The organism is Enterobacter hormaechei ATCC 49162, assembly GCF_001875655.1.
GTDB lineage: Bacteria > Pseudomonadota > Gammaproteobacteria > Enterobacterales > Enterobacteriaceae > Enterobacter > Enterobacter hormaechei.
On the sequence record NZ_MKEQ01000001.1, the window covers coordinates 112,246 to 169,916 of the forward strand.

49 protein-coding genes and 2 pseudogenes (2 of these 51 only partly in view) are annotated in these 57,671 nt (G+C 56.0%); 40 read left to right on the forward strand and 11 right to left on the reverse strand.

Translation table 11 applies throughout. The features are described from left to right. Together minD and minC are read right to left on the reverse strand one after the other, a co-directional pair. Positions 1–72, reverse strand: partial view of a septum site-determining protein MinD gene (minD, locus tag BH712_RS00665; RefSeq protein WP_003859938.1) — the beginning only. It extends 741 nt beyond the left edge of the window; 72 of the gene's 813 nt are visible here — the first part of the coding sequence; the start codon lies at positions 70–72; its stop codon lies off the left edge, out of view. Positions 73–94: 22 nt separating this feature from the next. After that, on the reverse strand, positions 95–802 hold the full coding sequence (minC, locus tag BH712_RS00670) for a septum site-determining protein MinC (protein WP_006810983.1): 708 nt from the start codon (positions 800–802) through the stop codon (positions 95–97). Positions 803–925: 123 nt separating this feature from the next. Here minC and BH712_RS00675 point away from each other — a divergent pair, with 123 nt between their 5' ends. The 3 genes from BH712_RS00675 to BH712_RS00685 all read left to right on the forward strand — a co-directional run bounded on the left by BH712_RS00675 (position 926) and on the right by BH712_RS00685 (position 2,442). After that, positions 926–1,201: a YcgL domain-containing protein gene (locus BH712_RS00675; protein WP_006810982.1), complete on the forward strand. Its 276-nt coding sequence runs from the start codon at positions 926–928 to the stop codon at positions 1,199–1,201. Between the two features lie 47 nt (positions 1,202–1,248). Beyond that, on the forward strand, positions 1,249–1,908 hold the full coding sequence (locus tag BH712_RS00680) for a fumarylacetoacetate hydrolase family protein (RefSeq protein ID WP_006810981.1): 660 nt from the start codon (positions 1,249–1,251) through the stop codon (positions 1,906–1,908). 93 nt (positions 1,909–2,001) lie between these two features. Then, positions 2,002–2,442 (forward strand): YcgN family cysteine cluster protein, encoded by a 441-nt coding sequence (locus BH712_RS00685; RefSeq protein ID WP_015570314.1) that lies wholly within the window; start codon positions 2,002–2,004, stop codon positions 2,440–2,442. A 99-nt stretch (positions 2,443–2,541) separates the two neighbouring features. Here BH712_RS00685 and dsbB read toward each other — a convergent pair whose 3' ends face one another. Then, positions 2,542–3,072: a disulfide bond formation protein DsbB gene (dsbB, locus tag BH712_RS00690; protein WP_032673889.1), complete on the reverse strand. Its 531-nt coding sequence runs from the start codon at positions 3,070–3,072 to the stop codon at positions 2,542–2,544. Between the two features lie 46 nt (positions 3,073–3,118). Continuing rightward, complete coding sequence (nhaB, locus tag BH712_RS00695; RefSeq protein ID WP_006810978.1) at positions 3,119–4,657, reverse strand: Na(+)/H(+) antiporter NhaB; 1,539 nt, start codon at positions 4,655–4,657, stop codon at positions 3,119–3,121. A gap of 203 nt (positions 4,658–4,860) precedes the next feature. On the opposite strand from nhaB, the gene fadR reads away from it, so the two are divergent. After that, positions 4,861–5,580 (forward strand): fatty acid metabolism transcriptional regulator FadR, encoded by a 720-nt coding sequence (gene fadR, locus BH712_RS00700; protein WP_006810977.1) that lies wholly within the window; start codon positions 4,861–4,863, stop codon positions 5,578–5,580. A 73-nt stretch (positions 5,581–5,653) separates the two neighbouring features. Here the strand turns inward: fadR and BH712_RS00705 are convergent, their stop codons facing one another. After that, on the reverse strand, positions 5,654–7,186 hold the full coding sequence (locus tag BH712_RS00705) for a SpoVR family protein (RefSeq protein WP_006810976.1): 1,533 nt from the start codon (positions 7,184–7,186) through the stop codon (positions 5,654–5,656). Positions 7,187–7,507: 321 nt separating this feature from the next. On the opposite strand from BH712_RS00705, the gene BH712_RS00715 reads away from it, so the two are divergent. Then, positions 7,508–8,806, forward strand: a complete 1,299-nt coding sequence (locus BH712_RS00715) for a D-amino acid dehydrogenase (RefSeq protein WP_006810975.1) — start codon at positions 7,508–7,510, stop codon at positions 8,804–8,806. A 9-nt stretch (positions 8,807–8,815) separates the two neighbouring features. After that, a complete protein-coding gene (gene dadX, locus BH712_RS00720; RefSeq protein WP_006810974.1) occupies positions 8,816–9,886 on the forward strand; it encodes a catabolic alanine racemase DadX in 1,071 nt (356 codons plus the stop codon). A 114-nt stretch (positions 9,887–10,000) separates the two neighbouring features. On the opposite strand, the pseudogene BH712_RS00725 reads toward dadX, so the two are convergent. Beyond that, positions 10,001–11,668: pseudogene (locus tag BH712_RS00725) on the reverse strand (potassium/proton antiporter); the annotation flags it as partial. Between the two features lie 97 nt (positions 11,669–11,765). Beyond that, positions 11,766–12,680: a muramoyltetrapeptide carboxypeptidase gene (gene ldcA, locus BH712_RS00730; protein ID WP_006810972.1), complete on the reverse strand. Its 915-nt coding sequence runs from the start codon at positions 12,678–12,680 to the stop codon at positions 11,766–11,768. A 107-nt stretch (positions 12,681–12,787) separates the two neighbouring features. Between ldcA and emtA the strand changes: the two genes are divergently transcribed. Further along, complete coding sequence (emtA, locus tag BH712_RS00735) at positions 12,788–13,399, forward strand: membrane-bound lytic murein transglycosylase EmtA (protein ID WP_006810971.1); 612 nt, start codon at positions 12,788–12,790, stop codon at positions 13,397–13,399. Positions 13,400–13,438: 39 nt separating this feature from the next. Here emtA and ycgR read toward each other — a convergent pair whose 3' ends face one another. Then, positions 13,439–14,170, reverse strand: a complete 732-nt coding sequence (gene ycgR / locus BH712_RS00740) for a flagellar brake protein YcgR (protein ID WP_006810970.1) — start codon at positions 14,168–14,170, stop codon at positions 13,439–13,441. A 160-nt stretch (positions 14,171–14,330) separates the two neighbouring features. Between ycgR and BH712_RS00745 the strand changes: the two genes are divergently transcribed. Then, the gene (locus BH712_RS00745; protein WP_006810969.1) at positions 14,331–16,433 is read left to right on the forward strand and encodes a TonB-dependent siderophore receptor; all 2,103 of its coding nucleotides are present in this window, start codon (positions 14,331–14,333) and stop codon (positions 16,431–16,433) included. Between the two features lie 90 nt (positions 16,434–16,523). Here the strand turns inward: BH712_RS00745 and BH712_RS00750 are convergent, their stop codons facing one another. Then, positions 16,524–18,206 (reverse strand): alpha,alpha-trehalase, encoded by a 1,683-nt coding sequence (locus BH712_RS00750; protein ID WP_006810968.1) that lies wholly within the window; start codon positions 18,204–18,206, stop codon positions 16,524–16,526. 437 nt (positions 18,207–18,643) lie between these two features. On the opposite strand from BH712_RS00750, the gene BH712_RS00755 reads away from it, so the two are divergent. Next, entirely contained in the window at positions 18,644–19,981 is a 1,338-nt protein-coding gene (locus tag BH712_RS00755) for a carbohydrate porin (protein WP_032673888.1), read from the forward strand. Between the two features lie 87 nt (positions 19,982–20,068). On the opposite strand, the gene gap is transcribed toward BH712_RS00755, so the two are convergent. After that, positions 20,069–21,079, reverse strand: a complete 1,011-nt coding sequence (gap, locus tag BH712_RS00760; protein WP_032673887.1) for a type I glyceraldehyde-3-phosphate dehydrogenase — start codon at positions 21,077–21,079, stop codon at positions 20,069–20,071. A gap of 78 nt (positions 21,080–21,157) precedes the next feature. Next, on the reverse strand, positions 21,158–22,138 hold the full coding sequence (locus tag BH712_RS00765; protein ID WP_006810965.1) for a GlxA family transcriptional regulator: 981 nt from the start codon (positions 22,136–22,138) through the stop codon (positions 21,158–21,160). Between the two features lie 858 nt (positions 22,139–22,996). Between BH712_RS00765 and BH712_RS00770 the strand changes: the two genes are divergently transcribed. The 31 genes and pseudogenes from BH712_RS00770 to BH712_RS00920 form a co-directional block, all read left to right on the forward strand. After that, complete coding sequence (locus tag BH712_RS00770; RefSeq protein ID WP_006810964.1) at positions 22,997–23,491, forward strand: hypothetical protein; 495 nt, start codon at positions 22,997–22,999, stop codon at positions 23,489–23,491. Positions 23,492–23,514: 23 nt separating this feature from the next. Further along, the gene (gene tssJ / locus BH712_RS00775; protein WP_006810963.1) at positions 23,515–24,018 is read left to right on the forward strand and encodes a type VI secretion system lipoprotein TssJ; all 504 of its coding nucleotides are present in this window, start codon (positions 23,515–23,517) and stop codon (positions 24,016–24,018) included. Positions 24,019–24,046: 28 nt separating this feature from the next. Further along, positions 24,047–25,390 (forward strand): type VI secretion system baseplate subunit TssK, encoded by a 1,344-nt coding sequence (gene tssK / locus BH712_RS00780; protein WP_032673886.1) that lies wholly within the window; start codon positions 24,047–24,049, stop codon positions 25,388–25,390. Positions 25,391–25,407: 17 nt separating this feature from the next. Then, entirely contained in the window at positions 25,408–26,646 is a 1,239-nt protein-coding gene (locus BH712_RS00785; RefSeq protein ID WP_006810961.1) for a DotU family type VI secretion system protein, read from the forward strand. 2 nt (positions 26,647–26,648) lie between these two features. Next, positions 26,649–30,269 (forward strand): type VI secretion system membrane subunit TssM, encoded by a 3,621-nt coding sequence (gene tssM, locus BH712_RS00790; RefSeq protein ID WP_006810960.1) that lies wholly within the window; start codon positions 26,649–26,651, stop codon positions 30,267–30,269. Between the two features lie 16 nt (positions 30,270–30,285). After that, entirely contained in the window at positions 30,286–31,002 is a 717-nt protein-coding gene (tagF, locus tag BH712_RS00795; RefSeq protein WP_006810959.1) for a type VI secretion system-associated protein TagF, read from the forward strand. A gap of 11 nt (positions 31,003–31,013) precedes the next feature. Then, positions 31,014–32,030: a type VI secretion system protein TssA gene (tssA, locus tag BH712_RS00800; protein ID WP_006810958.1), complete on the forward strand. Its 1,017-nt coding sequence runs from the start codon at positions 31,014–31,016 to the stop codon at positions 32,028–32,030. A 75-nt stretch (positions 32,031–32,105) separates the two neighbouring features. Beyond that, entirely contained in the window at positions 32,106–32,630 is a 525-nt protein-coding gene (gene tssB, locus BH712_RS00805; protein ID WP_008502644.1) for a type VI secretion system contractile sheath small subunit, read from the forward strand. Between the two features lie 3 nt (positions 32,631–32,633). Further along, positions 32,634–34,133 carry a type VI secretion system contractile sheath large subunit gene (gene tssC / locus BH712_RS00810; RefSeq protein WP_006810956.1) on the forward strand — a complete coding sequence of 500 codons (1,500 nt, stop codon included), beginning with the start codon at positions 32,634–32,636 and terminating at the stop codon, positions 34,131–34,133. A 374-nt stretch (positions 34,134–34,507) separates the two neighbouring features. Beyond that, positions 34,508–34,990, forward strand: coding sequence for an Hcp family type VI secretion system effector (locus tag BH712_RS00815; protein WP_014884229.1), 483 nt, complete (start codon positions 34,508–34,510; stop codon positions 34,988–34,990). 58 nt (positions 34,991–35,048) lie between these two features. Further along, positions 35,049–35,531 (forward strand): type VI secretion system amidase effector protein Tae4, encoded by a 483-nt coding sequence (locus BH712_RS00820; protein WP_006810953.1) that lies wholly within the window; start codon positions 35,049–35,051, stop codon positions 35,529–35,531. After that, positions 35,528–35,881, forward strand: coding sequence for a T6SS amidase immunity protein Tai4 family protein (locus tag BH712_RS00825; RefSeq protein WP_006810952.1), 354 nt, complete (start codon positions 35,528–35,530; stop codon positions 35,879–35,881). Before BH712_RS00820 ends, BH712_RS00825 begins: the two co-directional genes overlap by 4 nt. A gap of 42 nt (positions 35,882–35,923) precedes the next feature. Further along, positions 35,924–36,913, forward strand: a complete 990-nt coding sequence (locus BH712_RS00830; RefSeq protein WP_006810951.1) for a hypothetical protein — start codon at positions 35,924–35,926, stop codon at positions 36,911–36,913. A 1-nt stretch (position 36,914) separates the two neighbouring features. Beyond that, positions 36,915–37,313 (forward strand): hypothetical protein, encoded by a 399-nt coding sequence (locus tag BH712_RS00835; protein ID WP_006810950.1) that lies wholly within the window; start codon positions 36,915–36,917, stop codon positions 37,311–37,313. A gap of 112 nt (positions 37,314–37,425) precedes the next feature. Next, positions 37,426–39,195 (forward strand): type VI secretion system-associated FHA domain protein TagH, encoded by a 1,770-nt coding sequence (gene tagH / locus BH712_RS00840; protein ID WP_006810949.1) that lies wholly within the window; start codon positions 37,426–37,428, stop codon positions 39,193–39,195. Next, on the forward strand, positions 39,192–39,989 hold the full coding sequence (locus BH712_RS00845; RefSeq protein ID WP_003859969.1) for a PP2C family protein-serine/threonine phosphatase: 798 nt from the start codon (positions 39,192–39,194) through the stop codon (positions 39,987–39,989). Before tagH ends, BH712_RS00845 begins: the two co-directional genes overlap by 4 nt. Before the next feature lie 16 nt (positions 39,990–40,005). Beyond that, positions 40,006–40,998 (forward strand): hypothetical protein, encoded by a 993-nt coding sequence (locus tag BH712_RS00850; RefSeq protein ID WP_006810948.1) that lies wholly within the window; start codon positions 40,006–40,008, stop codon positions 40,996–40,998. Between the two features lie 9 nt (positions 40,999–41,007). After that, complete coding sequence (locus tag BH712_RS00855) at positions 41,008–41,820, forward strand: type VI secretion system accessory protein TagJ (RefSeq protein WP_006810947.1); 813 nt, start codon at positions 41,008–41,010, stop codon at positions 41,818–41,820. Next, positions 41,813–42,376 carry a type VI secretion system baseplate subunit TssE gene (gene tssE / locus BH712_RS00860; protein WP_015570336.1) on the forward strand — a complete coding sequence of 188 codons (564 nt, stop codon included), beginning with the start codon at positions 41,813–41,815 and terminating at the stop codon, positions 42,374–42,376. The genes BH712_RS00855 and tssE overlap by 8 nt, the downstream gene beginning before the upstream one ends. A gap of 2 nt (positions 42,377–42,378) precedes the next feature. Beyond that, positions 42,379–44,250, forward strand: coding sequence for a type VI secretion system baseplate subunit TssF (gene tssF, locus BH712_RS00865; protein ID WP_006810945.1), 1,872 nt, complete (start codon positions 42,379–42,381; stop codon positions 44,248–44,250). Then, a complete protein-coding gene (tssG, locus tag BH712_RS00870) occupies positions 44,247–45,290 on the forward strand; it encodes a type VI secretion system baseplate subunit TssG (protein ID WP_006810944.1) in 1,044 nt (347 codons plus the stop codon). The genes tssF and tssG overlap by 4 nt, the downstream gene beginning before the upstream one ends. A gap of 38 nt (positions 45,291–45,328) precedes the next feature. Next, positions 45,329–47,944, forward strand: a complete 2,616-nt coding sequence (gene tssH / locus BH712_RS00875; RefSeq protein WP_032673884.1) for a type VI secretion system ATPase TssH — start codon at positions 45,329–45,331, stop codon at positions 47,942–47,944. 24 nt (positions 47,945–47,968) lie between these two features. Next, positions 47,969–49,402, forward strand: a complete 1,434-nt coding sequence (locus BH712_RS00880; RefSeq protein WP_006810942.1) for a serine/threonine protein kinase — start codon at positions 47,969–47,971, stop codon at positions 49,400–49,402. Positions 49,403–49,427: 25 nt separating this feature from the next. Next, positions 49,428–50,894, forward strand: coding sequence for a Tle-like phospholipase domain-containing protein (locus tag BH712_RS00885; RefSeq protein ID WP_006810941.1), 1,467 nt, complete (start codon positions 49,428–49,430; stop codon positions 50,892–50,894). After that, a complete protein-coding gene (locus tag BH712_RS00890; RefSeq protein ID WP_006810940.1) occupies positions 50,891–51,652 on the forward strand; it encodes an ankyrin repeat domain-containing protein in 762 nt (253 codons plus the stop codon). Before BH712_RS00885 ends, BH712_RS00890 begins: the two co-directional genes overlap by 4 nt. 52 nt (positions 51,653–51,704) lie before the next feature. Then, positions 51,705–52,115: a hypothetical protein gene (locus tag BH712_RS00895; RefSeq protein WP_226865023.1), complete on the forward strand. Its 411-nt coding sequence runs from the start codon at positions 51,705–51,707 to the stop codon at positions 52,113–52,115. Between the two features lie 168 nt (positions 52,116–52,283). After that, the gene (locus BH712_RS00900) at positions 52,284–52,703 is read left to right on the forward strand and encodes an immunity protein Tsi6 family protein (RefSeq protein ID WP_039273983.1); all 420 of its coding nucleotides are present in this window, start codon (positions 52,284–52,286) and stop codon (positions 52,701–52,703) included. Between the two features lie 424 nt (positions 52,704–53,127). Continuing rightward, positions 53,128–54,078 (forward strand): annotated as a pseudogene (locus BH712_RS00910) (polymorphic toxin type 46 domain-containing protein); the annotation flags it as partial. A 102-nt stretch (positions 54,079–54,180) separates the two neighbouring features. After that, positions 54,181–54,561: an immunity protein Tsi6 family protein gene (locus BH712_RS24445; protein WP_047355072.1), complete on the forward strand. Its 381-nt coding sequence runs from the start codon at positions 54,181–54,183 to the stop codon at positions 54,559–54,561. Positions 54,562–54,724: 163 nt separating this feature from the next. Beyond that, positions 54,725–55,159, forward strand: coding sequence for a hypothetical protein (locus BH712_RS00915; protein ID WP_032673883.1), 435 nt, complete (start codon positions 54,725–54,727; stop codon positions 55,157–55,159). Between the two features lie 173 nt (positions 55,160–55,332). Beyond that, positions 55,333–57,671 carry the 5' portion of a type VI secretion system Vgr family protein gene (locus BH712_RS00920; protein ID WP_006810934.1) on the forward strand. Its footprint extends 244 nt past the window's final position, so only the first 2,339 of its 2,583 coding nucleotides appear in the window; its start codon is at positions 55,333–55,335; its stop codon lies beyond the right edge, outside the window.

The window sequence follows — 57,671 nt, forward strand, 5'->3', positions numbered from 1 at the left end:
AGCGATGGCCGCGCTGGAGGTGGTCTTGCCAACGCCTCCTTTACCCGAAGTCACAACAATAATGCGTGCCATAGAAATTCCTTGTTAAAAGGGATCAATTTAACGGTTGAACGGTCAAAGCGTTATCTGCCAGTTGCAGACGAGCCGCTTTGCCATAAAATTCGGCTGGGATTTTATCGCTCAGCCAATATTCACCTGCGATAGACACCAGTTCTGCCGTCAGATGAGTACAAAAAATTTGTGCTTCTCGATCGCCGCTGGCGCCCGCAAGCGCGCGCCCACGCATCATACCGTAAACGTGAATATTGCCATCTGCAATCAGTTCCGCGCCTGCACTGACGTGGCTTGTCACAATCAGATCACAGTTTGGCGCATAAATGCGCTGACCGGAACGAACCGGCAGATCAATCAATCGCGTTTTTGTGACTGGGGTTACAGTTTGCGCCGGAGGCGGGGGAGCGGGAACGGTTGCAGGCGTGGCTCGTGGGGCTTTTTCTTTGCCTTCGTTTAACAAGGGTAAACCCGCGCGTTCAATTTCAGCTTTCAACTCAGCGTCTTTGCAGCCGCTAATGCCGACGATGCGCAAGCCCGTAGCGGCGACGGCCTGCTGAAGCCGTTTCCAGTTAACCGGCCCCTCAAGGTCGCTTACATTGACGACAACAGGAGCATGCTTAAGAAAAGCGGGAGCCTGCGCGATTTTGTCTTCTAACGCCTGACGAATAACCTCGGGTTTTGCATCATGCAAATGAACCACTGATAAGGTGAAGCTACTGCCTTTAAGCTCGATGGGCGTATTTGACATCCTGGCCTTACTCAATTTGCTATTAACCGCAACACATCGCCGCGATATTCCGAAGAGTATCAGGCATGTTATAGTCAGGAGTATATTGAGGCAAGCAACCACCCATTAATTCAGAGTAAAAACATGTTTTGTGTGATCTACAGAAGTACCAGCCGCGACCAGACTTACCTTTATGTCGAAAAGAAAGACGATTTTTCCCGCGTGCCTGAGGAATTAATGAAAAGCTTTGGCCGACCACAGCTGGCGATGCTGCTGCCGCTGGATGGCCGCAAGAAGCTGGTGAACGCCGATCTGGAGAAAGTCAAAAAGGCGTTAACCGAGCAGGGCTATTATTTACAGCTTCCGCCGCCACCGGAAAATTTATTAAAACAGCATCTTGAGGTGAGCGGAAAGAAATAAGCCCGGATCCTTCCGGGAACAACTCATCAACCGATTAGGGGGCGACCATGTATCAACATCATAACTGGCAAGGTGCATTACTGGATTATCCCGTCAGCAAAGTGGTCTGCGTGGGCAGCAACTATGCAAAACATATTCAGGAGATGGGCAGCGCCGTGCCGGAAGAGCCGGTTCTGTTTATTAAGCCAGAAACGGCACTGTGTGATATTCGCCAGCCGCTGGTTCTGCCGCAGGGACTGGGTTCGGTGCATCATGAAGTGGAGCTGGCGGTGCTGATCGGCGCAACGCTGCGTCAGGCGACCGAAGAGCACGTTGAGAAAGCCATTGCGGGTTACGGCGTCGCGCTCGACCTGACGCTGCGCGACGTACAGGGCAAAATGAAGAAAGCAGGGCAGCCGTGGGAAAAAGCCAAGGGATTTGATAATTCATGCCCGATTTCCGGTTTCGTTCCTGTCGGCGAATTTACCGACGATCCGCAGAACACGCCGCTTAGTCTGAAGGTCAACGGCGAGATCCGCCAGCAGGGCACTACCGCTGACATGATCCATAAGATTGTCCCGCTGATTGCCTACATGAGCCGCTTCTTCACCCTGAAACCCGGCGATGTGATCCTCACCGGCACCCCGGAAGGTGTGGGGCCGCTGCACAGTGGCGACGAACTGGACGTCAGTTTTAACGGCCTGTCGCTGAAAACCCGCGTGCTGTAAAAGCATCTTGCCGCCTGAAAAGGGCGGCAAAACTTGCATCAACGTGCCAGACTCGTTATAAGGTGCGCTCTATTTTGACGTGTGGACATCCTGATGAACGACATTCCTTTCTGGCAAAGCAAAACGCTCGACGACATGACCGACGCGGAGTGGGAATCGTTGTGTGACGGCTGCGGGCAGTGCTGTCTGCATAAGCTGATGGATGAAGATTCGGACGAAATCTACTTCACCAACGTAGCGTGCAAGCAGTTAAACATCAAAACCTGCCAGTGCCGCAACTATGAGCGCCGTTTCGAATATGAGCCGGACTGCATCAAGTTAACCCGTGAAAATCTGCCGACCTTTGAGTGGCTGCCGCATACCTGCGCGTATCGCCTGCTGGCGGAAGGAAAAGATCTGCCGACATGGCACCCGCTGTTGACGGGGTCGAAAGCGGCGATGCACGGCGAACGTATTTCCGTGCGCCACATTGCGGTGAAAGAGTCCGAGGTGCGGGACTGGGAAGACCACATCATGAATCACCCTAATCGGTGACAATAAAAAACCCGCCGAGGCGGGTTTTTTATTGTGCGCAATGGTGTCGGGTGGCGCTACGCTTACCCGACCTGCAAAACTGACGTTGCCGTTTTGCTTTTACCTGCCAAAAAGATCGCGTTTCTTTGGTTTGAACGGCTGGGCAATCAGCACCAGAAGTGCCACCACGAAGTAGGCGACAAAAATGCCCACCAGCCATTGCGGCATCTCCAGGGTCAGAAACTCCCACTGGCGCACGGAGCAGTCACCGGAGGCGACAAACACCTGCGGCAGCCATTTATCCAGCGGCAGCCAGCTCGGGAAGCGGGCGGCAAAATCGCAGGTCATAAACGGTGACGGGTGAAGCTGCATCTGGGTGTGTTCCCAGGCCAGCGCAATGCCTTTCCAGGCGCTGTACAGCCAGATGGCAATTGCCGCATAGCGTAACGGTGTTTTTGGCGCAATCGCACCCACCAGACCGGCGCCCATAATGCCGAACAGCGCACAACGCTCATAAATACACAGTACGCAAGGTTTCAGCCCCATCACATGCTGAAACCACAGCGCGACCATTTCCAGCGCAAAGGCGGTCAGGGCCATCAGTAACCACGCCCCGCGACCGCGTGAGCACTGGTTCAAAAATCGCAACATAATCATTTCCCTGGAACATGCTTAGACAGCGCAGTGTAAACGAATTTTAATGCGCCGCAAGTATACCTGCTTGCAACAACCATTGCGTACAGGGAACGAGAGTAATTTTGATGCACAGCAAACCAACAAGGGTGAGCACCACCGTATACGGCAGCGCCATCCAGACCATTCTTCCATAAGAAAGTCGTATGAGTGGTGCCAGCGCCGAGGTCAGCATGAACAGAAATGCCGCCTGGCCGTTCGGCGTTGCCACGGAGGGCAGGTTCGTTCCGGTGTTGATGGCCACCGCCAGCAGCTCGAACTGACCGGTGCTTACAATCCCTTGCTCCATCGCGGCTTTGGCTTCATTGATGTACACCGTCCCGACAAAAACGTTATCGGAGATGGAGGACAGCAGACCGTTAAAGAGATAGAACAGCGTCAGTTGCGAGTCAGGCGCAGCCTGAAGCACGAACGCGATAATCGGCGCGAACAGATGTTGGTCAATAATCACCGCCACGACGGCAAAAAACACCGCCAGCAGCGCGGTAAAGGGCAGCGCTTCGGTAAAGGCCTTACCGATAGCATGTTCGTCCGTGACGCCGCTCAGGCTGGTGGCAAGAATAATTACCGACAGGCCAATCAGCCCCACCTCGGCAAGGTGGAAGGCCAGCGCGGCGATAAGCCATACGCCGATGATGCCCTGTGCAATCAGGCGCAGCGTCTCCTGGCGCGTACGTTGTTTGCGGCTCTGCTCGTCAAACTTTTGCAGCTCCTTGCGGACCGGATCGGGCAACTTCGCGCCATAGCCAAAGAGGTTGAATTTTTCGACCAGCACACAGGTTGCTAACCCGCAGATCAGTACGGGCACGCTAACCGGCGCCATACGCAGGAAAAATTCGCCAAAATGCCACTCCGCCGCTTTGGCGATGATCAGGTTTTGCGGCTCCCCGACCATGGTCATCACGCCGCCCAGCGCCGTCCCCACGCCCGCATGCATCATCAGGCTCCGCAGAAACGCACGGAACTGTTCCAGCACGTCACGGTTATGCGCTTCAACGTGGCTGTCGTCCTGTAAGTTTTCGCCGGGACGAGACGAGGCCACACGGTGGTAAATCCCGTAAAAACCGACGGCGACGCTGATCACCACCGCCACGACCGTCAGCGCATCCAGGAAGGCTGACAGGAAGGCCGCGGCAAGACAAAACGCCAGCGAGAGCAGCGATTTCGATGGAATGCTCAGCAGCAAACGGGTGAAGATAAACAGCAGAAGCTGCTTCATAAAGTAGATCCCCGCCACCATGAAGATCAGCAGCAGCAGGACTTCGAGATTCGACGCAATCTCGTTTTTAACGTGCTCCGCGCTGGTCATTCCAACGATCACGGCTTCCAGCGCCAGCAGCCCGCCGGGCAACAGCGGATAGCACTTCAGCGCCATCGCCAGGGTAAAGATAAACTCGGCGACCAACAGCCATCCGGCAATGAAGGGATCCAGCAAAAAGATAACGGGATTAACGACCAGGAATACCAGTAAAATGAGTTTGTACCAGTCCGGTGACTGGCCTAAAAAATTGCGCCACAGTGCGCGCCCAAATGAAATTTCCACGACAGACGTCCTTTCCCCGCCAAATAAGACAAGACATCAGTATACGCAAAAATGAGGGCAGAGAGGGGGATAAAGCCATTTTGTAAATTTCATAAAAATGAAACAGCGATCCCTCTTTTCTGTCTCTGCTGCGCTATCTGCCTCTGCGCGCCTCTGGTATGATGAGTGCAATTTGCTAAAAGCTGTGTAATGGAAATCTCACTATGGTCATTAAGGCGCAGAGCCCGGCGGGTTTCGCGGAAGAGTACATCATTGAAAGCATCTGGAATAATCGTTTCCCTGCGGGATCAATTCTACCTGCTGAACGCGAACTCTCTGAACTGATTGGCGTCACCCGTACCACGCTGCGAGAAGTGCTCCAGCGTCTGGCGCGCGATGGCTGGTTGACGATACAGCATGGCAAACCCACTAAAGTGAACAACTTCTGGGAAACGTCCGGGCTGAATATTCTGGAAACGCTGGCGCGTCTCGACCACGAAAGCGTACCGCAGTTGATTGATAATCTGCTTTCCGTGCGCACCAACATCGCCACCATTTTCATCCGCACCGCGTTTCGTCAGCACCCTGAAGATGCGCTGAAAGTGCTCGCCACCGCCAATGAGGTGGAAGACCACGCGAATGCCTTTGCGACCCTGGATTACAACGTGTTCCGCGGTCTGGCGTTTGCTTCCGGCAATCCGGTTTACGGTCTGATCCTCAATGGGATGAAAGGGTTATATACGCGCATAGGTCGTCACTACTTTGCCAACCCTGAAGCCCGCAGTCTGGCGCTCGGCTTCTACCATAAACTGAGCAAACTCTGCACCGAAGGGCTGCACGATCAGGTCTATGAAACGGTGCGTCGTTATGGCCACGACTCCGGTGAAATCTGGCACCGGATGCAGAAAACCCTGCCGGGTGATTTAGCGATTCAGGGCCGGTAAAAGAAAAAACCTCTCGATTGAGAGGTTTTTTTTTCGCCGGGTGGCGGCTTCGCCTGACCGGCATAAAATCCCACTAAAGCGTATTCATCCGCGCCGGGCACCGTTCCAGCAGCTCCACGCTGCCATCTTCGTTCTGCTGCTCCAGCAATACGTCAAATCCCCACAGGCGATGCACATGCTTCAGCACTTCTTTACGCCCCTTATCCAGCGGCGCGCGGTTGTGCGGGATATAGCGCAGCGTCAGAGAGCGATCGCCGCGCAGATCCACGTTCCAGACCTGAATGTTCGGTTCAAGATTGCTCAGGTTGTACTGGGATGACAGGCGCGAGCGGATCTCGCGATAGCCCTCTTCATTGTGGATGGCGGAGATCTCCAGGTAGTTGTTGCGGTCATCATCCAGTACGGTGAAGAAGCGGAAATCACGCATGATCTTCGGCGACATGAACTGGCTGATAAAGCTCTCATCCTTAAAATCACGCATCGCGAAGTGCAGCGTTTCCAGCCAGTCGGAACCGGCAATATCCGGGAACCAGTATTTGTCCTCTTCAGTAGGCGACTGGCAGATACGCTTGATATCCTGGAACATGGCAAACCCAAGCGCGTAGGGGTTAATGCCGCTGTACCACGGGCTGTTATACGCGGGCTGGAACACCACGTTGGTATGGCTGTGCAGAAACTCCATCATAAACCGCTCGGTGACTTTTCCTTCGTCATACAGATGGTTAAGAATGGTGTAGTGCCAGAAGGTCGCCCAGCCTTCGTTCATGACCTGAGTCTGCTTCTGCGGATAGAAATACTGGCTCACCTTGCGCACGATGCGCAGGATCTCACGCTGCCACGGCTCCAGCAGCGGGGCGTTTTTCTCCATAAAGTAGAGCAGGTTTTCCTGCGGCTCGGAAGGGTAACGACGCGCCTCGGCGACGGTTTTCTCCTCCTCGCGCTTCGGCAGGGTGCGCCACAGCATATTCACCTGGCTTTGCAGATACTCCTCGCGGCTCTTTTGCCGGGCTTTCTCTTCCTGCAACGAAATTTTTTGCGGGCGCTTATAGCGGTCAACGCCGTAGTTCATCAGCGCGTGGCAGGAGTCCAGCAGCTTCTCCACCTCGTCCACGCCGTAGCGCTCTTCGCAGTCGGTAATGTATTTGCGGGCGAAGATAAGGTAATCGACGATGGAGCTGGCGTCCGTCCAGCTGCGGAACAGATAGTTATTTTTGAAGAACGAGTTATGTCCGTAGCAGGCGTGCGCCATCACCAGCGCCTGCATGGTAATGGTGTTTTCCTCCATCAGATAGGCGATACACGGGTTAGAGTTAATGACGATTTCATACGCCAGTCCCTGCTGCCCGTGCTTATACAGCCGCTCTGTCTCAATGAATTTTTTGCCAAACGACCAGTGCGGATAGTTAATTGGCATCCCGACGCTGGAGTAAGCGTCCATCATCTGTTCCGAGGTGATGACTTCAATTTGATGGGGGTAGGTATCCAGACGATAGAGTTTGGCCACCCGGTCGATCTCCGCCAGGTAGACATCCAGCAACTCGAAGGTCCAGTCGGGTCCATCGCTCAGACGGGTACTGTCCCTGGACATGGAATCTAGTGTAGCCATTAGCGCGCCCTCGTTGTTGGTCGCTCTCTCTGACTGGAGAGCCTCCTTTCAAGCATAGATCACCCCATTCAAATACGCGGGGCGCAGAAATTTTTTCTTTGCGATTTCCCGTTTTCGATACGGCAAAAAAAGCGGTGCTCGCAGAATTTTCTACTGGTTAAAAATAACGCGCAGCAGGAGATCCCAAATAAGCGCTATCCCCTGATACAGCGGGATATGTGAGATAAGTCACCATAAAAAAGTCATATGTTGAATAATATTTTCAACTAGGTTATCAATCTGTAATTAGATGATTGTTCTTTTGCTCATAATGGAGTGGCTATGCGTGTTGTCATACTGGGAAGTGGTGTCGTTGGCGTAACCAGCGCCTGGTATTTAAGTCAGGCGGGACATGAGGTTACCGTGATCGATCGCGAATCCGGTCCGGCGCTGGAAACCAGTGCGGCGAACGCGGGGCAAATTTCCCCGGGCTACGCTGCGCCGTGGGCGGCCCCGGGCGTTCCCCTGAAGGCGATTAAATGGATGTTTCAGCGACATGCGCCGCTGGCGATAAGCCTGGACGGTACGCAGTTCCAGCTTAAGTGGATGTGGCAGATGCTGCGCAACTGCGACACCCGCCACTACATGGAAAACAAAGGGCGCATGGTGCGCCTGGCGGAATACAGCCGCGATTGCCTGAAAGCGCTGCGTGCCTCAACGGGCATCGAATATGAAGGGCGCCAGGGCGGCACGCTTCAGCTGTTCCGTACCGCGCAACAGTACGAAAACGCGACCCGCGATATCGCCGTGCTTGAAGATGCGGGCGTACCGTATCAGCTGCTGGAGGCCAGCCAGCTGGCGCAGGTGGAACCGGCGCTTGCCGAGGTCGCGCACAAGCTGACGGGCGGTCTGCGTTTACCGAACGATGAAACCGGCGACTGCCAGCTTTTCACCCAGCGTCTGGCGCGCATGTGCGAGCAGGCCGGGGTGAAATTCCGCTTCAATACTTCTGTCGACAAACTGCTGTCGGAAGGGGAGAAGATTTACGGGGTGAAGTGTGGGGAAGAGGTGATTAAAGCCGACGCCTACGTGATGGCGTTTGGCTCCTACTCAACCGCGATGCTGAAAGGGATCCTGGATATCCCGGTCTATCCGCTGAAAGGCTACTCCCTGACCATTCCGGTGAAAGAGGACAACGGCGCGCCGGTCTCTACCATTCTTGATGAAACCTACAAAATCGCCATCACCCGCTTTGATAACCGGATCCGCGTTGGCGGCATGGCGGAGATCGTGGGCTTTAATACCGAGTTGCTCAAACCGCGTCGTGAAACGCTGGAGATGGTCGTGGGCGATCTCTTCCCGCGTGGCGGCTTCATTGAGCAGGCCACGTTCTGGACCGGACTGCGTCCAATGACGCCAGACGGCACGCCTATAGTGGGCCGCACGCCGTACAAAAATTTGTGGACCAACACCGGTCACGGCACGCTCGGCTGGACCATGGCCTGCGGTTCGGGCCAGCTGCTGAGCGACCTGATTTCCGGGCGTACACCGGCCATTCCGTTTGACGATTTAAGCGCGGCACGCTATCAATCAGGGTTTACCCCATCGCGTCCACAGCATCTGCACGGCGCGCATAATTAAGGAGTTGTCATGTCCCGTCCTATTCTGGCCCAGCTGGATTTGCAGGCGCTGAAGGATAACCTGCAAATTGTTCGCCGTGCTGCGCCGGGTTCTCGTGTCTGGTCGGTGGTGAAAGCCAACGCCTACGGTCATGGCATCGACCGTATCTGGAGTGCGCTTGGCGCCACCGATGGTTTTGCCTTGCTCAATCTGGAAGAGGCCATCCTGCTGCGCGAGCGCGGCTGGAAGGGACCAATCCTGCTGCTGGAAGGGTTCTTCCATGCGCAAGATCTGCCTCTGCTGGATAAGTATCGTCTGACGACCAGCGTGCACAGTAACTGGCAGATCAAGGCCATTCAGGATGCGAAGCTGCATGCCCCGCTGGATATCTATCTCAAAGTGAACAGCGGTATGAACCGTCTGGGCTTCCAGCCTGAGCGGGTGCATACGGTCTGGCAGCAGCTTCGTGCGCTGAAAAACGTCGGTGAGATGACGCTGATGGCGCACTTCGCCGATGCGGAAAAGCCGGACGGCATTGCCGATGCCATGGTGCGCATTGAGCAGGCGGCAGAAGGGCTGGATTGTCCGCGCTCACTGTCGAACTCCGCGGCTACGCTCTGGCATCCTGAGGCGCACTACAACTGGGTGCGTCCGGGGATCATTCTGTACGGCGCGTCACCCTCCGGGCAGTGGCAGGATATTGCCAACAGCGGCCTGAAGCCGGTGATGACCCTGCGCAGTGAGATCATCGGTGTACAGACGCTGAAAGCGGGCGATACGGTGGGCTATGGCAGCCGCTACCGGGCAGCGGGCGAACAGCGTATAGGTATTGTGGCGGGGGGCTATGCAGACGGTTATCCGCGTATCGCCCCGAGCGGCACGCCGGTATGGGTTGATGGCGTGCGCACGGGGACGGTCGGCACCGTTTCAATGGACATGCTGGCCATTGATCTCACGCCGTGCCCCCAGGCGGGGATCGGCTCACCGGTTGAACTGTGGGGCAACGAGGTCAAAATTGATGACGTGGCGACCGCAGCGGGCACCGTCGGGTATGAACTGATGTGCGCGCTGGCGCCAAGAGTGCCGGTTGTGACGGTGTAACCTCACGATGTGCCGGGTAAGCGTTAGCGCCACCCGGCAAAAAAGCCGCTACTCCGCTTCCTCCTCCATCGGCCTTACGCCGACTTTGCGCACCGCGTTATCTTCTTTCTCCGCTACCGTCCAGATCATCCCGGCAAACTCCACCTGGTCACCAACGACCGGCGCAGCCCCTAATAATTGCTGGATAATCTCACCCAGTGTTTGCTGGTTATCGCGATTCTCCAGTCCTCCTTCCAGGCCATAAATCAGCGCCACATCCGCAAAGCGGGCGCTGGCTTCCAGGATAAAATCGCCGAAGAAACGCTGATCCAGCGCCACCGGAGGCGACTGGCTGAACAGCTTGCCGAGGGCAGGCAGGTCGCGCTCGCGGCCAATCACGCAGAGAATATCGTTCTCACGCAGCCGCGTGCTGCCGGTCGGGTGCAGCAGGGCGTTATCCCGGAACAGGGCCGCAATGCGCGTTTCAGCGGGCATATGCAGGTCGCGAAGGGACGCGCCCACGCACCACTTATCGGCGCTCAGCTGGTAGACAAACTGTTCCCACGGATTCTCAGGGTGAATATCCAGCCCCACGCGGGAGACGGGCCAGCCAACGGGCGGAACGACCACTTTGGCTTTTTTCGCCGCCCAGCCCAGCGACGTTCCCTGGAACAGCAGCGACACCAGCACCACGAAGAAGGCGACGTTGAAGAACAGGCGGGCGTTGTCCAGCCCGGCCATCATCGGGAACACGGCCAGAATAATCGGCACCGCACCGCGCAGCCCCACCCAACTGATAAACACCCGCTCGCGCAGGTTAAACCCACGAAACGGCAGCAGGCCGGCAAACACCGACAGCGGACGGGCGAAGAAGATCATCCACGCCGATAACAGCAGCGCTGGCACAGCGATGGGCAGCAGATCCGACGGCGTCACCAGCAGGCCCAGCACGAGGAACATGGCGATTTGCGCCAGCCAGGCCAGCCCGTCAAAGTTTTGCAGAATCGCATAACGGTTACGGATCGGCCGGTTGCCCAGCAGAAAACCGCAAAGGTAAACCGCCAGAATGCCGCTACCGTCGAGCGCGGTGGTGACGGCGAAGATCAGAATGCCGCCGCTCAGGGCCAGCAGCGGGTAAAGGCCGGAAGGCAGTGTGATTCGGTTGATCGTATGCTGCAACAGGTAACCGCCGCCGAGACCAATAATAATCCCGAGGCCAAACTGCTGAAGAATGTGCCAGGCAAACATCCAGCTCAGGCCGGTTTCATGCTGCTGGATCATCTCAATCAGGGTGATGGTCAGAAACACCGCCATCGGATCGTTACTGCCGGATTCAATCTCAAGCGTTGAGCCAACACGTTCGTTCAGCCCCTTGCCGCCGAGCAGCGAGAAAACCGCTGCCGCATCGGTAGAGCCGACAATTGCGCCAATCAGCAGGCCTTCCATTATATCGAGGTTAAACAGCCAGGCTGCCATCATGCCGGTCAAACCGGAGGTGATCAGCACCCCGACGGTCGCCAGAGACAGCGCCGGGCCTAAGGCCACGCGAAACGAACTTGCCTGGGTGCGCATGCCGCCGTCCAGTAAAATCACCGCCAGCGCGAGGTTACTCACCATATAGGCGAAAGGGTAGTTATCGAAGGGGATACCGCCGATACCGTCGATCCCGGCCAGCATGCCGATAGCCAGAAAAATGACAAGAATAGGTATGCCAAGACGCGATGAAAATGAACTTAATAAAATGCTAAAGGTTACCAGGATGGAACCCAGAATGAAAAGACTGATTATCGCTGTGGCACCCAATGTTGTCTTACTCCCACCTCAATGTGAACGCTGTTATTAAAACCCTAACATATTAACAACGTTCACTGCGTTTTATTGAGGGGGAATAACGGCTTTTTTATGCCTTTAAGACCGGATGACCGCTGATTGTCAGCCGACTGCCTGAATTATCGTGCGTCAGGCGCGCCCGGGCACCCAGCGGCAGCGTCACGGTTTGCTGCTCATGGCCGAAATCGAGACCGGCGATCACCGGGATATCCAGCCGGGAACGAATGAAATCGACCATGGTTTCCAGCGTGTAGCCCGCATCGTAATCGTTGGGCGCTGAACCGCTAAAACTGCCCAGTACAATGGCCGACTGCCGATCCAGGATCCCGGCGTGATACAGCTGCAACAGCATGCGTTCCACGCGGAACGGGTGTTCGTTGATATCTTCCAGCACCAGTATGCCGTCCGTGATCTGCGGCAGCCACGGCGTACCCATCAGCGACACCAGCATCGCGAGGTTTCCGCCCCACAGTTGCCCTTCACATTCCCAGTGCGGTCCGCTGCCTTGCCATTCAATGGTGAAGGTCGGGTTTTGCAGGGCGCGCCAGAAATGGTCCTGCGTAAACGCATCCAGCTCCGGCGCGCCAAAGTTACCGGCCAGCATCGGGCCGCTAAAGGTAATGACGTTATGCAACGCCAGCAGGCCGAGCTGGATCGCCGTGAAATCGCTGTGTCCGCAGATCAACAGCGGATCCTGCTGCTGGCGTGCGGCCAGCCCGGCCCAGTCGATGCTCTCCAGCAGTCGGCTTGCGCCATAGCCGCCGCGCACGGCCAGCACAATGTTATTTTTGCCTTCCAGCGTCACCAGGCTGTTGATATCGCTCAGTCTTTGCGCTTCCGTACCGGCAAAACGCTGCATGCGGCGGGGGATAATTGTCTGATTTTCTACCTGATGGCCCATTTCCAGCAGGCGCTGAACGCCCCGCTGTGCCGCCTCCTGGTTGATGCAGTAGCCCGACGGTGCGATGAGATGAAACTGAGGCATGGCAATTCCTTGCTGAATGAGAATCTAATTGTCTATATCATGCCGCTTATACGCCGCCTGCTTCAAGGGGCGACGTACCGCGATGACCGGCTATAAGGATAGATGACGTGAAATTGAGATGGTTTGCTTTTTTGATTGTGCTGCTCGCTGGCTGTAGTTCAAAACATGATTATCAAAATCCCCCCTGGAACCCTGAAGTGCCGGTAAAGCGGGCCATGCAGTGGATGCCGATCAGCGAACAAGCCGGGAAGGCCTGGGGCGTTAGCCCGCGTCTGATTACGGCAATCATCACCGTGGAATCCGGCGGCAACCCGACGCTGGTGAGCAAATCGAATGCGGTGGGGCTGATGCAGTTAAAAGCCTCGACGGCGGGGAGAGAGGTCTATCGCTACATGGGCTGGAAGGGACAGCCATCCACCAGCGAACTGAAAAACCCGGAACGTAATATCTCTATGGGAACCGCTTACCTGAGCATTCTGGAGCATGGCATTCTGAAGGGGATTGACGATCCGGAAGTGATGCAATATGCGCTGGTGGTGTCGTACGTGAACGGCGCTGGCGCGCTGCTCCGAACCTTCTCATCCGATCGCAAAGAGGCGATAGAAGAGATCAACGATATGGATAAAGATGAATTCTTCGAGCACGTCGTGAAGAATCATCCGTCAGCACAGGCGCCGCGTTATATCTGGAAAGTACAGAAAGCGATGGACGCGATGTAACCCCTTTGTCGGGCGGGGCAGCACGCTGCCCGACGCCTTTCAGCGCACTTTGTTCGCGCGTTCCCGCGCGTCACGCTCCAGTGAAAAGATGATGCGCTGTAGTTCGCGCTCGGCGCCTGGCCCGACGTTCAGGAAGCGAAAGCTCAGCCGTGGAGTGGTAATGGTTTCGTTTTTGCTGTCCACCACCTTGCGCTCACTGATGGCAATCAGCTGGGCGTCAAACCAGAAGCGTCCCCATCCGCCCATATCCAGCTCAATCTGACTAAAACGCATACCTTCCACCAGGCCTTCCGGCTTCGGCGTATCCATCAACGCGCCCATACCGCCCAGCGACAGGTCAAAGAGACGAAAGCGGATCTCTTTTTTGTCCGGCATTTTTGCCTTACAGAAATAGGCCGGGTGAAGCGGGGCGCTGATGCGAAAGTATTCCCGGCGTTGCACGAACCAGAGGTTAGCGGGCAAGGGGGCGATAAACGCAGGCAAACCCTGGTAGGCGATCGTGGTCAGGCGAGGCAGCACAAACTCGACTTTAGCCCCCTGCGTTTCGGCCATCACCGAGAGATTTTTTGCCTGTAGCGCGGCACGGTTTTCATCGTTCTGGCTACCCAGATCCACGATCAGGTGTTCTGCCGTTACGTCCAGGATCTTGCTGATAAATTGACTGGTTGACCAGTTGATGCGCAGCGGCACCTCACCTTTTTTCAGGTCGCGTAACACCCCTAATACAGCCAGCGGATTTTGTTTCAGGAACTGCTCACTGTAGCTACTCACGCCAGATGGCTCCTCGATAGATGACAGACTGTCTCTGGGTTATCGGCACGCTGGCATGAAACTTAATACAAACGATCTGTTTTTCTCTGCTGATATTGCTTTGCTAATGGAAATGATAATAATTGACGTTCCCAATATCATCTTATAACAAGACGACACTATGAGTACTTCACGTTTTGCGTTATGCGCGTTGGCAGGCGCCGTCACGCTGGCATTGCAGACACAGGCTTTCGCAGAAGAATCCACCATGGTGGTGACCGGCACAGAGCAGGGCAGCGCGCTTCCCGGCTGGACCAACAGCGCCACGAAATCAGCCGTCGCGGAAAGTAAAACGCCGCAGGTGATCAACACCATCGCCGCTAAAGAGATTGAGCAGCGGCACGCCAGTTCTATAAACGAGATCCTGCGCTATGCGCCGGGCGTTTCCACGGAGGTGCGCGGGAGCACCTCTTACATGAGCGAGTACAAAATTCGCGGGTTCAACGTCGAGCAGGAGTTCTACAACGGCCTGCAACTCCCCTATAACGTCACCGGGAACACCAAAGCGCGAATCGATCCACTGCTGGTTGAGAGCGTCGATATCCTGAAAGGGCCGTCGTCCGTGCTTTATGGCGGCGGCTCCCCGGGCGGGCTGGTCAATATCCAGAGTAAAAAGCCGCAAAAAGAGGCGAAAACGGAGCTGGGCTTTAACACCGGAAACCGTAATCTGAAAGAGGGGTATCTGGATTCTACGGGGCAGATCGCGAACAGCGACTGGAACTATCGCCTGCTGGGCAAAGCGACGGAAAGTGACGAACAGGCGCACACCACGCGCTATGAAAACTATCTGGTGGCCCCCTCCGTGACCTGGCAGCCGGATGACAAAACGCGTCTGACCATTGACGCGCTGGCGCAAAATACGCCGAGCCTGACGCCGTCTGACCCGATGCCGCTAAGCTATCTGCGATCGAAATACGCCGATCGTCGTGACTATGCCGGGGATGAGTGGAGCGGCTTTAAACAGCGCCAGTGGATGGTGGGCTACAGCTTTGAACATGAGTTTGACAGTGGCTGGGGCTTTAACCAGAAAGCGCGCTACTTTGATGTGGACACCCACCAGCGCAGCGCCTATTCCACCGGGACGGGCAGCGAGGTCTACCAGCTCAACCGCTTCGCCTATACCACGGATGAAGATTTGCAGAGTTTCAACATTGATAACCAGGTGACCCGAACCGTCGCGCTGGGAGAGTGGAAACACCATCTGCTGGCGGGCTTTGACTATCAGAAGCTGAATTCTCACTTCCATTATCGTTACGCCTCATCCACACCGGGTATCGATATGCGCAATCCGGATCACGCGCAGATCGATAACGATGCGCTGGGGCTTTACACCGCGCAGAAAAACCGTCTCAGCTATCAGCAGAATGGCTATTACCTCCAGGATCAGATTGCGTTTGGCGGGCTGAACGTACTGGCCAGCCTGCGCTATGACGACTACCGTTCCGTCACCACCAACTATCTGCAAAACGGTGACAAAGCCTGGGTATCGCAGGATCGCCTCACGAAACGCCTGGGTGCGCTTTATGCCTTCGACAATGGACTCTCGCCGTTTATCAGCTATTCGGAAGGGTTCGCCCCGGTATCTCCGCAGGGCACGCTGACTGCGAAAGACGTTAAGCCCACCACCAGCAAGCAGGTGGAGGGTGGGGTGAAATACCTGCTGGCGGAATACGCAACCACCTTCACCGCCTCGGTGTTTAACATTCGTCAGAAAAATGTGGTGACCAGCGATCCGGGCTTCCTGAACTATCGCCAGACCGGGGAAGTGGAATCGAAAGGTGCGGAGCTTTCTGCCGTCAGTCGTCCAACGGATAACCTGACGCTGATTGCTAACTACGCCTATACCCACGCCATCAACACTGAAGATGACAAGTACCAGGGCAAACGACCGACGCAGGTCCCTGAGAACGCCTTTAATCTGTGGGGGGACTACACCTTTGACAGCACCCCGCTGAGAGGCTTAACGCTGGGGGCAGGTGCACGCTACACCGGACCGATGGAAATTTCGCCAGCCAACGACGCAGGCAAGCTGGGCGGTACAACGCAGTACGATCTGGCGGCATCCTACCGCATGGGCGAACTGGCGCCATCGCTGGAGGGGCTGACGCTGAAAGCGAGCGCGCAGAACGTCACCAACAAAGAGACGCTCACCTGCTATGACGCGACCAACTGCTGGATAGGCCGAGATCGCACGTTCCAGGTCGGAGCGAGCTACAGCTTCTGAAAAAAGCCCGGTAGCGCTTCGCTACCGGGCCAATCTATTGCACGGAACCATCCCCTCGCCCCACCGGGGAGAGGGTCAGGGTGAGGGGCGCTACTGCGCCGCCTGTTTCGCAGGGGCAACGTCATCGTTAGCCGCAGGCTGATTCTCCGGTACGCTGTCGCACGGCTTCTCTTTCGGACAGACCATGTCCAGCATTCTGAGCGTCACGCCGTTACTCCAGCCAAAACCGTCCTGCAACGGATACTCACCGCCACCACCGCCGGTACCGGTCGAAGAGACGTCGTATTTCTCAACCAGTTTCTTCTCGCGATCGTAGGTATGCTGAACGTTTTTCAGGAAACGCCAGGTCACGTCCATCGCCACTTTCTGCTGACCATAGTTCTGCAAACCTTCCACCGCAACCCACTGCAACGGCGCCCAGCCGTTTGGCGCATCCCACTGCTGTCCGCTGTTGATGGTGGTGGTAGAAATTCCGCCCGGTTTCAACAGGCGTGACGAAGCGGCTGCGGCCACTTTGTCGGCGCGATCCTGCGATGCAGCTTTCACATACAGCGGGAAGAGGGCCGCGGCTGTCAGCTGGTTACGCACTTTCCCGGTTTTCAGATCGTAATCCGCATACCAGCCCTCTTTATCGTTCCACAGATGGCTTTCCATCGCTTTCTGACGTGCGGAGGCCAGCGCGTCGTATTTGTTTGCGCTGGCGGTATCACCGTCTTCCTGGCTGGCGCGGGCCAGCAGTTTTTCCATCTTAAACATCAGCGCATTCAGATCCACCGGCACGATGCTGGTGGTGCGGATGGTGCCCAGCTTCTGTGGATCGTCCATCCAGCGGGAGCTGAAATCCCAGCCCGAGGCGGCGGCAGAGCGCAGATCGCGGTAAATCTCCGTAGCCGGACGGTCAGGGTTATTTTTGGCGGTGGTGACATCATCCAGCCAGGACTCAGGACGTGGGGTATCCTTGTCATCCCAGTAACGGTTGAGAAGGGAGCCGTCATCCAGCTTTACCACGCGTTTGTTCGCCTGACCAGGCTGAAGCCCATCCGCCCCCTCCATCCAGTAGGCATACTCCTTTTCCATCTGCGGACGGTATTTCTTTAACGCATCGCTGTCATGCGTGGCCAGCAGTTCCACCATCAGCGAGAAGAACGGCGGCTGAGAGCGGCTCAGGTAATAGCTGCGGTTGCCGTTAGGGATATGGCCCCAGGTATCAAGCTCGTAAGCGAAGTTGTCCACCATGTCGCCGATCTTGTCCCAGTGGCCGCTCTCGGCCAGCCCCAGCATAGTGAAATAGCTGTCCCAGTAATAGACTTCGCGGAAGCGTCCCCCCGGCACGACATAGGGTTTTGGCAGGGGAAGAAGAGAGTCCCATTTGTTCGCTTTGTCGGTGGTGCGGGTCAGCACAGGCCACAAATCGTCTATGTGTTCTCGCAGGCTTTGGCCCTCCGGGGGAACGTATTTCTCACCTTCCTTCGGCAGGATAAAGTTCATCTCCACGAAGTGGCGCAGGTCAAAACCGGACTGGGTATGCTGCATCCGGTAATCCGCCAGGATCGTTAGCGGGTCGCTTTTGGGAACGGCATCCGCGAAGGTTTTCTGATCCGGGAACAGTTTGGCGCTCTGGACTTCATTAAAGAGGGGGCCAAGGAGAATATCAGGTGAGCTTTGCTGGCTCGCTGGCTGGTCTTCAGCGTAACCCAATGCGGTTACACCGAATAGTGCGCCTGCCAACGCAAGGTGTAACAAGCCGGGGCGTAGCATTCGAGTTTTTATCATCGGTTCATCTCCATTCGTCGCTGGGCAGCGTCACCGCTGTCGTCAATCACCTGAAAACCTTAGACGAATATTGCCCGCTTCGCGTGTTGGATATCCCATTTTGCGCATTACCAGACAATTTACCGCCGCGCCCGGGCGCGAGACGCGCGGCGAAAAGTATTTGCCCAGGAAATGTTTTTTAAAGAGTAATAATTATTAAATATCCTATCAGGCAAAGCTATGAATATAGGCCTGGCTAATGGCTTGCACCCTTTTTTAATTCTGTGAGCGGGGTTGCGTTTATTTATTTCATTCCGCGAATAAGTTTCCGCGAAGGTCACACAAAGTAAAAATCATAATCGATATAACAAAAAACATAATAGCCCGCCGAAAAGCATTTAGACGAAATAGGGTGACCCATCACCGTGGGTGTTCACTTTTATTTCAGGATGGATTCTATGCAATTAAAAAAAATGGTTGTCCTCGTGGGGGCACTCTGTTCTGGCTCTCTTTTTGCTGCACAAAACGCGACGAGCATTGATGAAAAACTGGCGCAACTGGAGGCGCAAATCGAGGCGCTGAAACAACAGCAGGCGGCCAGCCAGCAGGTCGCATCCGTGGTTGTGCAGTCAGAAGAGCCCGTCAATAAAGATGCACCACCGAAGCTGACGCTTTCGGGCTTTGGCGATATAAAATTTTATGGCGATGTGGAATTTAATATGGATGCTGCCAGCAAAACCGGCAGCCTGACTTCTGTTAAGCAAAGCGCTAATAGCGACTGGGCGCCGGGCGATAAAGAACGCTGGGATATTAATGGTCGAATTTTGCTGGGCTTTGATGGTTACCGAAAAATGGATAACGGTCATTTTGCCGGATTTTCTGTGCAGCCGCTGGGAGATTTAGCCGGGCAAATGTACCTTGATGATGCGGTATTCTTCTTTGGCACAGAAAACGACTGGGAAATTAAAGTGGGACGTTTTGAAGCCTACGATATGTTCCCGCTCAACCAGGATACCTTTGTTGAATACTCGGGCAATACCGCGGACGATCTTTATAGCGACGGCTACGGTTACATTTATATGCTGAAAGAGGGGCGTGGCCGTACCGACAGCGGCGGAAACTTCCTGATGAGTAAAACGCTGGATAACTGGTATTTCGAGCTGAATACGCTGTTCAAAGACGGCAGCGATCTGTATGTCGACCAGCGCTACCATGGTGCGGAACTGGAAAATGACAAGAACGTCGCCTATGTCCGGCCGGTTATTTCGTGGCAGGACGGCCCGTTCTCAACGGCCATCGCTATGGAAACCAATCTGGTCAACAATGCTTATGGCTATCGGGATGACGCGGGTCGTTGGGTCGATCAGTCTGACCGCACTGGTTACGGATTCACCATGACCTGGGATGGTCTGAAAACCGACCCGGAGGATGGGGTAGTCGTGAATCTCAACACAGCGTATCTGGACGCCGCAGACGAAACGGACTTCACCACGGGTATCAATGCCCTGTGGCGTAACGTTGAGCTGGGCTATATTTATGCCCATAACGAAATCGAAGAATTTAACACCTCCACCTTTGACGCAGAGTGTGAGAATGACTGCTGGATCACCGATCCGGGTGAGTATGATATTCACACTGTCCATGCGTCATACCTCATTCCCAACGTAATGAAGATGAAGAACTTTAATATTTATCTGGGCGCCTACGCTTCGTGGGTGAACGCGTCGCCGAAAGAGGGAAGCGATAAGAACGACGATCGTTATGGCGGTCGTGTGCGGTTTAAATATTATTTCTGAAAGGTGTCATGGTGCCCCCCTGTTAGCTGGCAGAGGGGCCATTTTGCAGGCCGGGTAAGCGCAAGCGCCACCCGGCAATGCGGTCGGCTACAACCCTTTCTTATCCATCAGCACCGCCAGATCCACCAGACGGTTCGAGAAGCCCCATTCGTTGTCATACCACGACAGGATCTTCACCATATTCCCGCCAATCACCAGCGTTGACAGCCCGTCGATGATGGATGAGCGCGGGTCGCCCTGATAATCACTGGAGACCAGCGGTTCATCGCTGTAGCCCAGGATGCCTTTCAGCGGCCCGCTGGCGGCGGCCTGACGGAACGCGTCATTCACCTCTTCGGCGGTCACGTTGCGGCTCAGCGTTACGGTCAGATCGACAATCGATACCACCGGAACCGGTACGCGCAGGGAATACCCGGTAAGTTTGCCGTCCAGTTCGGGGATCACTTTCCCGAGCGCTTTTGCCGCGCCGCTGGAATAAGGGACAATCGATAATGCTGCCGCGCGCGCGCCGCGCAGATCTTTTTCCGGCTGGTCATGCAGCGCCTGGCTGTTGGTGTAGGCATGCGTGGTGTTCATCAGCCCATGTTCGATGCCAAACTGCTGGTGCAGCACCTGCGCCGCCGGTGCCAGCCCGTTAGTGGTGCAACTCCCGTTGCTGACCACAACATGCTGGCCCGGATCGTACAGCGTGTGGTTCACGCCCATCACCACCGTCAGATCATCATTTTTAGCAGGCGCGGAGATAATGACGCGTTTCGCGCCGCCGCGGGTGATATGCACCGCCGCTTTTTCACGTTCCGTGAAGAAGCCGGTGGCCTCGATCACCACCTCGACACCGGCGTCTTTCCACGGAATGTTTGCCGGGTCGCGTTCGCTGAATACGGTGATGCGCTGCCCGTCAACCTGAAGCGCGCCGTCCGCCGCTTCAACGGGCACTGGCAGCGTACCGAGCAGAGAGTCATATTTCAGCAGATGAGCGAGGGTTTTACTGTCCGTCAGATCGTTAATGGCCACAATCTGGAGATCCGGGTTGCCCAGCGCCGCGCGCAGAACATTACGTCCGATACGGCCGAAACCGTTAATACCGACCTTAACCATGATGTACTCCTTATCTGTGTTGTCTGGAGTCACTGTAGGCGTCAGGCCGGATGGCGTAAATGACAAAAAAGGATCAGATTACGCCATTCTGCGGCAGTGGAAGCGCTGGCGGTATTCGCCCGGTGTGAGATGAAGCTGCTTCTCAAAAACGCGGCGCAGGTTAATGCTGGTACCAAACCCGCTTTTTTCAGCAATCACATCAAGCGGATCCGGGGTCTGCTCCAGTAGCTGGCGGGCGGCAGCCAGGCGCGCCTCGGTAACATATCGGGCCGGAGGCACACCCACGTCACGCGTAAACACGCGGGTGAAATTGCGCGGACTCATGGCGACCCGTTCGGCCAGCTTCTCGACGCATAAATCTGCGGTGAGATTTTGCAGGATCCAGCTTTGCAGTTCGCTGACAGGTCCGGTCGCGCCGGACTGCTCCAGGTTATAGCGGCTGAACTGTAGCTGGCCGCCAGGCCGACGCAGGTACATCACCATATCCTGCGCCACGTTGCGGGCGAGGGTGAAGCCATAATCGTCTTCCACCAGCGCCAGCGTCAGATCAAAGCCGGAGCTGACGCCGCCGGACGTCCAGACGGGACCATCCTGAACATAGAGCGGGCCGCCCTCAACGTTGACCGCCGGATAGCAGGTTTTTAACGTCTCCAGAAGCCGCCAGTGGGTCGTTGCCCGGCGCCCGTTGAGCAGTCCGGCCTGTGCCAGCAGCAGGGCTCCGCCGCAGACAGAGGCGACGCGGCGCGCATGCGGCGCGGCCAGGTGCAGCCAGTCCACCACGGCGGTGCTCTCCTGCTCATTCATGCCGCGACCGGTGATAATGATCGTGTCCAGCGGCGCGCGCGGATCCAGCTCCGGCAGGCGATAGTCCGCCAGCAGGTTTAATCCGGACTGACCGTGGATCACCAGGTGAGGCTGGGTGGTGGCGATAATGATGCGATAGCGGGGCTGCGCAAGGCCGTCCGGGTGCAGCCGGTTGGCCTGCATCAGAATGTCGGCGATACCGGCGGCCTCAAACAACATGCCACCGTCAGGTACGATAATCAGGATCTTCTTCATGTCCTGAAAAGTACCTTTATCACAAAATAAGTCAAGCGGCAGGCGACTACCGTAGACAAGACACCGGAGGCGTGGAGAGGCTTGCCCGGGGGAAAGAATGAAACGCCAGATGTTGGTAAGAAGTAAACGAAATATGTAGTAACGGTAAAACTTCTTGCGTGAGATTATTTGTCAACGACGCTGAAACCCCCAGTTTATGGGGTGTGCGGGAGCGCGCTGAACAACAATCCAACTAAAAGATGTAGTCAGGCTTAATTATTCATGCACAAAAAATAACCCCTGAGGATAATTTCGATAATGTTATTTCGGAACGCGAAATTAAATCCCTGCCATTTTCTTCTTCAGTTTTTGTTAATGAGGGGTACGCCTGTGCAATTAAAGTTATCTTCAGGATGCAACAATGAAAATATCCCAGATATATCCCGCAGCGCACAGAAAAAATGAAATTCTACTAATTATGGTAGTGGCGATAATAAGGGGTTACGTTAATGATAGCGGTTCTCTTTTGCCTGTTTAGCCATTAATTTTCATAGAGTTATGTGCGAATATTGTCTAAGAAAAAGACGATTTCATCTAAGTGCGCATTTTTTATGAGATTAATCCTATAATGCATTGGGCGTATCATTAAACGTCATTAAGCAGGCGGGAAATATTGAATTGATGACAAGCTCATGTAAACTTGTCTACCGTTTGTCAAAATATGTCAGGAGCATGCTGGGCCGATTTCTGTCGGGCTCGTGCGGTAGCTATGCCTTAAAATAGTTACATGCTGAAAATATCCTGACTATTTTAACAATAGCACCTAAGTCAAATTTTATCCCCTCACTTCATCCTCTAAATATCGCTACGGAAAAGCATATGAAACTGCGCGTATTGTTATCACTTCTGTTTGTTATGGCGGTGGCGGGCTGTAAGGCGCCGCAGAAACCAGCGATCACCGATGATACGATTGTGACCAGCCAGGTTAATGGCATCACGCTAACACACCGTCACGCTGTTACGCCTCCGGCGGAGTTCACTCAGGTGAATGAGCCATATCGTGCCATGTACCCGGCATCCCTGATGAGCCGTCCTGACTACGGCGGAAAAGTGATCCGTACGCTGGAGACCGGCAAAACTTACGTTGTGCTGGGGCAGGTTGAACATTTCTGGATGGCGCTGGCCGATGAAGGGAGTGAACAGCTGATTGGTTATGTGCCGATGCGTGCCGTGATCAAGGCCGACCAGTACGAAGCCACCGTGCGTAAACAGGCGCTGCGCCCGAAAGCGCGCAAAAAAACCACCTGTGTTGATGTCGATGGCAACAGCAAAGCCTGCAAAGACAGCGCGAACGGTACCTGGATCCTGAACTAAACGGGTTTCACGAGCGTATTTTTATGAATAATAAAAATGTTTATCGGATGTGGTTCCCTTTTTTTGCGCTGATATTCGCGCTGATCGGTGGTTGTACGTCGTCTTCACACAGCGACCCCTCCCGATACAATCTTCAGTTTCAGGCTCATCCTCAAATCAATGATTCTGCGCCGCTTAAGGTCAGAGTGTTGCTGCTGAAATCTGATGCGGATTTCATGTCCAGCGACTTCTACTCCTTACAGAACAACGCGTCAGCCACGCTTGGCGCGAATCTGCTGAACAGCGATGTATTCTTCCTGATGCCGGGCCAGCTTTCGAAAACCCTGAGCGGTCAAAGCTCACCGGAAGCGCGCTATATCGGCGTGATGGCGGAATACCAGGCGCTCGACGGCAAAAAATGGCGCGTCTCACTTCCTTTGCCTGTTCCCGGCGAAAACGCGATTTACCAGTTCTGGAAATGGTCCGCAGATGAACTCCAGGCCAGCGTCTTCCTTGACGTAAATGGTATCCGGGTCATCAGCCAGTAACGCCCTTCATAACAGGAAAGAGATCATCATGACGAAAGCAGAAAAGGTCGTCTGGACCGAGGGCATGTTCCTGCGTCCCCACCATTTTCAGCGGACAGAAAGTTACCTCCTCAACCACGTTCGTGAGTGGGGGGCCTTGCAGCGATCGTATCTCTGGGGGTTCCTCGACCTTGAGCTGGATGAAGCCATGCTCCGCCAGGGCTGCATTGCCCTGAGCTACTGTAGCGGTTTGCTGCCTGACGGCACTTTTTTCCAGGTTCGCAGCGACCGCAACGGTCCGGCCCCGCTAAAAATTCCCGACAATCTCACCAATGAAAAGGTAGTGCTTGCGCTGCCGGTTCGTCGCGGGGGGCGAGAAGAGGTGATTTTCAGCGAGGAGCAGGCTTCTCTGGCGCGTTTTATTACGTTTGAACAAGAAGTGGAAGACGATAACGCCATGTCGGTCGGGGAGGCGACGGTCCAGTTTGGCCGCCTGCGTCTGACCCTGATGCTGGAGAAAGATCTGACGGCAGAATGGACCGCCATCGGCGTGGCGTTCGTCACCGAAAAGCGCAACGACAACCACGTGCGGCTCGATAACAGCTACATCCCGCCAATGCTGAATGCCAATAACAGCCCGCAGCTGTACGGCATGATCAACGACCTGCACGGCTTGCTGGTGCAGCGTAGCCAGCAGATCGGCGGCCGCCTGCGCCAGCCGGGGCGTTTCAATACGTCCGAGATGGTCGAGTTCACGCTTCTCTCGCTGATCAACCGCCACCTGGGCGACGTCTCGCATTTAAAAACGCTGCCGCTGCTTCACCCTGAAGCGCTGTGGCGCAGCTGGCTGCCGTTTGCCACGGAGCTAGCCACCTGGACGCCGCAGCGTACCGCAGAGAGCATTCTGCCGGTATACGACCATGACGATCTCGCCGTTTGCTTCAGCAAACTGATGCTGATGCTGCGCCAGGGGCTGTCGCTGGTCATGGAAGATCATGCCATCCAGCTGCCGCTGCACGAACGCTCTCACGGGCTGAACATCGCCACCGTGCCGGAGACCAGCATGGTCCGCGAATTCGGCTTCGTGCTGGCCGTCAAAGCCAATGTCCCCGGCGAACACCTGCAAACCCATTTCCCTGCCCAGATGAAGGTTGCGCCAGTGTCGAAAATTCGCGATCTGGTCCAGCTTCAACTGCCGGGCATCATGCTTCGGGCAATGCCCGTCGCGCCGCCGCAGATCCCGTGGCATGCAGGCTACAGCTATTTCGAACTCGAAAGGGGCAGCGAACTGTGGCACGAGATGGACAAGTCCGGGGCATTCGCGCTGCATCTCGCAGGGGAATTCCCGGGTCTCGATATGGAGTTCTGGGCCATCCGTAGCCCGACAGAATAATAAAGCGAGCGCTTAATATGCAGGAACGACAGGATACCGGCAGTGATGCCGTGTTTACCGGAGCCAGTGGGAACAATCAGCTGGTGGCGGCCGCCAATCCGCTGCTCAATGCGATTCCGCAAATCCGTCATTCGGTTTCCCACGACGATCAGGTCGGGCTGCGCCAGCGCCTGATTGACGAAATTCGCCGTTTCGAAGTGCGGTGCCAGCAGGCGGGCTTACCGTATGAAGTGATTGTCGGCGCGCGCTACTGCCTCTGCACGGCGCTGGACGAGGCCGCCGCGCTGACCCCCTGGGGAAGCAGTGGCGTCTGGTCAAGCAATGGTCTGCTGGTGACGTTTCATAACGAAACCTGGGGCGGCGAGAAGTTCTTCCAGCTGCTGGCGCGTCTGTCGCAGAATCCGCGCGAGCACATTCTGCTGCTGGAGATGATCAACTACTGTCTGCTGCTCGGCTTTGAAGGCCGCTACCGCGTGCTGGACAATGGCCGCACCCAGCTTGAAACCATCAAACAGCGCCTGTGGCAGATGATCCGTGGCGTGCGCGGCAGCTACCCGCCGCCGCTCTCGCCGCACCCGGAAGACCGCCCCGTTCTGCGTAAGCTTTGGCGACCGATGATCCCTCTCTGGGCGTGCGTGGCGCTGGTCGGCTTTATCGCCTGCCTGTTCTATATCGTGCTGAACTGGCGTCTGGGTGATAACACCAGCCCGGTGCTGGCGAAAATTTACCAGTCCCAACTGCCGGAAACCACGATCCAGCAGCCTGCGCGTCAGCTGCCAGCGGTGCTGAACCTGCGCGGCTTCCTGAAACCGGAAATTGATGCCGGTCTGGTGGCCGTTAAGGATGAGGCAGATCGCAGCGTGGTGATCCTCAAAGGGGACGGACTGTTTGCTTCGGCCTCAACGGTGGTGCGCGATCGCTATGAGCCGGTCATCGACCGCATCGCCCAGGCCATGAATAACGTCAGCGGCAAAATTCTGGTCGTGGGGTACAGCGACAACGTGCCGATCCGCAGCGCGCGCTTCGCCTCCAACTATGAACTCTCGCTTGAGCGCGCCCGTTCGGTGCAAAAACAGCTACAGGGCAGCCTGTCACAGCCTGAACGCGTCAAAGCGGAAGGGCGGGGAGAGATCAACCCGGTAGCGCCCAACACGACGCCTGAAAATCGCGCCCGTAACCGCCGCGTGGAGATCACGCTGCTGGTGTCGCCTGAAAATACCCAGGCCGAGCTGAACGGATTGCCGCAAGGAAACTAAGGATGCTGACTACTCTACTTTCTATACTGACCAATCGCATTCTGTGGAGCTTCCTGGGCGTAACGGCGCTCGCGGCGGTCATCTGGATGATTGGCCCGCTGTTGTCCATCGTGGATACCCGGCCCCTTGAATCAGAGCAGAACCGCGTCATCAGCATTGCGGTGGTCTACCTGATTTGGGCCCAGAGCCACATTCTGCCGCGGCTGTATAACGCCTGGCTGAACCGTAAGCTGATGGACAAGCTCAACGAAAATACCACCAGCCCGGAGGCGGCCGATCCGCAGAAACGCCTGAACAGCGAGGAGCAGATCCTTGCCGGGCGTTTCGATGAAGCGGCCCAGATGCTGAAAAAAGCCCACTTCAGCAAAGCGGGGCATGGCGCGCAGTGGACGCAGCGCTTCAGCACGCAATACCTCTATCAGCTACCGTGGTACGTCATTATTGGCGCGCCGGGTTCCGGTAAAACCACTGCGCTGGCCAACTCCGGGCTGCAATTCCCGCTGGCGGACCGCTTCGGTAAAACCGCGCTGCGCGGTATTGGCGGCACGCGCAACTGTGACTGGTGGTTCACCAACGAGGCGGTTCTGCTGGATACCGCAGGGCGCTACACCACTCAGGAGAGCGAGCAGGTTCAGGACGCCGGGGAATGGCTGGAATTTATTAACCTGCTGCGTAAATACCGCCGCCGCCAGCCCATCAACGGCGTGATCATCACCATCAGCATTTCCGACCTGCTTTCGCAGTCCGCCGAGGCCTCCCGCCAGCAGGCGGTCAACCTGCGCCAGCGTCTCTCTGAGCTGCACGAACAGCTGGGTATTCGCTTCCCGGTGTATGTGATGGTAACCAAAGCGGACCTGCTCAAAGGCTTCCGCGCCTGGTTTGCCGATTACGACAAAGCCCAGCGCGACCAGATCTGGGGCTTTACGCTGCCGTGGGAGCAGACCAAACACGCCGATTACGACCTGATGGGCAACTTCCAGCAGGAATTTTCCCTGCTGCAACAGCGTCTGGATGCTGGCCTGCCGGAAACCATGCTCAAAGAGCATGACGCCAAAACCCGTGCGGAAGCCTATCTCTTCCCGCAGGAGTTCGCCGCGCTGCGTCCGCTGCTGGCAGACTACCTGAGCACGGTTTTTGCTCGCTCAAACTTCGAAACCGAATTTTCTCCGCGCGGCATCTACTTTGCCAGCGGTACCCAGGAAGGGATGCCGTTTGACCGCGTGATGGGCGAGCTTAACCGCGCGCTCTCCTTGCCCGAAGGGGAAGAAAGCACGCGCTGGGATTCGGTGAGCAAAGAGGCACCGATCCCGGGCGCGAAGGGCCAGAGCTTCTTCATTAAAAACCTGCTGCAAAACGTGATTTTCCAGGAAGCGGGCATCGCCGGGGAAAACCGCTGGTGGGAGCTGCGCAACCGCGCCGTGATGTGGTCCGGCTACGCGGCGCTGCTGGCCCTGCTGGTGATCCTGGGGGGCCTGTGGCTGACCAGTTACGCCAAAAATAAAGCTTATCTGGAAGAGGTGGATGCAAAAGTGCCGATGCTGGAGCAGCAGAGTAAGGCGCTGCAAAACCAGCCCCAGCGCGATCTGTTTGCGCTTCTGCCGCTGCTTAACAGCCTGGTGGATCTGCCGAAAAGCGAAGCCTTTGACGTTAACGACCCGCCGGTTTCCCGCCGCATGGGGCTTTATCGCGGGGATGACGTCAGCGATGCCTCGCAGTCGCTGTACCAGAAAGCGCTGGATCAGATGCTGCTCCCCGCCGTGGCGATGCACATCACCACCTGGCTTCGCAACGATAACGGCAGCGACGTGGAGTACAGCTATGAGGCGCTGAAAGCCTATCAGATGCTCTACCAGCCTAAGCATTACGATGGCAAATTCCTGCACTCGTGGGTGATGCTCAACCTGCAACGCAACCTGCCGCAGAACGTGACGCAGGCCCAGCTTCAGGAGCTGGAATGGCACCTGACCCAGCTGCTGGAGCCAAAAATTCAGGCTTCACCGTATGCGCAGGATGAGGATCTGGTGGCCCGCGAGAGGGCGCTCATCAACCAGCAGCCGCTCTCAACACGCGTATATGGCCGCCTGAAACGTCTGCTGGAGCATGATGAGAACCTCAAGCCGGTTTCGCTTTCCGATCTCGGCGGCCCGCAGAGCGAGCTGGTGTTTTCCCGTAAAAGCGGCAAGCCGGTGAGTGAGGGCGTGCCGGGTCTCTATACGCCGGACGGATACTGGAAAAGCTTTAACGACCAGATCGACAGCGTGACCACCGCCCTGCACGAGGACGATGCCTGGGTACTGGGTGCGACCACCGCCCAGGAAGATAAACAGCAGATCGACAACGCCGTGCGTCAGCTCTATATGCGCGACTTTATCGTCAACTGGGATCGCTTCCTCGCTGACATTCAGCTCAATAACAGCGCCGATCTCTCCCAGCGCATCAACACCGCGCGCCTGCTTTCAGGCACCAACTCGCCGCTGCGCCGCCTGGTGCTCAACCTGAGCAAGGTGCTGACCCTCTCGCGCACCGCACCAGCGCCGGAAGATGCGCAGAAAGCGGAAGCCCAAAGCAACCGGGCCACCCGTACCCTGGAAGCGCTGTTCAGCAACGGCGACAATGCCCCGACGCAGGGTGCGGTTGTGACGCAGGCGCCTGAGCAACTGGTGACTGACCACTATGCGCCGATGATTGAGCTGGCGCAGCCGCTGGAGAAGGGCGGCAAAACTATCGTCTTTGATGATTTTCTTAAGCAGGTTGACGAGCTTTATCGCTACCTGACCGCCGTTCAGGATGCGGCAAACAGCGGTATGCCCGCGCCGGGCGGCGATGCCATCAGCCGCCTGCAAGCCAGCGCGGGCCGACTGCCGGGCGGGCTGCAAACCATGTTCAGCAATATGGCCGTCGGCGCCAGCAGCGACACCCAGCGTCGCGATCTGGAGAACGTGCGCAAGCGTATTAATGTGGAAGTGGGTGGATTCTGCCGTCAGGCGATTGCCGGACGTTATCCGCTGGTACGCAGCGCCAGCACCGAGGTGACGCCGGACGATCTCGCCCGCATGTTCGCCCCGGGCACCGGGCTGATGGACACCTTTTTCCGCGACAATCTGACCAACAAGGTGGACACCACCCAGGCGAACTGGCGCTTTATGCCGGGCATTGACGGTAAAACGCTGCCGGGCAGTGAAGGGCTGTTGCGTCCGTTCCAGCAGGCGCAGTCTGTCCGCGATGCTTTCTTTGCCAACGGTGCTACCACGCCATCCTTCAAGGTAACGGTGCGCACCGTGCGGATGGACAACACCATTCTGAACCTCACGCTGGACGTGGACGGTCAGCTGCTGCGCTACAGCCACGGTCCGCAGGCGGTACAGATCATGACCTGGCCGGGGCCGGGCGGGACGAATCAGGTGCGTATGCAGCTTGGTCTGGCCAATGGCAGCACCGCAACGCTGGTAACCAACGGTTCCTGGGCACTCAACCGCTTTTTCGACAAGGCGCGCACCAGCCCTGGCGCAGGTAGCCTGAGCCGTCAGGCGACCTTCAACGTCGACGGACATCAGGTCACGCTGGAGTTTGCCCCAAACAGCATCCGCAACCCGTTCCAGCTTCCCCGTTTCTCATGCCCATAACCGCAAGGACAGCCGTATGACGAATACCCCTGCGATGAACCGTTATAGCTGGTATGGCAAATTACCCAGCGCCGGAGATTTTTTGCAGCGTCGCTTTCCGGATACCCTGCAACGCCAGTGGTCGCACTGGTTCCAGGTCGGCCTGCTGGCCTGGCAACAGGAAGAACAGCGCAGCGGCGAGCGCCCGTTTTCTAAAGCCCCGGTGTGGAACTTTGTCGTCCCGCCGATGCTCGGCAGCCAGATGATTCAGATGGGCTGCCTGCTGCCGGGCCGTGACAGCGTAGGCCGCCACTATCCGGTATGTCTTCAACTGAGTTTTACCCCGGCCGAGTGGTCATCTCGCCTGCTTGGGCAGGCTGAAAGCTGGTATCAGCAGCTTGGCCGTCTGGGGCTGCACGCGGTGCGTAACAGTTATTCTGCCTCCCAGCTGGATGAAATGCTGATGACCATCCCGGCACCCCAGCCGGTTGAGCCGCAAAAGCGTTCCGACATTCTCGATGTGATTGGCTACGACGATGAAGGTCAGAGCACGCTGGGCTGGCCGCAGGCGGCGGAGTGTTTTGATCCGCTGCGCCAGACCAGCTACTGGTGGACGAACCGCTGCGACGGCTATCCGCTTTACACCCACGTCCACAGCGGTAACTTCACCGGGCAGCTCTTTACGCTGCTGTTCGATCCGGCAGGCGGTGCCCGTCCGGGCCGCCACGGTCTTTACCCGCCTATGTTTGAATAAGCAGGGACCTTATGAATATCGATGACTTTCTCGCGCCGATAAGCCCCGACAACCCCTGCGGTGAAAACCTGGAGTACGACGCTGATTTCCAGGCCATGGGGCAGGCCAGCCAGGGCAAAGCCGAGCAGCAGTTTGGCGACACCATCATCCCGGCAGAACCCGCCGACTGGAACACGGTAGAAAAACTTGCCACCAGCCTGCTGGGACACACCAAAGATCTTCGCGTCATGCTGGCGTTAACCCATGCCTGGACGCGTCGTCGCGGGCTGGCCGGTTACGCCGACGGGCTGCTGCTGGTGCAGGAAGCCCTGTCCCGTTACTGGGAGCAACTGTACCCGCTGCTGGAAGAGTATGGCGAAACCGATCCGTTCTACCGCATTAACGCCCTCGCCGGGCTGAGCGATAAATCCGACCTGACGGTCGCGGTGCGCAACGCCTCACTGCTCCGCTCAAACGGCGATGAGATTTCGCTCCGTGACGCCCAGGCGCTGCTTGACGGCAGTAAAACCGAGTGTCCGGATTATCCGGGCGGTCGCCCACGGCTGATTGATGAGCTGGCCCGGGGCGATCAGCCCGGCACCGAAGCGGTTATCGTGATCAACGAACGCCTGCTGGCTATCCGCGAACGGCTTACCGGCTATCTCGGTGAAAGTGGCGTACCGGAGATGGAACAGCTGCTGAAAACCGTCGGGCTGGTTTCCAGCGCCTGCCAGGTGACCGATATCAGCAAGCTGCTACCGAACCGGGACGCGCAGGCTGAACAACACGCCGAGCCACAGCCGGTGGCCGCTCAGCCTGTCCAGCAGGTGACGGACTGGCGCAGCGTGCAGGTCACCAGCCGCGCCGACGCGCAGCTGATGCTGGAAAAAGCGAAACAGTATTTTGCGCAGTATGAACCCAGCCATCCCGCACCGCTGATGATTGAACGGGTGCAGCGGCTGTCTGAACTCAACTTTATGGACATTATTCGCGACCTGGCGCCAGACGGCGTTAACCAACTGGAAAACATCTTTGGACGCCGCGAATGACGCGTCCTGGCATTATGACGACAGGCATGGAGTCTGCCGTTTCACCTTCACCGCGCATCTTTGATGGAGAACATCATGGCAATGAGTAACAGTGGACAGAAATTCATCGCACGCAACCGTGCTCCCCGCGTGCAGATCGAGTACGACGTCGAGATCTACGGCGCAGAACGCAAAATTCAGCTGCCGTTTGTGATGGGCGTTATGGCCGATCTGGTTGGCAAGCCGGTGGAAAACCTGCCAGCCGTCGACGAGCGTAAGTTCCTGGAAATCGACATCGACAACTTCGACGAACGCATGAAGGCGCTGAAGCCGCGCGTGGCGTTCCAGGTGGATAACACCCTGACCGGCGAAGGTAAGCTCAACGTCGATCTGACCTTTGACAGCATGGACGACTTCCTGCCGGACGCAGTGGCCCGCAAAGTCGAGCCGCTGAACAAGCTGCTGGAAGCCCGTACCCAGCTCTCCAACCTGCTGACCTACATGGACGGTAAAAACGGTGCGGAAGAGCTGATCGCGAAAATTCTCCAGGATCCGACGCTGCTCAAATCCCTGAGCCAGTTGCCAAAAAATGACGAAAGTGCGAAAGGTAGCGAGGAATAATCGATGAGCAACCAGACTCAACAACACGATCAACAGGCGGGCCAGGCGTTCAGCCAGGACGAGTTCAGCGCGCTGCTGAATAAAGAGTTCCGCCCGAAAACCGATCAGGCGCGCTCTGCCGTAGAAAGCGCGGTAAAAACCCTGGCGCAGCAGGCGCTGGAAAATACCGTGACCTTCTCAAACGATACCTACCGCACCATTCAGAACCTGATTGCCGGTATTGACGAGCAGCTTTCACAGCAGGTGAACCAGATCATACACCACGAGGAGTTTCAGAAGCTGGAGAGCGCCTGGCGCGGTCTGAGCTACCTGGTGAACAACACCGAAACCGACGAGATGCTGAAGATCCGCTTTATGAGCATCTCCAAGCAGGAGCTGGGCCGTACCCTGAAACGCTACAAGGGCGTGGGCTGGGACCAAAGCCCGATCTTCAAGAAAATCTACGAGCAGGAGTACGGTCAGTTTGGCGGCGAGCCGTTTGGCTGCATCGTGGGCGACTACTACTTCGACCACAGCCCGCAGGACGTTGAGCTGCTGGGGGAGATGGCGCGCATCGGCTCTGCGGCCCACTGTCCGTTCATCACCGGCACCGCGCCGGGCGTGATGCAGATGGAGTCCTGGCAGGAGCTGGCTAACCCGCGCGACCTGACCAAGATTTTCCAGAACACCGAATACGCCGCCTGGCGTTCACTGCGTGAGTCGGAAGATGCCCGCTATCTCGGCCTGGTGATGCCGCGCTTCCTGTCGCGTCTGCCGTACGGCATTCGCACCAACCCTGTCGACAGCTTTGATTTTGAAGAGCAGACCGACGGCGCGAACCACAACAGCTACTCGTGGGCAAACGCTGCCTATGCGATGGCGGCCAACATCAACCGCTCCTTCAAAGAGTACGGCTGGTGCACCTCGATTCGCGGCGTGGAGTCCGGCGGGGCGGTGGAAAACCTGCCGTGCCACACCTTCCCGAGCGATGACGGCGGCGTGGACATGAAGTGCCCGACCGAGATCGCCATCAGCGACCGTCGTGAAGCGGAGCTGGCGAAAAACGGCTTTATGCCGCTGGTTCACCGCAAAAACTCCGACTTTGCCGCCTTCATCGGCGCGCAGTCACTGCAAAAACCGGCCGAGTACCACGACCCGGATGCCACCGCTAACGCGCGTCTGGCCTCTCGTCTGCCGTACCTGTTCGCCTGCTGCCGCTTTGCCCACTACCTGAAGTGCATAGTGCGCGACAAAATCGGCTCCTTCCGCGAGCGCGAAGAGATGGAGCGCTGGCTGAACGACTGGGTGATGAACTACGTGGACGGCGACCCGGCCAACTCCTCGCAGGAGACCAAGTCCCGCAAACCGCTGGCGGCTGCGGAAGTGCAGGTGCAGGAGATAGAAGATAACCCGGGCTACTACGCCGCGAAGTTCTTCCTGCGTCCACACTACCAGCTGGAAGGTCTGACCGTTTCCCTGCGCCTGGTATCTAAACTGCCGTCGCTGAAGACGAAAGACGCGTAAGAGCGTCAGACTGCTGACTACGTGCGTTTTGTGAGTTTCGCCCGGCGGCGCTACGCTTGCACGGGCCTACAATCAAACGTGCAATCTATTGATATCGTTGCTCAATGTAGGCCGGGTAAGCACAGCGCCACCCGGCAAGAAAGACGGCTAAATTGTTAATGCTGTCCTTAACTGGTTCCACAATAAAGCACAGTAATAAAGACTTCACATTCATTCCGTTATTTCGGAGGAATGTAAGACTGTCAAATGACACGGGTCGTTTGATATGAGGCAGAGGTAAAATATGGACGGTTTTATTCAGCCCCATGCTTTCCTGTTTGCCATATAAGGGCTTTTTCGAAAGCAATATTGTTCATCCACGAAGAGTAGATATTATGGCTATTGATATGTTTCTGAAGGTCGAGGGTGTTACGGGCGAATCTAAAGATTCTAACCACACCGGCTGGACTGATATTACCTCCTTCTCCTGGGGCGCGTCCCAGCCAGGTAATATGAGCGTTGGCGGTGGCGGCGGTGCCGGTAAAGTGAACTTTAACGACCTGCACGTTAACGCTCTGATCGACAAATCCACTACAGCAATCCTGAAACACTGCGCAAGCGGTAAGCACCTGACCAAAGTTGAACTGTCCGTCTGCAAAGCGGGTGGTCAGCAGGTTGAATACACCCGCATCACCCTGGAAGACGTTCTCGTGACTTCCGTTCAGTACACCGGCGCAGACAACGGCGATACCGTTGGCGTGACCTATGCATTCCAGGCTGCGAAAGTGAAACAGCAGTACTGGGAGCAGACCACTGCCGGTGGTAAAGGTGCTGAAAGCAGCGCTGGCTGGAACATCAAAGAAAACAAAGAAGCGTAACAGAAGTGGGCCCGAAAGGGCTCACTTTATCCTGTGCTTTCTAAAAGGGAAAATACTTATGCGTCCTGCTTTTGGTGCCGCCTGGAACAGATTCAGAGAAGTTAATGTCAATGTCGAAACGGTGGGCAAATTATTGGGTGGAAAAGTCCAGCACAATATTGAAGCCGGAATTTTTCAAAATGCATGCCCTATTCGTATGAGCTACGTTTTAAATTATTGTGGCGTTCCAATTCCCTCCAATAGCAGATATGCGACGGTTACGGGGAGTGATAAAAAACGTTACATGTATCGCGTAAAGGATATGATTGCTTTTCTGCCAACTGTACTGGGTAATGCAGATATGACGGTGACGTCTCCAACACCAAGCCAATTTGCAGGTAAGCAAGGTATTATTATCTTTAGCGGTCACGGCTGGAGCGATGCCACTGGACATGTCACGCTCTGGAATGGGAATATTTGCTCCGATGATTGCCATTTCTTGGGTTCTCCCGGTAATGGTTCGTTTATTCCTGGCAGCGCTACGCTCTGGAGCCTGAAATGAAACGTTTACTCGCTTTCGTACTCGCGTTAAATACTTCATATACCATCGCCCATACTCTCCCGGACGTTAACACCTTTTCTCAACAACAGATTTTTGAAAACTGGGTGCAGAATCGCTGTATCGGCAAGATTGCGGACAGTGCGACGCTGAAAAATGATGCAAAGGCAAGCGCCGCAGCATGGCTGGAAGTCAGTAACCTGCCTGCCGAGAATTTCGAAAAAGCCGACGAGGTTATTAACTCCTTACTGAAACAAAAGCTAGGTGGTACGGCACCGGTAAGCTATGAGGTATTAAAGTGCAGCTTAATTTCCCATAGCGATGCGATTCGCGAACTCAATGTCCAAAAATAAACTTTCTGCAAAAGCTACACATTAAAAATACAAGGTGTTTCCATGGCAAGTCCGTCAAACGTTGCTCCAGGTTACTGTGTCGTTCAGCAACCCGGCACTCTGGATTTTCAGGCAAGACAGCTATTTGGCACTGCGCGCAATGAAAAATCGGAGTATTTTATGCAATTGAATAAAGACACTGCGTGGCTCAAACCCGGACAAATATTAATTGTTGCTGACCCGCTTGGCGATAATCAAACTCAACAGATCAATAGCTTAGCCATTGCGAAAAAGAAGGTGACCAACGCGCTTGCGACTTTGGATGGAGCCACCGCTGAATTTTTGAAAAATAATTATGATAATATAAAAGCCATAACAGGCTGGGGCGATACAATCGTCGGGGGCGTGAGCGGTACAGGTGAGTCATATTTTAAGCAAATTGAAAATATTTTAATTAAAATTGAAGCCACCTATCAAAATCAGTACAGGACACAAGGTGCGCTTTTTGGCCAACAATTTTATGCTGAGCGCAATGCGCTTTTCGCGCAATTGAAACCCTTGTTAAATAAAATAACTAAAAAACAGCTTAAGTTTAAAGATTATGCGGATCTTAAGAGAGCATTAGGACTGTCCACGAAATCAATAGTCCATGAATGGAGTACAGTTGGTATTGGCGCAATCCCTGGATACTCAACATATATTGACAGAGCTGCCAGAATTAGCTCTTACCTGAAAGCAGGTGGATGGGTTGCTTTAGGTTTTTCTTTTATGAATACGTCTAACGAAGTTTATCATGCCTGTACTACTGGAAGAGAACATGAGTGCAGCAGAGTTGCAGTGACTGAATATAGCAAATTTGGAGGCGGTGTCGCTGGTGCTGCATTAGGCTCCTCCCTTGCGGCTCCTGTTTGTCTTGCATTAGGTGTGCCCACAGCGGGGACAGGTACACTCATCTGTGGTTTAGTGGTTGGTGCCGTCGGGGCAGCGGGCGGAACACAAATCGGTGGGTTTGCCGGAGAACAGCTAAACAATTTAATTTTTAGCGGAGAATAAAGTGATTTTTAATAATATTTACTCTGCTGTTATTATCTTTCTCTTTATTGCTTTTATAGGCATAGTCATTTCATTTTATATAGACTATCGGAAAAATTATCGCCAGGTTAACCAAATATATTCGATATTAACAAATCAACAGTTGCTCAAAAAAGAAGATTATCAAACCTGGCAAAATCTTGGGTTCTGGGGATTTGGTTTCCTCACCACAATTTTATCACGAGTCTTACAGGGTAAGCGTGTGAGATTAACTGAGTATCGTTGGCTTGAGCCACAGTCGTGCAATGAAATTTTTTCTGATTTTGATTTGTCATGGGTTAAGTCGTATAGAAGAAAAATACTTATTGCCACTGTTATATTTTTACTGCTGTTAATTCTTTCGAGCATTAATAGTGTCTAATCTTATTTTGAAAATTTTAATGATGCCTTTCTGAATTAACCCCCAAACCCCGCCGTTCTCAACCCCGAGAGCGGCAGCGTTTGAGCGCTAATCATACCAGCAGGAATACGCCATGCGATTCACGATTATTTCTACGAAACCCGGTCATCAGCCGCCGCAAAGCAGCTGTGATTTTTATGCCCCGGGCGGCACCATTGGGCGCGGTACGGATAACAATCTGGTGCTGCCGGACAACGATCGCACTATCTCGCGTTTGCAGGCCATCGTTCACGTCGACGCCAGTGGCGAATGCCGCGTCACGAACCGCGGCAGCGTTACCCGCGTGGTACTGAATGATATTCCGCTGGAGCGTGGGCGTCAGGTTGAGCTTCAGGATGGGGATATTCTCGGGATTGATGACTATCGCATCGAAGTCAGCGAACTTATTCACGATACCCAGCCCGTAAGCCGGATGGCGGCCAGCATGCAGCAGGCACGTCCATCGGCGACACCTGCTCCGGCACCGCAACCGAAACCGGCCAGCGCCGCGCCGCGCGGGAAAGCCGAGCCTACCGCCGTGCCGTCGGAAATCTGGGACAGCCTGATGCAGGAGTTTTCCATCTCCGACAGCATCTCCAGCAACCGGGCAAAACCGCAGCCCGCCGCCTCCCACGACCCGTTCTCCCAGCCTGCGGCCCCGGAGCGTAACGCCGACGATCCGCTGGCAATGTTCAACGATGCCGATCCGTCGCTTGAACGGAAAAACGTTGACCCGGACACGCTGTTCAGCGATGACGCGTTGTTTAAAAAAGAGAGCATTTTCGACGATGTCACCCCTTCAACGCTGGTACAGCCGGACGAAAGCAAACCCGCCCAGCCAAAGGAAGAGGCGTCGGATGAACTCGATCCGTTAGCCCTGTTTGGCGGCACGGCAAGTGCGCCTGCCGCGCGTCACGATGATCCTCTCGGTCTGATGGGCGGCGCGCCGTTAACCCATCCGGATGACATCGCGGCTGAGAAGCCGGAGCCTGAACCGCAAGCCGCACAGGAAGAGGATGCGCTGGCCAGCTCTCCGCTGTTCGATCCGGAGCCGTCTGAACCGCAGAACGCGCCGCTTACGGAAGAAGAGCCTGTGCGTCCCGATTACGCTGGCTTCACCATGCCAACGCCGCAGGCCGTCGCACGCAGTAGTGCACAGACGCCTAAAGGCCGTCTGCGTATCGACCCGGTTAAAAACGCGGCTGCACCTGCTGCCTCCGCGCAGACCGGCGAGCGGGGCGAGGTGCTCCAGGGCGAACTGCTGGAGGCGCTGCTGGAGGGCATGGGCCTGAGCGAAATGCAGCCGGTGCCGCAGTTTGACCGGGAAAATATGCGTCAGCTGGGGCAGATCCTGGGCATGTTCTCGCAGGGGACCGTGGCGCTGCTCTCGTCGCGCTCCATCCTCAAGCGTGGGGTGAAAGCCGATATGACCATGGTGCTCGACGATGCGAATAACCCGTTCAAGCTGCTGCCAACCGGGAAAACGGTGCTGATCCAGATGTTCGGCACGCCGATGCCGGGCTTTATGCCACCGACCAAATCGGTGCGTGATGCGCTGATCGATCTCCAGGCGCACCAGCTGGGGATGATCTCCGGTATTCGCGCCATTATCGCCGCCATGCTGCAATCCTTTAACCCGGAACAGCTGGAAGAGCAGGCGAAGCAGAACGGCATGACGTCGCGCCTGGCGCTGCCGGGCAGCCGTAAAGCCGCGCTGTGGGATTATTTCGTGCGCAGCTATGGCGAGACGGCGGGCGAGATCGAAGATGACTTCCATACCCTGTTTGGCGAAGCCTTCCTCCATGCCTATGACATGGAGGTCAATCAGTACAAAGACTCACAAAGCGGATCGGAAGAAAAATGAATATCGCAACGGCTTCTCTCTCCCGCCAGGGGACGCGCGCCAGCAACCAGGATCAGACGGGAGAAACCATCGGGGAACGTTCAGCCTGCTTTGTCGTCTGTGACGGCATCGCGGGCCTGCCGGGCGGCGAGGTGGCCGCTGAACTGGCCCGCAACAGCATTATTTCCCGCTTTGACGGCGACAAGCACCTGAATGCACAGCATATTCGTGACTACGTCCAAACGGCGAACCGCACCATTCTCAGCGAACAACAGGCCGTACAGGACTATCGCCGGATGGGCACCACGCTGGTCAGCCTGTTTATCGACAGGGATTACCGTCTGGCTTACTGGGCGCACGCCGGAGACAGCCGCCTGTACCTGTTTCGCCGCGGCTGGCTGTGGCATGTCACCACCGATCACAGCCTCGTTCAGCAGATGAAAGATGCCGGGCATCAGACTGACGATCTCAACAGCAACCTGCTGTATCTGGCGCTGGGCATTGAGAATGGCGGACCGGAAGCGAGCTACAGCGATGTCGTGCAGGTTGAAGACGGTGATGCCTTCCTGCTCTGCACCGACGGTTTCTGGCACGGCGTCAGCGAAGAGCAGATGAAGCAGTCGCTGCACATGGTCAATACGCCACAGGAGTGGCTGACCTTAATGAACCAAATCATTCAAAAGAATGCTGAACAGGAGGGCAACGCTCAGGACAACTATACCGCCGTCGCGGTGTGGATGGGCAACCCCCAGGACACCACTTTGCTGCATACGCTCTCTGACGCAGCACAATTTCTTCCCTGCGGAACTGATTAGACACACAAGGATTGATATGAAACTTTGGCTATCGGGTTTGGCTCTTCTGACGGTGGCGACCACCGCACAGGCTGAAAACTTCCGCATCGTGCAGTCTCCTGCGCAGAAGCTGGATATCTGGATCGACAACATTAAAGACAATACGCCGCAAAGCTGGTGTAAATCGGACGTGGCGCTGCGTATTGTGGCGAACGGCAAGAAAGAGGTGTCGGTGCTGGAAAACTTCGTGCCGCGCCTTGGCTCGCTGCTGGAGCACCAGTGCAGCAAGCTGAATACCCTGAACTGGACGCTGAACGATCCGGAAGGCACGACGCTTGCCCGCGGCACAGCGGCTAAAGCGCAGGACTGGGCGCTGGTGGTGAAGCAGCAGGAAACGGCGGCAGCAACGACCACCACCACCACTTCAGGCGCGCTGCTGCCGCCTGACCAGAATCCGGAGACGCACACCGTAGCGGCAGATCGTACGCCATGGCAGGAGTTCACTCTTCAGGACGGTTGCCACCTGCGCACCTTCTGGGAGGGCGGGGCCTCCGCGCCAGCGCTGTTTATTCCGGACTCCGACACCACCCGCTGTGGCAACGGCAGTTGGCTCAGCGGCCATACCGTGGTGACGCAGAACCGTAACGGGACGCAGAAAGCGATTCCCGTCACCTACATTCACGGCTTCCCGGTAATGGGGCTGAACAACGCGGTCGATCCTGAAAGCGCGCTGATCACCTCCGTCAACAAAGAACGCATGGTTTTCAGCACCCAGAACAGCGACCAGAGCTGGATGATCCTGCCGTACGACAGCACCCTGAACGGCTGGAAGAGCAACGGCACGGTGGCGGTGGAAATCACCCGTGAGATCGCCAGCGACGACGCCAGACTCCAGGCGCGTATCGCGGAGGTGAAGAAGATCTGGAGCGCATGGGTAGCACCGGGCGCGGAACTGAACGTTGTTCTGATTGACACGCTGCGTCCGCAGCTGCGCGATCCGGCAGTGGGCGCCTGGCGCGCGGCGAATTAAGGAGGGGCTATGAATACGCTTTATCAACGTCTGGCGGGTGAGTCGATTAGCGACGCGCTGCTTCGCCTGGAAGCCGATATCAAAGCCCGTCCGGCGGATGCCGATCTGCGCGCCGCGTTTGTGCAGTTTCTGATCCTCAGCGGCAACTGGGCGCGCGCCCTGACCCAGCTGAAAAGCTGGCTGGTGCTGAAGCCGCAGGCAAAACCGACCGTAACGCTGCTGGAGCAGGCCATTCAGGGTGAACAGCAGCGGGCGCGCGTGTTCGCGGGCGAGGCGCGTCCGGCAATGCCGGAGGCGCAGTGGCCGTGGCTGACGACGTTAGCCCAGGCGCTGACGGAAAGCGCCGGGCAGGCACAAGCCCTGCGTCTGTCGGCACTCGAACAGGCGTCGGCAAGCCGCGGGCAGGTCACGCTGGAGAAAGAAGAGAGCCACACCTTTGAATGGCTGATGGACGGCGATGCCCGTCTGGGGCCGGTGTGTGAAACCCTGGTCAATGGTCGCTACTTCTGGGTGCCATTCTGCGCCATCGACACGATCCGTTTTCAGGCTCCGGCCAGCGTGACCGATCTGGTGTGGCGTCATGCGCTGGTCCGCCTCACGGACGGCACCGAGCAGGTGTGTCAGATCCCGGCGCGTTATCCGTTTGCTGACGGGGCGCCAGACAGCGTTAAGCTGGGGCGCACCACCGAGTGGCTTCCGCTCGACGACGACGGCACCCTGTATGAAGGTCTGGGGCAAAAGGCCTGGCTGAGCGAGCAAAGCGAAAACCCGCTGCTCACCCTGAGCCTGGTAACGTTTACCACGGATGGTGCGGATGAGTAATCCCGCTGGCGAAGGCGATCTGCTGCGCAGTGGCTGGCAGGCCCGCAGCAGGCAGGAGAAGGTGGGGGCGCGCGACAAAATGCAGCCCTCGCTGCTGGATCGCCTGACGGATAACGATCCGGAAAAAAAACGCGAATCCGCCAACAGCAATCTGATCACCCACGCTGCGCTGCGTCGTAACGTCCTGCGGGATTTACAGTGGTTGTTTAACACCATTAACCACGATGCCTCCAGCGATCTGAGCGGGCTGACGCAGGTGAGCCGTTCCGTCGTGAATTTTGGCGTGGCGCCGCTGGCGGGGAAAAGAATGTCCGATATTGAATGGCACGACATTCAGCGCAAGCTCACCGAAGCGATTATTAACTTTGAACCGCGGATCCTGCCGCAGGGGCTTCAGGTTCGCTGCGTGTCCGATACCTCCTCGTTAGATCTGCACAACGTTCTGTCTATCGAAATCAAAGGTCGCCTGTGGTGCGTGCCGTATCCGCTGGAATTTCTCTTTCGCACCGACGTCGATCTTGAGAACGGCCATTTTGAACTGAAGGATGCGGGGTAATTATGGAAAGCAAACTGCTCGAATATTACAACCGTGAACTGGCCTATCTGCGCGAGATGGGCGCAGAGTTCGCCGAGCGCTACCCGAAAGTGGCGGGGCGGCTCGGCATGCGCGGCATCGAAGTGGCGGACCCGTACATTGAGCGCCTGATGGAAGGTTTCGCCTTCCTGACCTCCCGCGTGCAGATGAAAATGGACGCCGAATTTCCGCGCTTTTCACAGCGTATGCTGGAGATGATTGCGCCAAATTATCTGGCGCCTACGCCGTCGATGGCGATCGCTGAAATTCAGCCCGACAGCAGCCGCGGCGACCTGAGCAAAGGCTTTATTGTGCCGCGCGGCACCATGATGGACAGCCTGGCGCTGAAAAAGACCGGCGTTACGTGCAGCTATACCACGGCGCACGAGGTGAACCTGCTGCCGTTAAAAATTGAGCGGATCGAGCTGGGCGGCGTTCCCGCCGATCTGCCGCTGGCCCAGCTCGGCCTGAGCCAGCGGGGGATCAGCAGCGCCTTACGGATCCGCATTGCCTGCGATGGCCCGCAGCATCTCGGGCACCTGGACTTTGACCGCCTGGAGTTCTTCTTAAGCGGCCCGGACATCGAGGCGCTGAAGCTGCTGGAGCTGGTGATGGAGCACCACGCGGGTATTGTCTGCCAGACGGTCAGCAAGCAGCCCCAGCGCCAGCTGCTGTCGTCTGACGCCCTGCGTCAGGAAGGCTTTAATGCGGACCAGGCGCTGCTCCCGGACGATCTGCGCAACTTCGACGGCTATCGCCTGTTGCAGGAGTACTTTGCGTTCCCGGCGCGTTTTCGCTTCATCAGCCTGAGCGGGCTGGGCAAATTGATCCAGCGCTGCGAAGACGAAAAAGCGTTTGATATCTTCATTCTGCTCGACAAGAGCGACGATCAGCTGGAGCGCGTGGTGGATGCCAGCCATCTGGCGCTGCACTGCACGCCGGTGATCAACCTGTTCCCGAAGGTGGCGGCCCGGCAGAAGCTGAGCGAAAGCCAGCATGAATACCATCTGGTGGTGGATAACATCCGACCGCTGGATTATGAAATTTATGCCGTGAAAAAAATCTATGCCAGCGCGGATGGTCAGCGGGACGACCAGACGTTTCGTCCGTTCTGGAGTACCTGGAGCGGAGACGCGGGTAACTATGGCGCCTATTTTTCCCTGCGCCGTGAGCAGCGCGTCCTCTCGGAACACGCGCTGCGCTATGGCACCCGCACGGGCTATATCGGCTCGGAGGTCTTCGTCTCGCTGGTGGATGCGCAGCACGCGCCGTGGCAGGAGAATTTGCGCTACATTTCCGCCGAGGTGCTGTGCACCAGCCGCGACCTGCCGCTGATGCTTCAGCAGGAGCTTGGGCAATTTATTATGGCCGACTCCATGCCGGTTAAAGCGTTAACCCTGCGTAAAGGCCCGACGCCGCCGCGTCCGGCGCTGGCGGAAGGGTTCAGCACCTGGCGGCTTATCAGCCAGCTGCAAATGAACTACCTCAGTTTGATGGACAGCGAAAACGAAGAGGGCGCTGCCGCGCTGCGTCAGCTGTTAGGGCTGTACGCCAACCTGGCCGAGACGCCGGTTGCCCGTCAGGTGGAGGGCGTTCGCCACTGCGTGCTGGAGCCGGTGCACCGCCGCGTACCGGAACCCGGCCCGGTGGTGTTCGCCCGCGGGATCGGCATCACCCTGACGGTGGATGAACGCGCCTTTTCCGGCGCCAGCCCGTGGCTGTTTGGCAGCGTGCTGGAACGTCTTTTTGCCCGCCTGGTCTCCATCAACAGCTTTACGGAGTTCACGCTCAAGAGCCAGCAGCGCGGCGAGATCGGCTACTGGGCACCGCGCATGGGTAAAAGGGCGCTGGTATGAGTGAGGTTGCCCCTGCAACGCTGCGCGTGCATCGCCTGACGCCACTGCCCGATGCGTTCTGGCGCGGAGTGCGCGAGACGCCGTGGCGCTACGATCTCTTCCAGCTGTTAAGACGCATTGATGCCCAGGGCGGTGAACGTTATCCGCTGGGCCGCGCGCCGCTGCCGAAATTTGAGCCGCTGCGTATTGGTCAGCAGCCTTCAATGGGGTTTGCGCCGTCAACGGTTGCTGAGGTCCGGCAGCGGGAAGAGAACGGGCTGCATGACGTTTCCATTCTGAGCTTCGGCCTGTTTGGTCCTAACGGCCCGCTGCCGGTGCACATGACCGAGTATGCCCGCGAGCGTATTCATCATCATCAGGATCACAGCCTCAGCGCGTTTGCCGACCTCTTTCACCACCGCCTGACGCTGCTGTTCTACCGCGCCTGGGCGGACGCGCAGCCTGCCGTTTCACTGGATCGCGACGACAACCGGCGCTTCGAAGGGTATCTGGCGTCGCTGATTGGCATGGGCCAGCCGGGTCAGATGGCGAAAGGCAGCCTGAGCGCGCATGCCCGCTTTACCCACGCCGGGCACCTGACCCGCCACGGGCGGGACCCGGAAGGGCTGGAGAAGATCCTGCGCAACTATTTCAACGTGCCGGTCAGGCTGGTGGCCAACGTCCCGCAGTGGATGCCGCTCTCCACGCGGGAGCAGGCACAGCTGGGTGAGGGGCGGCGTCTGCCGCGCATGGGGGAGTCTGCCTTTCTCGGCATTGCGGTACGCGACGTGCAGCATAAATTCCGGCTTGAGATTGGCCCGTTGAGCGCAGACGACTACAACCGTTTTCTGCCGGGCGAAGGGTGGGTCACCGAACTGCGCGACTGGGTACGACAGTACGCCGGGGTGGAATTTGAATGGGAAACACGGGTGATCCTGCGCGCCGATGCGGTGCAGGGCGCCACGCTCGGCAGCGCCGGGCGATTAGGGTACAACACCTGGCTGGGCCTTCAGCCTCAGCCTGTTCCGCGTGGCGATCTGGTGTATCGCGCAGAGCGATAATCCTTCCGTATACCGAATCATTGTTAATGGAAACTAACATGTCAGAAATTAGCCGTGCCGTGCTTTTCGGCAAACTGGATACGCTGTTATTTACCTCTCTGGAAAGCGCGACTGCCTTCTGTAAGCTGCGCGGCAACCCGTACGTTGAACTGGTGCACTGGCTGCATCAGCTGATGCAACAGCAGGATGGCGATCTGCAACAGGTCATCCGTCACTTCGCCCTTGATGAACAGCAGCTGACGCGCGATATCGTGGCGGCACTGGATGCCCTGCCGCGTGGCGCAAGTTCCGTGTCTGATCTTTCCGAGCATATCGACAGCGCCGTCGAGCGCGCCTGGGTCTACGGCTCGCTGAAGTTTGGCGTCAGCCGCATCCGCGGCGGCCATTTGCTGATCGGCATACTGAAAACGTGGAATCTGGCTAACGTGCTGAAAAGCATTTCGGCGCAGTTCACCCGTCTGAACGTTGAGGTGCTGATCGAGCAGTTCGACGCCATTTGCGCCAGCAGCAAAGAGAGCCAGCAGGCCACCGCCGCAGCGGACGCGCCTGCCGGGGCAGTACCGGCTGCGCAGGGCACGCTGGCGCAGTATGGGCAGGATCTGACGTCGCGCGCCCGGGAAGGGAAAATTGACCCGGTGGTGGGACGCGATGAAGAGATCCGCCAGATGGTCGACATTCTGATGCGTCGTCGCCAGAACAACCCTTTATTGACCGGGGAAGCTGGCGTCGGGAAAACGGCGGTGGTGGAAGGGCTGGCGCTGCGAATCGCTGACGGCGACGTGCCGGAGCCGCTGCAAAACGTTCAGCTGTGGCTGCTGGATATCGGCATGCTTCAGGCCGGTGCGGGCATGAAAGGGGAATTTGAGGCGCGCCTCCAGGCGCTGATTAACGAGGTACAGTCCAGCGCCACGCCGATTATTCTCTTTATCGATGAGATCCACACCCTGATTGGCGCTGGCGGTCAGCAGGGCACCGGCGATGCCGCTAACCTGCTCAAGCCTGCCCTGGCGCGCGGACAACTGCGCACCATCGGCGCGACCACCTGGGCGGAATACAAGAAATATATCGAGAAAGATCCGGCGCTGACCCGCCGTTTCCAGACCGTGCAGGTTCACGAGCCGGACGAAGCCAAAGCCGTGCTGATGCTGCGCAGCACCGTGTCGCCGCTGGAAACCCATCATCAGGTTTTACTCCTCGACGAAGCGGTGAGCGCGGCAGTGAAACTGTCGCATCGCTATATTCCTGCGCGTCAGCTGCCGGATAAAGCGGTGGCGCTGCTCGACACCGCCTGTGCGCGCGTGGCCGTCAGCCAGAGCGCACCGCCTGCCCAGCTGGAAGACTGCCTGCGTCACCTGGCGGCTCTGGACGTGGAGCTGGAAATTGCCGAACGCGAAGCGCGCGTGGGCGCAGGCGATCCGGCGCGTGTGGCAACCTTAACCGACGAGCGAGACGCGTACGAAAGCAAACGCGAAGCCCTGGCCCGTCGCTGGGAAGAGGAGCGCACGCGGGTGCAGGAGATTATCCGTCTGCGTGCCGCGCTGTTTGCGGCGGGTGATGAGGATACGGCTGAACTGCGTAGCCAGCTGGCAGAGCAGCAGCAGGCGCTGCATACCTTACAGGGTGACGAACCGCTGCTGTTTGCCGCGGTGGATGAAAACGTGGTGGCTGCGGTGGTCTCGGACTGGACCGGGATCCCGCTGGGCCGGATGGTGAAAAATGAGATCGACGCGGTGCTGAACCTGGCCGACACGCTGAACCAGCGGGTTATTGGTCAGCGTCACGGTCTGGATCTGATTGCCCGGCGGGTAAAAACCTCGCGGGCGAAGCTTGACGATCCCAACAAACCGATCGGCGTATTTATGCTCTGCGGGCCGTCCGGCGTGGGTAAAACCGAAACCGCGCTGGCGCTGGCGGAGTCGCTTTACGGCGGCGAGCAGAACGTCATTACCATCAACATGAGTGAATTCCAGGAAGCGCACACCGTTTCGACGTTAAAAGGTGCGCCTCCGGGCTATGTGGGCTATGGTGAAGGCGGCGTCTTAACCGAGGCCGTGCGCCGCCGTCCCTACAGCGTGGTGCTGCTGGACGAAATTGAAAAAGCGCACCCGGACGTGCATGAGATCTTCTTCCAGGTCTTCGACAAGGGCTGGATGGAAGACGGCGAAGGGCGTCACATTGATTTCCGCAACACCATTATTATTCTGACCTCTAACGTCGGCACCGACCTGATCGCCGCCATGTGCGCCGACCCGGACCTGATGCCGGAGCCTGACGCGTTAAGCGGCGCCCTGCGCCAGCCGCTGCTGGAGGTGTTCCCGCCTGCGCTGCTGGGCCGCCTGCTGGTGGTGCCGTATTACCCACTGAGCGACGAGATGCTGGGGCAGATTGTGCGTCTCCAGCTCGGGCGTATTCAGCGTCGTCTGGAAGAGAATCACAACATTATTTCTGAATTTGACGACAGCGTGGTCGAACAGATTGTTCAGCGCTGTACCGAGGTTGAGTCAGGCGGGCGTATGGTGGATGCGATTCTGACCAATACGTTGCTGCCTCAGATGAGCCAGATTTTACTTACCGCCAGCCGCAGCGACGAGCAGTACCGACGTCTGCATGTCACCTGCGAGCAGGGCGAGTTCCACTGTCAGTTTGCCGCGTAATAATCATCAAGAGAACTGTAAAAGATGACGGATAATGATAACAATCGGACTGTCCCAAACGCGCTCCCGGTCGGGTACCGTTTCAATGAGTTTGAGATAAAAGAGGTGATTGGCGGCGGCGGATTCGGCATCGTCTATCGCGCCTGGGATCACCAGCTCGAACGCACTATCGCTATCAAAGAGTTTATGCCTTCCTCCCTCGCCGTGCGCGGCGAGGACATGACGCTGGTACTGCGCAGCGAGCGCTTTGGCAAAGCGTTTTCTGCTGGCCTGAACAGCTTCATCCAGGAAGCCCGCCTGCTGGCGCGCTTCAACCACCCGAACCTGCTGCACGTACTGCGTTTCTGGGTGCAAAACGACACGGCCTATATGGGAACGCTGTTTTACAGCGGCACCACGCTGTCGCGTCTGCGGGAAGAAAAACCGGAACTGATTAACGAGGCGTGGATCCGCCGCATGCTGCCCATGCTCTTCGGTGCCATCAAAACGATCCACGACGAAGGCTACCTGCACCGCGACATCTCGCTGGATAACATTCAGATTCAGGACAACGGCCTGCCGGTGCTGCTTGATTTCGGATCGGCGCGTCGCACCATCGGTAACCTCTCGGATGAGACGGAAACCATGCTGCGTCCGGGGTTTGCGCCTATCGAGCAGTATACCGACGACAATGAAAGCGAGCAGGGGCCGTGGACGGATATCTACGCGCTCGGCGCCGTATTGCGCACCCTTATCGTCGGCTCTCCGCCGCCGGTCAGCGTGGTGCGTTCGATTCAGGACACCTGCAAACCGCTGGTGGAGCTGATGCCGCAGGGCTATTCCATTCCGCTGCTTCAGGCCATCGACAAGGCGCTGGCGCTGCATATGGAAGACCGTCCGCAATCCATTGAGGAGTTTGCGGCATTGATTGAGATGCCTGTCGCCGGTATCGACGAGGTACTGACCGCGAAGAAGACCGGCACGATGCTGGTGCCGGTGGAAGAGGAGGCGTCTGCTTCCGCGCTCGACTGGCGTCGTTACAAGCTTCCGGGGCTGGTGGCCGCGGGCGTGCTGGTTGGGGTGGTTGCCGGTGCGATGCTGTTCGGCGGCGGCGGTCAGGAAACGCCAGAGCAGACGGCGCAAACCCCTGCCGTCAGCCCTCCGGCTGAGACCTCTGCCGCAGCGGAAACCAGACCGGCAACGGCAGAGGTGAGCGAGCCGGTCACGCCACCGGCTACGGCGCAGCAGAGTGCGCCGCCTGTCGATGCCAGCCCGGTCGCGCTGGTCTACATCCGCATGCTCGATGGCGAGACGCTGAAGGTGAACGGCGAGTCTAAAGCGCTGCGTCCGGGCAATAACGGCTACGCTTCGCTGAAATTGCCAGCGGGTGAAACCCGCATTGAACTGGAAGGCAATGGAAGAACGCGTACCCAGACGCTGGATATTGCGAAGCCAGGCACCTGGCTGGTGAATCCGTAGGCCTGCGGGTAACAGGACGGAGCGAATGTATAACATCAAGTTTGTCTATCTGTTCCACGAGAACGTCTCGCCAGCGCTGTTTGCAAAAATTATCCGCCCGTCCGTTGCCGGACAGTGGATTATGTCGGTTCCCGACCATTCGCTGCGCTCGCTCTTCACGCGCTACGATCTGCTGCGCACGATCACCGGCGCGAATCCTTATCAGTCCGGGCGCGATACCCGCACGCTGATTGCGCAGGATTTAGAGATGGGCAGGGTGGTTGCCATTGACGAAAGTTTTCGTGACTGGTCATCAGTAACGGAAATTTTTTACATCAATGCCAAAGGGCAACTCCAGGCTGCCTCACTGGTCGGCCTGGGCTGGTATCCGGTGAGTACGATTGTCGACCGCTATGAAACCATGGTGAGAACATACGGATCTCGCCCTGCGCCAACGGTACTGCCGAAACAGGTAGTGAAAGCTAAAACGGCGCAGGTGCCGGATGAGCCGACCCCGGGTAAAGACGGCAAAACCTATGCCTCGCAGCTTCAGAAGATGAGCAAAGCAGAACGCTGGCAGGCGCGTAAAGATCTGATCGCGAAGGGGAGCAATAGCCTTTATCCGGATGCGCAGATCGCCGCTAAGCGTCTGGCGGCGAATAATATCGCGGTGGAAAAAGCGAAGCTTGCGGAGAATATTTACAAGACCGTCAACCCGCTGGAAACCACACCGGACGTGCCGGAGGGGTGGACGGATATCAGTAATGACGATGCGCTGTTAGGAAAGTTCGGGCTGAACAAATCGATGCTCTTTGACGATGACACATCCCCCAATTTTCTGGCGCGCGTCTATCAACCGAAGCCGGAAGTGTTCGGCACTGACATGAACCCCACGCTGGTCTTCAGGGGATCGCGCGAGCCTGGTTTCGCCTCACTGTCTGAGAATGTCTCCTCTTTACTGACCAAAGGGGAGCTGGCGCCGGTGGTAAACGGGGCTGACTGGTCGAATAACTTCTCGCAGGGCATGGGTATGGCTTCAGATTATTATAAAAAGGCCGTGAGTATTGGTAAGGAGCTGGCAAGGTCAGGCCAGAATATTGATATTGCCGGACATTCCCTTGGCGGTGGCCTCGCCTCTGCAACCTCCATGGGCAGCGGGAAAGCGGGATGGACGTTCAATGCCGCAGGTCTGAATGCAGGAACCGTAGAAAAATATGGCGGTAAGGTATTAGGCAGTACGGATAATATCCAGGCGTATCGGGTTGAAGGGGAGTTGCTCACGAAGATTCAGGAAGTTAACGCCTGGGAAGATCTGAAAATGATGAAAGGGCATGTCCCGTCGTGGATCCTCAAGGAGGAGATCTCTGCGCTAAGCCCTAATGCTGCCGGAATACCTCACGATCTTCCCGGTGGCACCGGAAGCGCGCTGGATCGCCATGGGATTAATCAGGCGATTGATTGCATAGAGCAACAGAAGGATGAGGATATGTCGATTATCGGGAGTCGATTGTGAAAAAACGGTTGATGGCGTTTGTCGCGATATGTTTTTTATTCATGATTCAGGGGTGTAAGCAGGATATGGACCTTAATCCACAGGACTACTTCAGCGGTCAGCAGCTTGAACTGGCGAAAGCGATTGAAGAAGGCGACGTCGATGCGGTGAAGACGCTTGCGCCAGACAGCGACCTTGATCAACCTGGAAAGCAGGATATGACCCTGCTTTTCTGGGCCATTGGCAACGCGATTAATGATAAAAAAACATCGACCCATTTAAAGGTGATTACGGTGCTTGTTCAGGCTGGCGCAGATCCACTCCAGCCTCGACCACAGGGAAAAAGCAGTCCTGCTGAATTTGCCCTGAAGGGAGACAGCGCGGACTGGATCGACGCGATGCTGGACGGTGGCCTCTCACCCAACGTGAAAGATAAGGTTTTCCACGAACCGATCGTCTTCCAGTCGCTTAAAGCGAAAAATACAGAGACGCTGGAAGCCATGCTCGATCGCGGTGCTGACGTCAACTCAACCAACTCACTGGGTAAAACGCTGGTGTTTGATGCCCTGGATAACCAGGCTTACGATCATGTCTTGTTGCTGCTCGATCGTGGAGCGGACCCATCAATTAAGGCCAAAAATGGCTGGTCGATGAGCAATGCGCTCGCGGACGCGCTGAATGGACTTGACCGAGGCAGTGAGCAATACGAGAGATTAAACGAAATAAAAGAGAAAGTTATCCAAAAAGGGGGTGAGTGGCCACCTGCGCCGGTTAAGTGATTGCTTAACGGCCATGAAAGTCAGAGATAAGGTTTTCATTTTCTGGGGATGCATGGATGCCCTGGCCATTGTGCTCTATTGTGCCCAGTCCGTGCGTCATGACAGGATCCCTTTTATTTCCGATATACACGCCTTCAGTACGGTTGTAAACACGCTGTCTGCTGGCGGGTATAGCGCTCTGGTTATTCTGTTCTTTATTTTCGATTTCGTATTATTGGTATCGCTTTTTGCTTCAGCATGGCTCTTTTGCCTAAGCAAGCCCTTTGCGAGGAGATTGGCGCTCTGTCAGGAATTTTTGCGACTGGTCTCCTTTCGATGCTCTGTTTCGCTTTTTCCACTGGCGTTGGATCTGGTGGGTGAGTCGAACGTCTGGCTGAACGGCATTTTATTCATCTTTTCAGAGTTTTTAAAAATTTACACCTTGTGGATTTTTAATTATGAAAGGACTGTATCTCTCAAATAATTAATGATCTTTTGCCTGGAGGGTGAAACGCAGTGTTCCGAAGTGCTATGCCGTTGATATGTTACTGGCAAGAGAATGACTTAAGTAATTATGCGGAAAAAAATCCGAATGATTATTGACGTTTCATGTGCAAATTCATCGATTTTTATTTTCGCATAAGGATCCGTATTGCTCGATCTTCACAGCGAAGATGCTGTTATTAATCATTATGCCGATCGTTACCGTAACCTGATGCCGGTAAATAGCCGTAAGTCTATAAAGAGAATGGATACAGCAGAAGCGCATGCGTTTGAAGTATGGGATAAATCATTACCTCTCGTCATATCGGAAACGAACTCACTCTATAATGCAGTAGGCGCTTTAGTGGGGCTGGCTGCGGGAGATGCTGTCGGGGCGGCGCTGGAATGTAAACGACGTGATAGCGAACATTCATTAAATTTGGGAACACTAGCCTCAAAAGAATTCTCAACTACGGATGAAGAACTGGCGAAGCATTTATCGAATGCAAATTATATATTGAGAGTAAGGTACTTAGTGTTTTTGAAAATATTCAGGAACTTTATGGACATCTTTCGCTTCAGCGGGTGAAAGAGGGGCAGTATTTGCTTTTTGAAAAACAGGGTAAACCGCTCAGTATTGCACCCGTTCCGGGCAGCCATCCCCTTCGTTACGCGCTGTGGACGACTTTCGCAGACGAGTCACATCACTTGCTTTCACAGCTTTCCGTTTGCCGTCAGGTCGCTGGCTCTGACCAACTTAGTACACCCGATCGGATACGTGGATATCTGATGGCACAGCGAGCCGAATAATTATGTCCGAATGTCTGGCCGCTCGCGAAGATGATGAGATTGCTCATACAGCCTCAAAAGGCTGGATGATTGCAGGATTGGTTGGTGGGGCCATTCTGGGCGCTGCTGCCGTTGTCGTCACTGGAGGGACCGCGCTGGTTGCTGTTTCTGCCGTTGCGGCTGGGGCATGTGCTGCGGGTGGGTTAGGAGAACTCCTCGGCAGTATGTCATGGGCTCCACGCCACACGACAGGTACGTTGAAAGATGGTTCACCCAACGTTTTTATCAACAGCCGAAAGGCTATCCGCGCTCATCTATCAGCCGGAGAGTGTGACGAGCACAGCGGTAGCCTGCAACGGGTTGCGGAAGGGTTGATAAAGGTTTACATCAACAACTTTCCCGCCTCCCGCATTGGCGATAAATTGACGTGTAGCGCTGAGATTAGTCAGGGATCGCGTAACGTTATAATTGGTGGAAGCAAAGTTCAAACCGATGAAATAAGTCCTGAAATCCCTGAATGGGTAAACTGGACGATGCTCGCCGTTGGTGCCGGAGCGATGGCGGTGCTGGCCAGTCCGGCAATCGCACTTCTGAGTACCCTCGGTGCGATGGGCGGTGGCACTGTTGGTAGCTACGCGGGTGGAATGCTGTTTGGCGAAGGTAGCGACGGGCAGAAATGGGGGATGCTGATCGGCTCTGTTATCGGCGGCGGGGCTGGCATGAAGGGTGGTGCAAGGTTTGATGCGTGGCGGGCTGGTAAGCCTGTTCTCGAACCGGTTAAGCCAAATATCTCGGCCCGAAGAGCTGAACTGAATGAAAAATTTGGACGCACGGGTGATCTTAATAGAGATATTAATATCCGTGCAAATCAAAAAATTGTTGATGATTTTATGCGTTCTCAGGGTGTTGAAGAAAGTAAAATACCAGCTTATCGCACCGGTATAGATCTTGAGCAGAGAATGACAATTGAAACAATCAATAAAGGGAAAATAGCTTATCAGAATCAATCCCCAGGGAATTGGCAAGGAAACTGGTATTCTCTTGACGAATCGACCCCTGCCACAAAACTTGGCATTAACCCAGAAGGACAGGTCAGGGATACGGGGTTAATTGTTCCTAAAGAAGTAAAAGCTTATCAGGCGCAACAAGAAGGAGAAATGCATCGAAGTAGTGCCACACCAGCCTTGGACACCTGGTCTATACCAGACAAACCTTTCCAGACAGAAGGTGGGGGATACAATGGTTTACCACTAAGCGTGATATTTGGACTCCATATAATGAATGACAAGACAGCTCTAAATTATGTTGATAAAGCATTAATATTAGCAAAAAAGAGATATGCTGAGGTAAAAAATCTCAATCCCCATGCTCCTCTTTTACAAATGTACGGCTCTATTGTACAACAATTATTATTTCTACGGGATTTAATCGAAGGCAAGGAAAAGGACAAGGCGAGATTATGGAAAATGACTTTCGGTATGTATGCAGCGAAGGAATTTGATAATTCTGATGAGTTGTTTTTTGAAAGGTTGTCGGATGCCTGGTTTATTGTGGATCAAATCCGCCGAGGGTTAAAGGTTAGGCTGCCGCATGAGGTTGATGCCAATTACAGCATAAAGCAACAAAATCTCAAGATGAAATATCCTAATGAATTTTAGGGTTTAATGTTAAATATGTTTTTATCATGGGTGAATGATGATTGATTTACCTGCTAATTTGATTGTGTTGTTAAAATATGTAGATAGATATCGTAAATACTTACCCATTTGCAGTCCTACAGTCCTGATAGGAGATTAAAATGTGTAAATGGGGAATGTTGTGATGCATTGGTTTTTCTTTATTCTCTTTATGATTTGGACGCTAGCGCTAATCTGGAATGGAAAAGATTTATTTAACAAAAAACAATGGCTCCTGGCGGGGTTGATGTTCATTCTGGTGCTAGTGGCTACAGTCGTCATTGGCTTTACGTTGAAATGGCTTGCTCAGTCAATGTCATTATTTTCCGTCGCAACGGCCAAACATTATTCGATCATCTTATCCATGTCTTTTCTGTGCGTCTGGGGATTAAAGGTCACAGTAGTCCTGCTGTGCACGTTATTTTCCGGGATTATGGGGGGGCACAAAAGATACAACGCAGAAAATTATGAAAAAGTATCGTCTGTAACACGCGTCGCTGCACCTGGCTTACTTATTGTCGCTAAAAGTGCAGTTTCCCTGGGGAGCATACTTATGTTTTCAGGTTTATGGCTTAAATAAGCACGACATTAATGTTTCATTATATAAATGAAACCACAGGAAAATTGTTTTTATTTGTGGCAGCGAAGTCAATCTTACAGCTACTCATTATCACATCAACAGCGTTTCCGCTTTGCGCACTGACGCTGAGTTAACTTCTGGCACTGAGATTAGCCTACAGTGGAATAAAGATTATGCTCAACCGAATTACCGTTCAGCTCCCGGTTGAGGGGCTGCTCTTCTGGAAACTCTCCGGCCGCGAGGCGATGTCCGAGTCGTTCGCGCTGACGCTGACCCTGCTCGGCACAGATGCGCGCATTGATCGCAGCAAGCTGCTGGGCCAGCCGGTCACGGTGACGATTCCGACGCAGAACCTGCTTACCCCCCGCTACATCAACGGCAAAGTCACGCGCGTGGCGGTGAGCGCCGTGGAGCTGACGGGCACCCGCTATGCGGTGTACCAGCTGACGGTGGAGCCGGACCTGTGGCCAATGAAGCGTGACCGTAACCTGCGGATCTTCCAGGGGCAGACGGTACCGCAGATTGTCAAAACCCTGCTGGGGGAGCATCAGGTTAACGTTGAGGACAAACTCACCGGCAGCTACCGGGTATGGGACTACTGCGTGCAGTATCAGGAATCGAGCCTGGACTTCATCAGCCGCCTGATGGAGCTGGAAGGGATTGCGTACTACTTCAGCCACGAGGCGGACAAGCATACCCTGGTACTCACCGACGCCGCGACCCAGCATCAGCCGTTCAGCGGCTATGAGGTCATCCCGTACCATCAGACGCCGTCCGGCGGCAGTACGGATGAAGAGGGCATCAGCCAGTGGGCGCTGGAGGACAGCGTCACGCCGGGGATTTACAGCCTCGACGACTACGACTTCCGCAAGCCGAACGCGTGGCTTTTCCAGGCCCAGCAGAACCCGGCGTCCCCGAAACCGGGCAGCATCGACGTGTACGACTGGCCGGGGCGCTTTGTGGAGACAGGCCATGCGGAGTTCTACGCCCGTATCCGTCAGGAGCGCTGGCAGGTGGAGCATCAGCAGATTCAGGCGACGGCTACCGCAGCGGGCATTGCGCCGGGCCACACCTTCACGTTAACCAACGCGCCGTTCTTCAGCGACAACGGCGAGTATCTGGTGACGGCGGCCGGGTATCACTTCGAGGAGAACCGATACGCCAGCGGCGAAGGTGAAACCATTCACCGCACCGATTTCACCGTTATCCCGGCGTCGGTGTCGTACCGTCCGGCGCAGAGCACGGCGTGGCCGCGCACCTACGGCCCGCAGACGGCGAAAGTCGTGGGACCGCAGGGCGAGAGTATCTGGACGGACAAATATGGCCGCGTGAAGGTGAAATTCCACTGGGACCGTCTGGCGAAGGGCGATGACACCAGCTCCTGCTGGGTGCGTGTGTCGAGCGCCTGGGCGGGCCAGGGCTACGGCGGGGTGCAGATCCCGCGCGTCGGCGACGAGGTGGTGGTGGACTTTATCAACGGCGACCCGGACCGTCCGATTATCACCGGCCGTGTATATAACGAAGCCAGCATGCCGCCGTGGGCGCTGCCGGCTGCCGCGACGCAGATGGGCTTTATGAGCCGGACAAAAGACGGTTCCGTGGACAACGCCAACGCCCTGCGCTTTGAGGACAAGGCGGGCGCAGAGCAGGTGTGGATCCAGGCCGAGCGCAACATGGACACCAGCGTTAAAAATGATGAAACGCACAGCGTCGGCGGCGCACGCAGTCATTACGTGAAGAAAAATGAACTGCATCGCGTGGAGGCTAATCAGATCCAGGCCGTGAAAGGCGGAACCGAGATCCTGACGGGGAAAGGCAAGCTGGATGCGGCGGTGGAGCAGTACGTCATTGCTTCCGGGACGAAGCTGCGGCTGGTCTCGGGTGAGAGCGCGATTGAACTCAACGCTAACGGCAAGATTAACCTGATCGGCAAAGAGTTTAACTTCTTCGTTGAGGGCGATGGGTATATCACCACGGGCGGTAAGCTGCATCTGAATACGTCGGGCACCCAACCGGGCACAACAGCACCGGGATCGGGGCATAAAGGGGATATTGATGCGGCGGTGCAGGAGAAGTTTTCGCCGAATAAAAGTGCTAAGAATCCGGCTCCCGCAGCTTCAGCGCCAGCAGCAACCAGACCTAAACCAACAACAAAATTTGTATCAGCGCCACCATTAAAAGGGAGTTACGTTTATCAAAATAATTCCTACAACTCTGATGTGATGCCCTTCAGTGAAGATGTAGTTAAGGAAATCAATAAGTCACCAACGCTTCAGACACAATTAAAAGATCTAAAAGATAAAGGGTGGGCTATTCAGCCGGGAGCCGCAGGAGGGGGGAGTTACGCTGACACTAATAACAAATTGATTGTTATGGACCCTGAACACATGGAGGATACAGCCACAACGGTGCAAACTCTGGCACATGAGGCAGGGCATGCAACTTATCCTGTTGCGGTAGATTCTTCTAGTAAGGAAAACTTCATCAACAGCCAGCTTATGGATGAAGGTGG

Coding starts and splice junctions, on each gene's coding strand:
- minC (WP_006810983.1), bottom strand. CDS start 802: ATGTCAAATACGCCCATCGAGCTTAAAGGCAGTAGCTTCACCTTATCA.
- tssE (WP_015570336.1), top strand. CDS start 41,813: ATGAGTAATCCCGCTGGCGAAGGCGATCTGCTGCGCAGTGGCTGGCAG.
- BH712_RS00750 (WP_006810968.1), bottom strand. CDS start 18,206: ATGATAAAAACTCGAATGCTACGCCCCGGCTTGTTACACCTTGCGTTG.
- tssA (WP_006810958.1), top strand. CDS start 31,014: ATGAATATCGATGACTTTCTCGCGCCGATAAGCCCCGACAACCCCTGC.
- BH712_RS00820 (WP_006810953.1), top strand. CDS start 35,049: ATGCGTCCTGCTTTTGGTGCCGCCTGGAACAGATTCAGAGAAGTTAAT.
- ldcA (WP_006810972.1), bottom strand. CDS start 12,680: ATGCCTCAGTTTCATCTCATCGCACCGTCGGGCTACTGCATCAACCAG.
- tagF (WP_006810959.1), top strand. CDS start 30,286: ATGACGAATACCCCTGCGATGAACCGTTATAGCTGGTATGGCAAATTA.
- gap (WP_032673887.1), bottom strand. CDS start 21,079: ATGGTTAAGGTCGGTATTAACGGTTTCGGCCGTATCGGACGTAATGTT.
- BH712_RS00785 (WP_006810961.1), top strand. CDS start 25,408: ATGCAGGAACGACAGGATACCGGCAGTGATGCCGTGTTTACCGGAGCC.
- tssK (WP_032673886.1), top strand. CDS start 24,047: ATGACGAAAGCAGAAAAGGTCGTCTGGACCGAGGGCATGTTCCTGCGT.
- BH712_RS00830 (WP_006810951.1), top strand. CDS start 35,924: ATGGCAAGTCCGTCAAACGTTGCTCCAGGTTACTGTGTCGTTCAGCAA.
- tagH (WP_006810949.1), top strand. CDS start 37,426: ATGCGATTCACGATTATTTCTACGAAACCCGGTCATCAGCCGCCGCAA.
- dsbB (WP_032673889.1), bottom strand. CDS start 3,072: ATGTTGCGATTTTTGAACCAGTGCTCACGCGGTCGCGGGGCGTGGTTA.
- BH712_RS00745 (WP_006810969.1), top strand. CDS start 14,331: ATGAGTACTTCACGTTTTGCGTTATGCGCGTTGGCAGGCGCCGTCACG.
- BH712_RS00850 (WP_006810948.1), top strand. CDS start 40,006: ATGAAACTTTGGCTATCGGGTTTGGCTCTTCTGACGGTGGCGACCACC.
- BH712_RS00705 (WP_006810976.1), bottom strand. CDS start 7,186: ATGGCTACACTAGATTCCATGTCCAGGGACAGTACCCGTCTGAGCGAT.
- BH712_RS00885 (WP_006810941.1), top strand. CDS start 49,428: ATGTATAACATCAAGTTTGTCTATCTGTTCCACGAGAACGTCTCGCCA.
- BH712_RS00675 (WP_006810982.1), top strand. CDS start 926: ATGTTTTGTGTGATCTACAGAAGTACCAGCCGCGACCAGACTTACCTT.
- BH712_RS00815 (WP_014884229.1), top strand. CDS start 34,508: ATGGCTATTGATATGTTTCTGAAGGTCGAGGGTGTTACGGGCGAATCT.
- BH712_RS00825 (WP_006810952.1), top strand. CDS start 35,528: ATGAAACGTTTACTCGCTTTCGTACTCGCGTTAAATACTTCATATACC.
- BH712_RS00715 (WP_006810975.1), top strand. CDS start 7,508: ATGCGTGTTGTCATACTGGGAAGTGGTGTCGTTGGCGTAACCAGCGCC.
- BH712_RS00765 (WP_006810965.1), bottom strand. CDS start 22,138: ATGAAGAAGATCCTGATTATCGTACCTGACGGTGGCATGTTGTTTGAG.
- tssC (WP_006810956.1), top strand. CDS start 32,634: ATGAGCAACCAGACTCAACAACACGATCAACAGGCGGGCCAGGCGTTC.
- BH712_RS00915 (WP_032673883.1), top strand. CDS start 54,725: ATGCATTGGTTTTTCTTTATTCTCTTTATGATTTGGACGCTAGCGCTA.
- tssB (WP_008502644.1), top strand. CDS start 32,106: ATGGCAATGAGTAACAGTGGACAGAAATTCATCGCACGCAACCGTGCT.
- tssM (WP_006810960.1), top strand. CDS start 26,649: ATGCTGACTACTCTACTTTCTATACTGACCAATCGCATTCTGTGGAGC.
- tssF (WP_006810945.1), top strand. CDS start 42,379: ATGGAAAGCAAACTGCTCGAATATTACAACCGTGAACTGGCCTATCTG.
- tssG (WP_006810944.1), top strand. CDS start 44,247: ATGAGTGAGGTTGCCCCTGCAACGCTGCGCGTGCATCGCCTGACGCCA.
- BH712_RS00685 (WP_015570314.1), top strand. CDS start 2,002: ATGAACGACATTCCTTTCTGGCAAAGCAAAACGCTCGACGACATGACC.
- BH712_RS00855 (WP_006810947.1), top strand. CDS start 41,008: ATGAATACGCTTTATCAACGTCTGGCGGGTGAGTCGATTAGCGACGCG.
- BH712_RS00755 (WP_032673888.1), top strand. CDS start 18,644: ATGCAATTAAAAAAAATGGTTGTCCTCGTGGGGGCACTCTGTTCTGGC.
- tssJ (WP_006810963.1), top strand. CDS start 23,515: ATGAATAATAAAAATGTTTATCGGATGTGGTTCCCTTTTTTTGCGCTG.
- dadX (WP_006810974.1), top strand. CDS start 8,816: ATGTCCCGTCCTATTCTGGCCCAGCTGGATTTGCAGGCGCTGAAGGAT.
- BH712_RS00845 (WP_003859969.1), top strand. CDS start 39,192: ATGAATATCGCAACGGCTTCTCTCTCCCGCCAGGGGACGCGCGCCAGC.
- BH712_RS00770 (WP_006810964.1), top strand. CDS start 22,997: ATGAAACTGCGCGTATTGTTATCACTTCTGTTTGTTATGGCGGTGGCG.
- BH712_RS00680 (WP_006810981.1), top strand. CDS start 1,249: ATGTATCAACATCATAACTGGCAAGGTGCATTACTGGATTATCCCGTC.
- BH712_RS00880 (WP_006810942.1), top strand. CDS start 47,969: ATGACGGATAATGATAACAATCGGACTGTCCCAAACGCGCTCCCGGTC.
- BH712_RS00895 (WP_226865023.1), top strand. CDS start 51,705: ATGGATGCCCTGGCCATTGTGCTCTATTGTGCCCAGTCCGTGCGTCAT.
- fadR (WP_006810977.1), top strand. CDS start 4,861: ATGGTCATTAAGGCGCAGAGCCCGGCGGGTTTCGCGGAAGAGTACATC.
- BH712_RS24445 (WP_047355072.1), top strand. CDS start 54,181: ATGAATGACAAGACAGCTCTAAATTATGTTGATAAAGCATTAATATTA.
- tssH (WP_032673884.1), top strand. CDS start 45,329: ATGTCAGAAATTAGCCGTGCCGTGCTTTTCGGCAAACTGGATACGCTG.